The organism is Mycobacterium hubeiense (assembly GCF_002838065.1).
Lineage (GTDB): Bacteria > Actinomycetota > Actinomycetes > Mycobacteriales > Mycobacteriaceae > Mycobacterium > Mycobacterium hubeiense.
Genome location: NZ_PIZU01000001.1, coordinates 57,672 through 114,572, shown reverse-complemented (window position 1 = coordinate 114,572; position 56,901 = coordinate 57,672). Strand labels below are relative to the sequence as shown.

56 protein-coding genes and 1 tRNA gene (2 of these 57 running past the window's edge) are annotated in these 56,901 nt (G+C 67.1%); 41 read left to right on the top strand and 16 right to left on the bottom strand.

The annotated features are described in order from the left end of the window. A protein-coding gene (locus CWS39_RS00500) for a DUF2567 domain-containing protein (protein WP_102140946.1) crosses the window boundary here: on the top strand, positions 1 to 429 show its 3' portion. It extends 204 nt beyond the left edge of the window; the window shows 429 of its 633 coding nt (coding positions 205-633); the start codon falls outside the window, past its left edge; the stop codon is at positions 427 to 429. Here the strand turns inward: CWS39_RS00500 and CWS39_RS00495 are convergent. Next, a complete protein-coding gene (locus tag CWS39_RS00495) occupies positions 395 to 1,732 on the bottom strand; it encodes a lipase family protein (RefSeq protein ID WP_102140945.1) in 1,338 nt (445 codons plus the stop codon). The genes CWS39_RS00500 and CWS39_RS00495 overlap by 35 nt on opposite strands. 42 nt (positions 1,733 to 1,774) lie before the next feature. Continuing rightward, positions 1,775 to 2,467, bottom strand: a complete 693-nt coding sequence (locus CWS39_RS00490; protein ID WP_102140944.1) for an NUDIX hydrolase — start codon at positions 2,465 to 2,467, stop codon at positions 1,775 to 1,777. A gap of 49 nt (positions 2,468 to 2,516) precedes the next feature. Here CWS39_RS00490 and nadA point away from each other — a divergent pair, with 49 nt between their 5' ends. The 3 genes from nadA to nadC are packed head-to-tail and all read left to right on the top strand — an operon-like array spanning position 2,517 to position 5,955. After that, positions 2,517 to 3,560: a quinolinate synthase NadA gene (nadA, locus tag CWS39_RS00485; protein WP_102140943.1), complete on the top strand. Its 1,044-nt coding sequence runs from the start codon at positions 2,517 to 2,519 to the stop codon at positions 3,558 to 3,560. Next, positions 3,557 to 5,098 carry an L-aspartate oxidase gene (locus CWS39_RS00480; protein ID WP_102140942.1) on the top strand — a complete coding sequence of 514 codons (1,542 nt, stop codon included), beginning with the start codon at positions 3,557 to 3,559 and terminating at the stop codon, positions 5,096 to 5,098. Before nadA ends, CWS39_RS00480 begins: the two co-directional genes overlap by 4 nt. Next, on the top strand, positions 5,098 to 5,955 hold the full coding sequence (gene nadC / locus CWS39_RS00475; protein ID WP_102140941.1) for a carboxylating nicotinate-nucleotide diphosphorylase: 858 nt from the start codon (positions 5,098 to 5,100) through the stop codon (positions 5,953 to 5,955). Before CWS39_RS00480 ends, nadC begins: the two co-directional genes overlap by 1 nt. Here nadC and CWS39_RS00470 read toward each other — a convergent pair. From CWS39_RS00470 to CWS39_RS00460, 3 genes are all read right to left on the bottom strand, one after another. Continuing rightward, on the bottom strand, positions 5,952 to 6,371 hold the full coding sequence (locus tag CWS39_RS00470) for a DUF5313 domain-containing protein (protein WP_102140940.1): 420 nt from the start codon (positions 6,369 to 6,371) through the stop codon (positions 5,952 to 5,954). The two genes, nadC and CWS39_RS00470, sit on opposite strands and share 4 nt — an antisense overlap. After that, the gene (locus tag CWS39_RS00465) at positions 6,371 to 6,862 is read right to left on the bottom strand and encodes a MarR family winged helix-turn-helix transcriptional regulator (RefSeq protein WP_102140939.1); all 492 of its coding nucleotides are present in this window, start codon (positions 6,860 to 6,862) and stop codon (positions 6,371 to 6,373) included. The genes CWS39_RS00470 and CWS39_RS00465 overlap by 1 nt, the downstream gene beginning before the upstream one ends. 61 nt (positions 6,863 to 6,923) lie before the next feature. Next, positions 6,924 to 7,334, bottom strand: a complete 411-nt coding sequence (locus CWS39_RS00460) for a nitroreductase family deazaflavin-dependent oxidoreductase (protein WP_102140938.1) — start codon at positions 7,332 to 7,334, stop codon at positions 6,924 to 6,926. A 120-nt stretch (positions 7,335 to 7,454) separates the two neighbouring features. Here CWS39_RS00460 and hisD point away from each other — a divergent pair, with 120 nt between their 5' ends. From hisD to hisI, 8 genes are read left to right on the top strand one after another with little or no spacing between them, the layout of a single operon-like run. After that, positions 7,455 to 8,768: a histidinol dehydrogenase gene (hisD, locus tag CWS39_RS00455; RefSeq protein WP_199177909.1), complete on the top strand. Its 1,314-nt coding sequence runs from the start codon at positions 7,455 to 7,457 to the stop codon at positions 8,766 to 8,768. Continuing rightward, positions 8,765 to 9,901 carry a histidinol-phosphate transaminase gene (locus CWS39_RS00450; RefSeq protein ID WP_102140936.1) on the top strand — a complete coding sequence of 379 codons (1,137 nt, stop codon included), beginning with the start codon at positions 8,765 to 8,767 and terminating at the stop codon, positions 9,899 to 9,901. The genes hisD and CWS39_RS00450 overlap by 4 nt, the downstream gene beginning before the upstream one ends. Continuing rightward, complete coding sequence (hisB, locus tag CWS39_RS00445; RefSeq protein WP_102140935.1) at positions 9,898 to 10,506, top strand: imidazoleglycerol-phosphate dehydratase HisB; 609 nt, start codon at positions 9,898 to 9,900, stop codon at positions 10,504 to 10,506. Before CWS39_RS00450 ends, hisB begins: the two co-directional genes overlap by 4 nt. Beyond that, positions 10,503 to 11,120 (top strand): imidazole glycerol phosphate synthase subunit HisH, encoded by a 618-nt coding sequence (gene hisH, locus CWS39_RS00440; protein ID WP_102140934.1) that lies wholly within the window; start codon positions 10,503 to 10,505, stop codon positions 11,118 to 11,120. The genes hisB and hisH overlap by 4 nt, the downstream gene beginning before the upstream one ends. 10 nt (positions 11,121 to 11,130) lie before the next feature. Continuing rightward, positions 11,131 to 11,865, top strand: coding sequence for a bifunctional 1-(5-phosphoribosyl)-5-((5-phosphoribosylamino)methylideneamino)imidazole-4-carboxamide isomerase/phosphoribosylanthranilate isomerase PriA (gene priA, locus CWS39_RS00435; protein ID WP_102141156.1), 735 nt, complete (start codon positions 11,131 to 11,133; stop codon positions 11,863 to 11,865). Continuing rightward, positions 11,866 to 12,681 (top strand): inositol monophosphatase family protein, encoded by an 816-nt coding sequence (locus tag CWS39_RS00430; RefSeq protein WP_102140933.1) that lies wholly within the window; start codon positions 11,866 to 11,868, stop codon positions 12,679 to 12,681. After that, positions 12,681 to 13,463, top strand: a complete 783-nt coding sequence (hisF, locus tag CWS39_RS00425; protein WP_102140932.1) for an imidazole glycerol phosphate synthase subunit HisF — start codon at positions 12,681 to 12,683, stop codon at positions 13,461 to 13,463. The genes CWS39_RS00430 and hisF overlap by 1 nt, the downstream gene beginning before the upstream one ends. Before the next feature lie 28 nt (positions 13,464 to 13,491). Continuing rightward, positions 13,492 to 13,839 (top strand): phosphoribosyl-AMP cyclohydrolase, encoded by a 348-nt coding sequence (hisI, locus tag CWS39_RS00420; RefSeq protein WP_102140931.1) that lies wholly within the window; start codon positions 13,492 to 13,494, stop codon positions 13,837 to 13,839. A gap of 49 nt (positions 13,840 to 13,888) precedes the next feature. Here the strand turns inward: hisI and CWS39_RS00415 are convergent, their stop codons facing one another. Beyond that, positions 13,889 to 14,686 carry an ABC transporter ATP-binding protein gene (locus CWS39_RS00415; RefSeq protein ID WP_102140930.1) on the bottom strand — a complete coding sequence of 266 codons (798 nt, stop codon included), beginning with the start codon at positions 14,684 to 14,686 and terminating at the stop codon, positions 13,889 to 13,891. Positions 14,687 to 14,730: 44 nt separating this feature from the next. Here CWS39_RS00415 and CWS39_RS00410 point away from each other — a divergent pair, with 44 nt between their 5' ends. Continuing rightward, on the top strand, positions 14,731 to 15,375 hold the full coding sequence (locus tag CWS39_RS00410; RefSeq protein ID WP_102140929.1) for a dienelactone hydrolase family protein: 645 nt from the start codon (positions 14,731 to 14,733) through the stop codon (positions 15,373 to 15,375). On the opposite strand, the gene CWS39_RS00405 is transcribed toward CWS39_RS00410, so the two are convergent. Next, positions 15,372 to 15,836, bottom strand: coding sequence for a peroxiredoxin (locus CWS39_RS00405; protein WP_102141155.1), 465 nt, complete (start codon positions 15,834 to 15,836; stop codon positions 15,372 to 15,374). The two genes, CWS39_RS00410 and CWS39_RS00405, sit on opposite strands and share 4 nt — an antisense overlap. Before the next feature lie 50 nt (positions 15,837 to 15,886). Between CWS39_RS00405 and CWS39_RS00400 the strand changes: the two genes are divergently transcribed. The 13 genes from CWS39_RS00400 (at position 15,887) to CWS39_RS00340 (ending at position 33,695) form a co-directional block, all read left to right on the top strand. Next, the gene (locus tag CWS39_RS00400) at positions 15,887 to 17,413 is read left to right on the top strand and encodes an anthranilate synthase component I (RefSeq protein WP_102140928.1); all 1,527 of its coding nucleotides are present in this window, start codon (positions 15,887 to 15,889) and stop codon (positions 17,411 to 17,413) included. Further along, on the top strand, positions 17,410 to 18,015 hold the full coding sequence (locus tag CWS39_RS00395; protein WP_102140927.1) for a TIGR02234 family membrane protein: 606 nt from the start codon (positions 17,410 to 17,412) through the stop codon (positions 18,013 to 18,015). The genes CWS39_RS00400 and CWS39_RS00395 overlap by 4 nt, the downstream gene beginning before the upstream one ends. A gap of 71 nt (positions 18,016 to 18,086) precedes the next feature. Further along, complete coding sequence (gene trpC / locus CWS39_RS00390; protein WP_102140926.1) at positions 18,087 to 18,905, top strand: indole-3-glycerol phosphate synthase TrpC; 819 nt, start codon at positions 18,087 to 18,089, stop codon at positions 18,903 to 18,905. Positions 18,906 to 18,908: 3 nt separating this feature from the next. Next, a complete protein-coding gene (gene trpB / locus CWS39_RS00385; protein WP_102140925.1) occupies positions 18,909 to 20,168 on the top strand; it encodes a tryptophan synthase subunit beta in 1,260 nt (419 codons plus the stop codon). After that, entirely contained in the window at positions 20,165 to 20,962 is a 798-nt protein-coding gene (gene trpA / locus CWS39_RS00380; protein WP_102140924.1) for a tryptophan synthase subunit alpha, read from the top strand. The genes trpB and trpA overlap by 4 nt, the downstream gene beginning before the upstream one ends. Next, the gene (gene lgt / locus CWS39_RS00375) at positions 20,959 to 22,842 is read left to right on the top strand and encodes a prolipoprotein diacylglyceryl transferase (RefSeq protein ID WP_102140923.1); all 1,884 of its coding nucleotides are present in this window, start codon (positions 20,959 to 20,961) and stop codon (positions 22,840 to 22,842) included. The genes trpA and lgt overlap by 4 nt, the downstream gene beginning before the upstream one ends. A gap of 70 nt (positions 22,843 to 22,912) precedes the next feature. Beyond that, positions 22,913 to 24,388, top strand: a complete 1,476-nt coding sequence (locus tag CWS39_RS00370) for an HNH endonuclease signature motif containing protein (protein ID WP_102140922.1) — start codon at positions 22,913 to 22,915, stop codon at positions 24,386 to 24,388. A gap of 29 nt (positions 24,389 to 24,417) precedes the next feature. Further along, positions 24,418 to 24,831, top strand: coding sequence for an NINE protein (locus CWS39_RS00365; RefSeq protein ID WP_102140921.1), 414 nt, complete (start codon positions 24,418 to 24,420; stop codon positions 24,829 to 24,831). Further along, complete coding sequence (locus tag CWS39_RS00360) at positions 24,821 to 25,234, top strand: DUF2752 domain-containing protein (protein ID WP_102140920.1); 414 nt, start codon at positions 24,821 to 24,823, stop codon at positions 25,232 to 25,234. The genes CWS39_RS00365 and CWS39_RS00360 overlap by 11 nt, the downstream gene beginning before the upstream one ends. A gap of 82 nt (positions 25,235 to 25,316) precedes the next feature. Beyond that, positions 25,317 to 29,858 (top strand): glutamate synthase large subunit, encoded by a 4,542-nt coding sequence (gene gltB, locus CWS39_RS00355; RefSeq protein WP_102140919.1) that lies wholly within the window; start codon positions 25,317 to 25,319, stop codon positions 29,856 to 29,858. Further along, a complete protein-coding gene (locus CWS39_RS00350; RefSeq protein ID WP_102140918.1) occupies positions 29,851 to 31,359 on the top strand; it encodes a glutamate synthase subunit beta in 1,509 nt (502 codons plus the stop codon). The genes gltB and CWS39_RS00350 overlap by 8 nt, the downstream gene beginning before the upstream one ends. A 27-nt stretch (positions 31,360 to 31,386) precedes the next feature. After that, on the top strand, positions 31,387 to 32,805 hold the full coding sequence (gene pyk, locus CWS39_RS00345) for a pyruvate kinase (RefSeq protein WP_102140917.1): 1,419 nt from the start codon (positions 31,387 to 31,389) through the stop codon (positions 32,803 to 32,805). Between the two features lie 20 nt (positions 32,806 to 32,825). After that, a complete protein-coding gene (locus tag CWS39_RS00340) occupies positions 32,826 to 33,695 on the top strand; it encodes an acyl-CoA thioesterase II (protein ID WP_102140916.1) in 870 nt (289 codons plus the stop codon). Here CWS39_RS00340 and CWS39_RS00335 read toward each other — a convergent pair. The 6 genes from CWS39_RS00335 to CWS39_RS00310 all read right to left on the bottom strand — a co-directional run bounded on the left by CWS39_RS00335 (position 33,692) and on the right by CWS39_RS00310 (position 40,540). After that, positions 33,692 to 34,225, bottom strand: a complete 534-nt coding sequence (locus tag CWS39_RS00335) for a DUF4190 domain-containing protein (RefSeq protein WP_102140915.1) — start codon at positions 34,223 to 34,225, stop codon at positions 33,692 to 33,694. The genes CWS39_RS00340 and CWS39_RS00335 overlap by 4 nt on opposite strands. An 11-nt stretch (positions 34,226 to 34,236) precedes the next feature. Next, on the bottom strand, positions 34,237 to 35,757 hold the full coding sequence (locus CWS39_RS00330; RefSeq protein WP_102141154.1) for an ATP-binding cassette domain-containing protein: 1,521 nt from the start codon (positions 35,755 to 35,757) through the stop codon (positions 34,237 to 34,239). Beyond that, the gene (gene cydD, locus CWS39_RS00325) at positions 35,744 to 37,300 is read right to left on the bottom strand and encodes a thiol reductant ABC exporter subunit CydD (RefSeq protein WP_102140914.1); all 1,557 of its coding nucleotides are present in this window, start codon (positions 37,298 to 37,300) and stop codon (positions 35,744 to 35,746) included. The genes CWS39_RS00330 and cydD overlap by 14 nt, the downstream gene beginning before the upstream one ends. Positions 37,301 to 37,332: 32 nt before the next feature. Then, a complete protein-coding gene (gene cydB, locus CWS39_RS00320; protein ID WP_102141153.1) occupies positions 37,333 to 38,376 on the bottom strand; it encodes a cytochrome d ubiquinol oxidase subunit II in 1,044 nt (347 codons plus the stop codon). A gap of 15 nt (positions 38,377 to 38,391) precedes the next feature. Beyond that, entirely contained in the window at positions 38,392 to 39,864 is a 1,473-nt protein-coding gene (locus tag CWS39_RS00315) for a cytochrome ubiquinol oxidase subunit I (RefSeq protein WP_102140913.1), read from the bottom strand. Positions 39,865 to 39,943: 79 nt separating this feature from the next. Beyond that, on the bottom strand, positions 39,944 to 40,540 hold the full coding sequence (locus CWS39_RS00310; protein WP_199177884.1) for an HdeD family acid-resistance protein: 597 nt from the start codon (positions 40,538 to 40,540) through the stop codon (positions 39,944 to 39,946). A gap of 106 nt (positions 40,541 to 40,646) precedes the next feature. Between CWS39_RS00310 and CWS39_RS00305 the strand changes: the two genes are divergently transcribed. Genes CWS39_RS00305 through CWS39_RS00270 form a run of 8 tightly spaced genes read left to right on the top strand, consistent with a single transcriptional unit; the run spans position 40,647 to position 47,930 of the window. Further along, entirely contained in the window at positions 40,647 to 41,585 is a 939-nt protein-coding gene (locus CWS39_RS00305; RefSeq protein ID WP_199177882.1) for an ABC transporter substrate-binding protein, read from the top strand. A gap of 9 nt (positions 41,586 to 41,594) precedes the next feature. Further along, positions 41,595 to 42,518, top strand: coding sequence for an amino acid ABC transporter permease (locus CWS39_RS00300; RefSeq protein ID WP_102140912.1), 924 nt, complete (start codon positions 41,595 to 41,597; stop codon positions 42,516 to 42,518). Further along, entirely contained in the window at positions 42,515 to 43,276 is a 762-nt protein-coding gene (locus CWS39_RS00295) for an amino acid ABC transporter ATP-binding protein (RefSeq protein WP_102140911.1), read from the top strand. The genes CWS39_RS00300 and CWS39_RS00295 overlap by 4 nt, the downstream gene beginning before the upstream one ends. Further along, positions 43,277 to 44,419 carry a MacS family sensor histidine kinase gene (gene macS, locus CWS39_RS00290; protein ID WP_199177881.1) on the top strand — a complete coding sequence of 381 codons (1,143 nt, stop codon included), beginning with the start codon at positions 43,277 to 43,279 and terminating at the stop codon, positions 44,417 to 44,419. After that, the gene (locus CWS39_RS00285; RefSeq protein ID WP_102140910.1) at positions 44,412 to 45,062 is read left to right on the top strand and encodes a response regulator; all 651 of its coding nucleotides are present in this window, start codon (positions 44,412 to 44,414) and stop codon (positions 45,060 to 45,062) included. Before macS ends, CWS39_RS00285 begins: the two co-directional genes overlap by 8 nt. A gap of 52 nt (positions 45,063 to 45,114) precedes the next feature. Further along, entirely contained in the window at positions 45,115 to 46,917 is a 1,803-nt protein-coding gene (locus CWS39_RS00280) for a DUF2339 domain-containing protein (protein ID WP_102140909.1), read from the top strand. 38 nt (positions 46,918 to 46,955) lie between these two features. Further along, complete coding sequence (locus CWS39_RS00275; RefSeq protein WP_102140908.1) at positions 46,956 to 47,447, top strand: Dps family protein; 492 nt, start codon at positions 46,956 to 46,958, stop codon at positions 47,445 to 47,447. Between the two features lie 36 nt (positions 47,448 to 47,483). Further along, positions 47,484 to 47,930: an SRPBCC family protein gene (locus CWS39_RS00270; protein WP_102140907.1), complete on the top strand. Its 447-nt coding sequence runs from the start codon at positions 47,484 to 47,486 to the stop codon at positions 47,928 to 47,930. Here CWS39_RS00270 and CWS39_RS00265 read toward each other — a convergent pair. Then, entirely contained in the window at positions 47,927 to 49,222 is a 1,296-nt protein-coding gene (locus CWS39_RS00265; protein WP_102140906.1) for an adenylate/guanylate cyclase domain-containing protein, read from the bottom strand. The two genes, CWS39_RS00270 and CWS39_RS00265, sit on opposite strands and share 4 nt — an antisense overlap. 113 nt (positions 49,223 to 49,335) lie before the next feature. Between CWS39_RS00265 and CWS39_RS28810 the strand changes: the two genes are divergently transcribed. After that, positions 49,336 to 50,148, top strand: a complete 813-nt coding sequence (locus CWS39_RS28810; RefSeq protein ID WP_158240312.1) for a hypothetical protein — start codon at positions 49,336 to 49,338, stop codon at positions 50,146 to 50,148. Between the two features lie 20 nt (positions 50,149 to 50,168). Here the strand turns inward: CWS39_RS28810 and CWS39_RS00255 are convergent. Continuing rightward, positions 50,169 to 50,242: transfer RNA gene (locus CWS39_RS00255), tRNA-Leu, on the bottom strand. 102 nt (positions 50,243 to 50,344) lie between these two features. Here CWS39_RS00255 and CWS39_RS00250 point away from each other — a divergent pair. The 6 genes from CWS39_RS00250 (at position 50,345) to CWS39_RS00225 (ending at position 56,226) form a co-directional block, all read left to right on the top strand. Continuing rightward, the gene (locus tag CWS39_RS00250) at positions 50,345 to 50,956 is read left to right on the top strand and encodes an ANTAR domain-containing response regulator (protein WP_102140904.1); all 612 of its coding nucleotides are present in this window, start codon (positions 50,345 to 50,347) and stop codon (positions 50,954 to 50,956) included. 177 nt (positions 50,957 to 51,133) lie between these two features. After that, entirely contained in the window at positions 51,134 to 52,345 is a 1,212-nt protein-coding gene (locus CWS39_RS00245) for a branched-chain amino acid ABC transporter substrate-binding protein (protein ID WP_102140903.1), read from the top strand. Between the two features lie 78 nt (positions 52,346 to 52,423). Further along, on the top strand, positions 52,424 to 53,461 hold the full coding sequence (locus tag CWS39_RS00240; RefSeq protein WP_102140902.1) for a branched-chain amino acid ABC transporter permease: 1,038 nt from the start codon (positions 52,424 to 52,426) through the stop codon (positions 53,459 to 53,461). 32 nt (positions 53,462 to 53,493) lie between these two features. Beyond that, entirely contained in the window at positions 53,494 to 54,669 is a 1,176-nt protein-coding gene (locus CWS39_RS00235) for a branched-chain amino acid ABC transporter permease (protein ID WP_431306064.1), read from the top strand. Continuing rightward, positions 54,666 to 55,493 (top strand): ABC transporter ATP-binding protein, encoded by an 828-nt coding sequence (locus CWS39_RS00230; RefSeq protein WP_102140900.1) that lies wholly within the window; start codon positions 54,666 to 54,668, stop codon positions 55,491 to 55,493. Before CWS39_RS00235 ends, CWS39_RS00230 begins: the two co-directional genes overlap by 4 nt. After that, positions 55,477 to 56,226, top strand: coding sequence for an ABC transporter ATP-binding protein (locus CWS39_RS00225; protein WP_102140899.1), 750 nt, complete (start codon positions 55,477 to 55,479; stop codon positions 56,224 to 56,226). Before CWS39_RS00230 ends, CWS39_RS00225 begins: the two co-directional genes overlap by 17 nt. Before the next feature lie 245 nt (positions 56,227 to 56,471). Here CWS39_RS00225 and CWS39_RS00215 read toward each other — a convergent pair whose 3' ends face one another. Continuing rightward, positions 56,472 to 56,901: the final stretch of a lipid-transfer protein gene (locus CWS39_RS00215; protein WP_102140897.1), read on the bottom strand. The gene runs 770 nt beyond the window's last position; only the last 430 of its 1,200 coding nucleotides appear in the window; its start codon lies beyond the right edge, outside the window; the stop codon is at positions 56,472 to 56,474.

The following is a 56,901-nucleotide window of genomic DNA, read 5'->3' as shown; positions in this document are numbered from 1 at the left end:
TTTCTGATGGTGGGCATGCTCGGCGTGCTGGCCGTGGTGGCGGGGGTGCTGCTGTGGCAGTGGCGGGCTCATCGCGGCCCGGTGATCGTCGTCGCGTTGACGCTCGGCTGCGCGGCGGGCGCTGCGGCGGCGGCCGGCGTGGGCGCGGTCCTGGTGCGCTGGCGCTACGGGGTCATCGACGTTGCTGCTGCGCCGGTGTCGCCCGAAAACCGCGTGCACTACGTGACCGAGGCCCCGCCGGTGTTCTTCGGGCATTCGCCGTTACAGGTCGCCGCAACAATCCTGCTGCCCGCGGCGACGGCAGCGCTGGTCTACGCCCTGATCGCGGTGTCAACGGCACGCGATGACCTCGGCGCCTGGCCGCCGGTCGAGCAGGCCACGCTGGCTCCGCCGGTCACAGCGGACGGCGTTCCACCGCCCGGCCCATGACGACCTTCGCCGCGATGTTCACCAGCCGGGCCATGCCCACATAGGTGATGGGGTTCAGCAGCGTCGGCCATTTCGTCCGCACCAGGTGCTCGGAGAGCGGCCGGTCGTTGAAGCGGTCGGTCAGCCAGCGCAACGCCATCGGCGCCGACATCGGGTGCAGCAGCATGTGCTCGCTGAACATGTCGCGGTGGTAGGTGACGTTCGCCCCGCCGCTGCAATAGGTCTCCGTGAGTTCGTCGATGTCGTCGACGGACACAATGCGGTCGTGCACGGCCTGCACGATCAGCACCGGCGGGGTGGGCACCGTCGTGCCCAGCTTGATGCTGTCGAAGACGTGCTGCACCTCGGGGGTGTCGAGGATCTGATCCAGCGGCTGGTCGACCAGCTTGCCCATGTCCATCCAGATCCACCGCAGCACGGCGTGCGCCGTCGTCATCTTCTCGGCCCGGGCCAGCATCGCCTTGCCGGTTTCGGTGGCGTGCTCGTCGATGATCCGATTGAGGTCCGGATACACGTGGGTGAGCGCGGCGACGACCATCGCCGGCAAGCCCGAGAAGATGGTGCCGTTGAGCCGGCGGAACGTGTTGCCCAGGTCGCCGACGGGGGAGCCGAGCACCGCGCCGACGACGTTGAGTTCGGGTGCGTAGTCGCCGTACACCTCGGCGGCCCAGGCCGACGCCAGCCCGCCGCCGGAATAACCCCACAAGCCGATCGGCGTATCCGGCGCCAGCTCCAGACGCTCGCAGTTCAGCGCGGCGCGAACACCGTCCAGAATGTGATAGCCCGGTTCGAACGGCGCGCCCCAAATGCCATGCGGCCCCTCATGATCGGGCACCGACACCGCCCAGCCTTCGGCCAGCGCGGCCGCGATCAGAAAGAATTCCAGCTGCGCCAGGGCCCCCACCGCCTTGGCGCCGCGGCGCAGCGCATACGACGGGAAACACCGGTCGGCCACCGCGTCGATGGCGCACTGGTAGGACACGATCGGGCAGGACCCGGCCGTGGCGCGTTCGGCCGGCACGATCACCGTGGTGACGGTGGCCTGCGGTGCACCATTGAGGTCCGTGGTGCGGTACAGCAGCTGCGTGGCGGTGAACTTCTGCGGGACCAGCCCGAGAAACGCCAGTTCGACGTCGCGGGAGCGCAGCACCGTACCGGGATGAGCGTGTTCGAAGCCGGGTGGCGGCTCGTAGAAAGGGTCCTTGGACGGCAGCAGCGGCCGCGACAGGGGATCGAGTTCCTGGTGTTGCGGCTGACCTATCCACTCGGCACCGGTCGCTGGTGCCACGCTGCCCAGAGTCACCGGGGCATTGTTACTTAAGAAGGGTCTAAGAATCCAGTCGACTCACCCGGGCGGGCGCAGCGCGGCGAATTCGTCGGTGACGCGATACCGGGACTCGATGAACCGATACAGGGCCGCCGGGCGGCCACCGGTGCGGCCGGACCGCGCGGTGGTGCCGGTGCGGGTGATGACGTTGCGCCGTTCCAGCACGCGCTGCAAGTTCGTCGCGTCTACTTGGTAGCCGAGCGCGGCGCCATAGATGTCGCGCAGCGTCGATATCGCGAATTCTTTTGGCGCCAAGGCGAATCCGATGTTGGTGTAGGACAGTTTGGCGACCAGCCGGCTGCGGGCGTGGGCCACCATCGGGGCATGGTCGAACGCCATCTCCGGCAGCGCGCTGACGGGATGCCAACGGGTGTCTGGCGGCAGCGTCGGCGTCGCGGGGGAGGGCACCAGACCGAGGAACGTCGACGCGATGGTGCGGGGGCCGGGAACGCGCACCGGGTCGGAAAACACGGCCAACTGCTCGAGGTGAGCAAGCTCACGCAGGTCGACTTTCTCGGCCAGCTGACGCCGAACGGAGCTGGTCAGATCCTCGTCGTCGCCGAGCCGGCCGCCCGGCAGCGACCACTTGCCGCGCTCCGGGGCCAGGGCGCGCTGCCATAACAGCACGTTAAGTGTGGGTTGCCGGGAGTCAACACCGCGAACCTGGAACACGACGGCAAGCACCTCGTGCGCGGTGCTACTATGTGGCATGTTTTCGATTATAAGTCGAAAACCGGGACGGGAGGACCAGGAGGCGTCGATGACCGTTCTCGACCGCGGGCCCGTGGGGGATATGACGGCCCGGATCACCGACGGACCGGGTGGCTATTCCGGCCTCGCCGGCGACGAAGCCTGGGCGGCCGAGGTGCGTCGGCTCGCCAAACAGCGCAACGCGACGATCCTCGCGCACAACTACCAGTTGCCCCCCATCCAGGATGTCGCCGACCACGTCGGTGACTCGCTGGCGCTGTCCCGCATCGCCGCCGAGGCGCCAGAGGACACCATCGTGTTCTGTGGCGTGCACTTCATGGCGGAAACCGCCAAAATCCTGTCCCCCGACAAGACGGTGCTGATTCCCGACCAGCGGGCCGGCTGCTCGCTGGCCGATTCCATCACCGCCGACGAGTTGCGGGCATGGCGTGACGAGTACCCGGACGCCGTGGTCGTCTCCTATGTCAACACCACCGCCGCGGTGAAGGCGCTGACCGACATCTGCTGCACGTCCTCGAACGCCGTCGAGGTGGTCGCGTCGATTCCCGAGGACCGCGAGGTGCTGTTCTGCCCGGACCAGTTCCTGGGCGCACACGTGCGCCGAGTGACCGGTCGCAAGAACCTGCACGTGTGGGCGGGCGAATGCCATGTGCACGCGGGCATCAACGGTGACGAGCTCACCGACCAGGCCCGGACCCATCCTGATGCCGAACTGTTCGTGCACCCCGAATGCGGTTGCGCCACTTCGGCGCTCTACCTCGCCGGAGAAGGGGCGTTTCCCGAGGACCGGGTGAAGATCCTGTCCACCGGCGGCATGCTGGACGCCGCCCGCGAGACCAACGCGCGCCAGGTGCTGGTCGCCACCGAGGTCGGCATGCTGCACCAACTGCGCCGCGCCGCACCGGAAGTCGACTTCCTGGCGGTCAACGACCGCGCCTCGTGCAAGTACATGAAGATGATCACTCCCGCCGCGCTGCTGCGGTGCTTGGTGGAAGGCGCCGACGAGGTCGACGTCGATCCCGAAACCGCCCGCCTGGCGCGGGCCAGCGTGCAGCGGATGATCGAGATCGGCCAGCCCGGCGGCGGAGAATGAACGACTACTGCTGCGGCGGTAGCGGCGGCTGGCAGCAGCGCGCCGATGTCGTGGTTATCGGCACCGGCGTCGCGGGCTTGGTCGCGGCCCTGGCCGCCCATCGCCGGGGCCGTCGCGTCGTCGTGTTGAGCAAGGCCGCCGATACCGCGACGTTCTATGCGCAGGGCGGTATCGCAGTGGTGCTGCCGCGCACCGATGATTCGGTCGACGCGCACGTCGCCGACACCCTGGCGGCCGGCGGCGGTCTGTGCGACCCCGATGCGGTCCGCTCGATCGTGGCGGACGGCTACGCCGCCGTCGCCGAGCTGGTCGATGACGGTGCGCGGTTCGACGAGGCCGCGCCCGGGCAGTGGGCCCTGACCCGGGAGGGCGGCCATTCGCGACGGCGCATCATCCACGCGGGGGGTGACGCCACCGGTGCCGAGGTGCAACGGGCGCTGGACGGTGCCGCCGCACGCCTGGACATCCGGCGCAAACACGTTGCGCTGCAGGTGCTTCACGACGGCGCAGCGGTGACGGGTGTGCAGGTGCTCAACGCCGACGGCCTCGGTGTGATCCATGCGCCGTCGGTGATTCTGGCCACCGGCGGGCTCGGCCACCTCTATTCGGCCACCACCAATCCGGACGGCTCCACCGGCGACGGTATCGCGCTGGCGATGTGGGCCGGGGTGCCGATCGGCGATCTCGAGTTCATCCAGTTCCACCCGACCATGCTTTATGACGGCCACGGCGGCGGCCGACGGCCGCTGATCACCGAAGCGATCCGCGGCGAGGGCGCGGTACTGATTGATGCGCAGGGCAATTCGGTGACCGCCGGCGTGCACCCGATGGGCGATCTGGCCCCCCGCGACGTGGTGGCGGCGGCCATCGATGCACGGTTGAACGCAACCGGTGATCCGTGTGTCTACCTCGACGCCCGCGGCATCGCCGAATTCGAGCGACGCTTCCCGACGGTCACCGCGGCGTGCCATGCGGCGGGCGTCGACCCCACCCGCCAACCGATTCCGGTGGTGCCCGGCGCGCACTACAGCTGCGGCGGCGTGGTCACCGATGTGCACGGCCGCACCGACCTTGCCGGGTTGTTCGCGGCGGGCGAGGTGGCGCGGACGGGGATGCACGGCGCAAATCGCTTGGCGTCCAACAGCTTGCTCGAAGGATTGGTCGTGGGCGGACGCGCGGGTAAAGCGGCGGCCGAGCACGCCGCCGACGCCGGAGCCAGCCGCGCCGTCGCTGCGGAGCCGGCGCCGCGTGTGGCGCTCGATCGCCCGCTGCTGCAGCGTGCGATGTCCCGCCACGCGTCGGTCGTCCGGGACGCGAGCGGCCTGTGTGAGCTTGCCGCACTGCTGAACACGGCGACCGACCGCGGGCTGGGCAGCCGCAGGGACGTCGAGGATGTCGCGCTGACCGTGACGGCTAACGTCGTCGTCGCGGCGGCGCTGGCTCGCACGGAATCTCGTGGCTGCCATCACCGTTCGGATTTTCCCGACCCCGACCCGGCGTTCGCGCACAGCTTGGTGCCCGCCGCCGCTGCCTGCTGATGGCACTGTCGGACTACGAGCTCGCGGAAGCCCGGGCGACGGTCGCGCGGGGCCTCGAGGAAGACCTGCGTTATGGGCCAGACGTCACGACCTTGGCCACCGTGCCCGCCGACTCCGAGACGACGGCGTCGCTGGTCACCCGCGAGCCAGGTGTCATCGCCGGCGTCGACCTTGCGTTGTTGGTTCTTGATGAAGTGCTTGGCATCGATGGTTACCGGGTCATGCATCGGGTGGCTGACGGCGCGCGCCTGGAAGCCGGTGCCGAGGTGTTGACGCTGCGGGCGCCGACGCAAGGACTACTGACCGCAGAGCGCACCATGCTGAATCTGGTATGCCATCTGTCCGGCATCGCCACCACCACGGCGGCGTGGGTGGAGGCGGTGAGCGGCACAAAGGCCAAGATCCGCGACACCCGAAAGACATTGCCCGGCCTGCGGGCGCTGCAGAAGTACGCGGTGCGGGTCGGCGGCGGCGTCAACCATCGGATGGGACTGGGCGACGCCGCTTTGATCAAGGACAACCACGTCGCGGCCGCAGGTTCGGTGTTGGCCGCGCTGAAAGCCGTCCGCGCCGAAGCGCCGGATCTGCCGTGCGAGGTCGAGGTGGACTCGCTCGAACAACTCGACGACGTGTTATCGGCTGACGTGGAACTGGTGCTGTTGGACAACTTTCCGGTGTGGCAGACGCAGATGGCGGTGCAACGGCGCGACTCGCGTTCGCCCGCAACAAAACTGGAATCCTCGGGTGGTCTGACGTTGGACACTGCAGCCGATTACGCCCGAACGGGTGTCGACTATCTGGCCGTCGGCGCGCTCACCCACTCGGTGCGGGTGCTCGACATCGGCCTGGACATCTAGATGTCGTGACCCCGCGACTCGGCCGTCTCCGGTCGCGGGCCGTACTTCTCGATGTAGGCCCGGTGAATGTGGGCGTCACGTTTGCGCTTGAGCTCGTCCACCAGGTCGGGGTCCAGGCCGTGTTTGGCCAGCATGTGCCGGCGCCACACCTTGTTGAGCGCATGGGAGAAGAAGACGAACGGAATGAAGATCGGCAGCGTCATCTCCGCGTGCACGTAGAAGGACGCCGGGATGAACCAGAACGGCGCGAGCACAAGTATCGCGGGGATCGCGACACGGACCATCATCCGACGGGTGGCGCCCTTACCGGCGAGGTCGTTGCGCACCCAGTCCCGCATCGAGTCGGGCAGCCGACGGCCGTAGCAGTAGCCGATGTACTGCCAGAGGTTCGGGCGGCGCGCGGTGTCGTCGCTCATCAGGACTCCTTGCCGTCGAGGGCGCCGGCCGCGATGGCGGCGGCGTTGATGCGGGTGAGCACGTCGTGAAGATGTTCGAGCTCGTCGAGGCCGACGCCAAGCCGCTCGACGACGGCGGGTGGAATCTTCAACGCGCGACGCCGCAATTGGACACCGGCCTCGGTGAGCACGACGTCGGTCGCGCGCTCATCGGTGCTGCTGCGGGAGCGGGTGATCAACCCGAGCGCCTCGAGGCGTTTGAGCATCGGCGACAGCGTGGCCGAGTCCAATTGCAAAGCCGAGGCGATGTCCTTGACCGACAACGCGTTCTCGCTACCGGATTTGTGGTGATCCCACAGCGCGAGCATGACGAGGTACTGCGGGTGGGTCAGCCCGAGGGGCTCGAGCAGCGGGCGGTAGATCGCGAGCACCGCTCGGTTGGTGATCGCCAATGCGAAGCACACCTGACGTTCCAGCGCCAACGGGTCGACATCCTCGTCGAGCATGGTCATGGGAAGACCGTACCCGATTAGTTAGGGCACGATCTAATTGTGTGCTAACAATCACATAGGGTCAGGCGACGTCGGCGACGAAGACCGCGGCCTTCTTCGCCTGGATCCGCGCGGGCAGCGGCAGCCCCTCTGCACCGCTTCCGGCGGGCAGGATCCGCGGGTTGGTGAGGTGCACCTGCTTGCGGGTGAAATGCAGCTCCGCCTCGCCCGCGGCCAGCACGTTCTTCACCCAGTCGGTTTTGCCGTGGCCGAGGACGATCGCCAGCTGATCACCCTTGCGGTAGGCGGTCACGATGGTCTCGTAGGGCTTACCGGATTTACGGCCGCGGTGCTTGATCGTCGCCATCCCCGGCATGAACCGCGCGAACGGCTTGACCACCGGGTTCATGTATTTGACCTGGATACGCTCGAACCAGGGCGGGAAGATCATCGGCACGCCGGGGGCGTTGTTGGGGTGATCCTGAGCGCGCATACGACTCCTTCGTCTGGGTCAGGGCGGTGAGCCTTGACTGCAGTCTCAACGACTTCGGGCGCTGACGGAAGTGATTTGTGCTGCTCTGGGACAATGGTCAGCGTGAATGCATCTCCGGCGATGGCCCGCATCGATCTGCGCGGCGCCACGCTGACCGCCGCCCAATTGCGCGCCGCCCTCCCGCGCGGTGGCGTCGACGTCGATGCGGTGGTGCCCAAGGTGCGTCCGATCGTCGACGACGTCGCCGAACGCGGCGCGGCGGCGGCCCTGGAGTACGGCGAGAAGTTCGACGGGGTACGGCCCGCAACCGTCCGGGTGCCTGCCGACGCGCTGGAGCGTGCGTTGGCAGAGCTCGACGTCGATGTGCGCGCGGCCCTGCAGGTGGCGATCGACCGCGCCCGCGCCGTGCACGCCGACCAGCGCCGCACCGACACCACGACGACGCTGGGACCCGGCGCGACGGTCACCGAACGCTGGGTGCCGGTCGAGCGGGTCGGCCTGTATGTGCCGGGCGGTAACGCCGTCTATCCGTCCAGCGTCGTGATGAATGTCGTCCCGGCGCAGACCGCGGGCGTGGACTCGTTGGTGATCACCAGCCCACCGCAGGCCGAGTTCGGCGGCCTGCCGCATCCGACCATCCTGGCCGCGGCCGACCTCCTGGGTGTCGACGAGGTGTGGGCTGTCGGCGGCGCGCAGGCGGTGGCGCTGCTGGCGTACGGGGGCACCGACACCGACGGCGCCGAACTCGCGCCCGTCGACATGGTGACCGGCCCGGGCAACATCTACGTCACTGCCGCCAAGCGCATCTGCCGCTCGCAAATCGGGATCGACGCCGAAGCCGGCCCGACGGAGATCGCCATCCTGGCCGACCACACCGCCGATCCGTCGCACGTCGCCGCGGATCTCATCAGCCAGGCCGAACACGACGAAATGGCGGCCAGTGTGCTCGTCACACCCAGTGCCGACCTCGCCGAGGCCACCGAGCGCGAACTGGCCAACCAGCTCGAGACCACCGTGCACCGCGAACGCGTCACCGCGGCGTTGACGGGTAAGCAGTCGGCGATCGTGCTCGTCGACGATCTGGATGCGGCCATTCGCGTCGTCAACGCGTACGCCGCCGAACACCTGGAGATCCAGACCGTCGACGCGCGCCAGGTGGCCCGCCGGATCCGTTCGGCCGGCGCCATTTTCGTCGGCCCGTACGCGCCGGTCAGCCTCGGCGACTACTGCGCCGGATCGAACCACGTGCTGCCCACCGCCGGCTGCGCCCGACACTCCAGCGGGCTGTCCGTGCAGACCTTTTTGCGCGGCATTCACGTCGTCGACTACGACGAGGCCGCCTTGAAGGATGTGTCCGGCTACGTCATCACGCTGGCCGAGGCCGAGAACCTGCCTGCCCACGGCGAGGCGGTGCGGCGGAGGTTCGAGCGGTGAGCGCGCCCGGTAGCCGTATCACGTTGGCGGACTTGCCGTTGCGCGATGACTTGCGCGGCAAGTCGCCCTACGGTGCTCCGCAACTGCAGGTCCCGGTGCGGTTGAACACCAACGAGAACCCGCACCCGCCGAGCAAGGCGCTGGTGGACGACCTCACCCGGTCGGTGGCCGAGGCCGCCGTCGATCTGCACCGCTACCCCGACCGCGATGCGGTGGCGCTGCGCACCGATCTGGCCGCATACCTCGCGCTGCAGACCGGCGTGGCGGTGACGGTCGAAAACCTGTGGGCCGCCAATGGTTCCAACGAGATCCTGCAGCAGCTGCTGCAGGCGTTCGGCGGGCCGGGCCGCAGCGCGATCGGCTTCGTGCCGTCGTACTCGATGCACCCGATCATCTCCGACGGCACTCAGACCGAATGGCTGCAGGCGGTCCGCGCCGACGATTTCAGCCTCGACACCGACGTCGCGGTGGCGGCGATCAAGGAACACACCCCCGACATCGTGTTCGTCGCCAGCCCCAACAACCCGTCGGGGCAAAGCGTTTCGCACCACGAGCTGCGCCGGCTGCTCGACGCCATGAGCAGCGGCATCCTGATCCTTGACGAGGCCTACGGCGAATTCTCGTCGCAGCCCAGTGCCATCGCGTTGGTCGACGAGTACCCGACCAGGCTCGTCGTGACCCGAACCATGAGCAAGGCCTTCGCCTTCGCGGGTGGGCGCCTCGGATATCTGATCGCGGCGCCCGCAGTGATCGACGCCATGCTGCTGGTGCGGTTACCCTATCACCTGTCATCGATCACCCAGGCGGCCGCCCGCGCCGCGCTGCGCCACGCCGACGACACGCTTGCCAGCGTCGCCACCCTCATCGCCGAGCGTGAACGCGTCACAGAAGCATTGAGCGGCATGGGCTTTCGGGTGATTCCCAGTGACGCCAACTTCGTGCTGTTCGGTGAATTCGCCGACGCACCGGCCACCTGGCAGCACTACCTCGACGCCGGCATCCTCATCCGCGATGTCGGCATCCCCGGATACCTGCGCGCCACCATCGGCCTCGTCGACGAAAACGACGCGCTGCTGGCCGCCAGTACTGCGCTGGCCCGTACCGAACTCGCCCAGTCCCTAGGAGCACAGTGACCCGCCGCGCGAAAGTCGAACGCAAGACCAAAGAGTCGGACATCGTCGTCGAGCTCGACCTCGACGGCACCGGCATCGTCGACATCGACACCGGTGTGCCGTTCTACGACCACATGCTCACCTCGCTGGGCAGCCACGCCAGCTTCGATCTGACCGTGCGCGCCAAGGGCGACGTCGAAATCGAAGGGCACCACACCATCGAGGACACTGCGATCGTGCTGGGCCAGGCGCTGCGCGAGGCGCTCGGCGACAAGAAGGGCATCCGCCGCTTCGGCGACGCCTGGATCCCGATGGACGAGGCGCTTGCGCACGCCGCCGTCGACGTGTCCGGACGGCCGTACTGCGTGCACACCGGTGAGCCGGACCACATGCTGCACACCACGATTGCCGGCAGCGAGGTGCCATACCACACCGTGATCAACCGGCACGTGTTCGAATCGCTGGCGTCCAACGCCCGCATCGCTCTGCACGTGCGCACGCTCTACGGGCGCGACCCGCATCACATCACCGAGGCGCAGTACAAAGCGGTGGCCCGCGCGTTGCGCCAGGCCGTCGAGTTCGACCCGCGCGTCACCGGCGTGCCCTCCACCAAAGGCACTCTGTGACAAAGAAAGTCGTCGTACTGGATTACGGTTCCGGCAATCTTCGCTCGGCGCAGCGGGCGCTGCAGCGGGTCGGTGCCGATGTCGAGGTGACCGCCGACGCCGAAAAAGCCTTGGAGGCAGACGGCTTGGTGGTGCCCGGTGTCGGCGCATTCGAGGCGTGCATGACGGGCCTGCGCGCCATCGGTGGCGAGAAGATCATCGCGGAGCGGGTCTCTGCGGGCCGGCCGGTGTTGGGCGTCTGCGTCGGGATGCAGATCCTGTTCGCCCGCGGCGTCGAATTCGGCGTGGAGTCGCAGGGTTGCGGGCAGTGGCCGGGCGCCGTGGTCCGTCTCGACGCGCCGGTGATCCCGCACATGGGCTGGAACGTCGTCGACGCCGCCGCAGGAAGCCGGTTGTTCAAGGGCTTGGACCCCGGCACCCGGTTCTACTTCGTGCACTCGTATGCCGCCCAGCAGTGGGAGGGCAATCCCGAGGCGCTGCTCACCTGGGCCACGCACTCGGTGCCGTTCCTGGCCGCCGTCGAGGACGGGCCACTGGCGGCCACCCAGTTCCACCCCGAGAAGAGCGGGGATGCCGGCGCCACGCTTTTGGGCAATTGGGTTGAGGGGCTCTAGGTTGAGCGGCGTGTCACTAATCCTGCTTCCCGCCGTCGACGTGGTCGACGGCCGCGCCGTGCGCCTGGTGCAGGGCCAGGCCGGCAGTGAAACCGAATACGGCTCGGCGCTGGACGCCGCGCTGGGGTGGCAGCGCGACGGCGCCGAGTGGATCCACCTCGTCGACCTGGACGCCGCGTTCGGTCGAGGCTCCAACCGCGAACTGCTCGCCGAGGTCGTCGGCACACTCGACGTCGCGGTCGAGCTCTCCGGCGGAATCCGCGACGACGATTCATTGAACGCCGCGCTGGCCACCGGCTGCGCCCGGGTCAACCTCGGCACCGCGGCGCTGGAGAACCCGCAGTGGTGTGCGCGGATGATCGCCGAGCACGGCGAGAAAGTGGCGGTCGGTCTGGACGTGAAGATCGTCGACGGGCAGTACCGACTGCGCGGCCGCGGTTGGGAGACCGACGGCGGCGATCTGTGGCCGGTGCTGGAACGCCTTGACGGCGAAGGCTGTTCGCGGTTCGTGGTGACCGACGTCACCAAGGACGGCACGCTCAAGGGCCCCAATCTCGACCTGCTGGTGAGCGTCGCCGAACGCACCGATGCGCCGGTGATCGCCTCCGGCGGCGTGTCCAGCCTCGACGATCTGCGGGCCATCGCCACACTGACCGACCGCGGCATCGAAGGCGCAATCGTCGGAAAGGCGCTGTACGCAGGACGGTTCACGCTGCCGCAGGCGCTGGACGCGGTGAGGCAGTAAATGGCGCTCGAGACGGCTGACGTCGACGCTCTGGTCGCCGAAGCCGTCGCAATCCTCGATGCCGCGGCCAAGCCGTTCATCGCCGGGCACCGGGCCGACTCCGCAGTGCAGAAGAAAGGCAACGACTTCGCGACCGAAGTCGACCTGGCCATTGAGCGACAAGTGGTCGACGCGCTGGTGGCCGCCACGGGCATCGAGGTGCACGGTGAGGAATTCGGCGGCGCGGATGTCGATTCGCCGCTGGTGTGGGTGCTCGACCCGATCGACGGCACGTTCAACTATGCGGCGGGCTCGCCGATGGCCGCGATTCTGCTCGGCTTGTTGCGCCACGGCGAACCGGTCGCAGGGTTGACGTGGGTACCGTTCACCGGCGAGCGGTTCACCGCCGTCGTTGGTAAACCTTTGCGCAGCAACGGCGTCGAACAACTGTCTTTGACGCCGGCGAGGTTGGCCGATTCGATCGTCGGGGTCGGTACCTTCAACGTCGACTCGCGCGGTCGGGTACCGGGCCGGTACCGGCTGGCGGTCATCGAGAACCTGAGCCGCAAGTGCTCGCGGATGCGGATGCACGGCGCGACGGGCATCGACCTCGCCTACACGGCCGCCGGGATCCTCGGGGGTGCAATCAGTTTCAGCGGCAAGGTGTGGGATCACGCCGCCGGCGTCGCCCTGGTGAAGGCGGCCGGAGGCGTCGTCACCGATCTCGCGGGCAACGACTGGACGGTGAACTCACCCTCGGCGATCGTCGGACTGCCCGGCGTGCACAGTGAGATTCTCGACATTGTGCAATCGGTCGGCGACCCGGAGAGCTTCTGATGGATCCCAAAGACCTTGCGGTTCGTGTCATTCCCTGCCTCGACGTCGACGACGGACGAGTGGTCAAGGGCGTCAACTTCGAAAACCTGCGGGATGCAGGCGATCCCGTCGAACTCGCCGCCGTTTACGACGCCGAGGGGGCCGACGAGTTGACGTTCCTGGACGTGACGGCGTCGTCATCGGGTCGCGCCACCATGTTGGAGGTCGTCAAACGCACGGCCGAGCAGGTGTTCATCCCATTGACCGTCGGCGGCGGGGTGCGCTCGGTCGAAGACGTCGACGCGCTGCTGCGAGCTGGGGCCGACAAGGTTTCGGTCAACACCGCCGCGATCGCGCGCCCGGAGCTATTGGCCGAGCTGGCCCGACAGTTCGGGTCGCAGTGCATCGTGTTGTCGGTCGACGCCCGCACCGTCCCACAGGGGTCGGAGCCCACGCCGTCAGGCTGGGAGGTGACGACCCACGGCGGCCGCCGCGGCACCGGCATCGACGCGATCGAATGGGCCACCCGCGGAGCCGAACTCGGCGTGGGCGAGATCCTGCTCAACTCGGTGGACTTCGACGGCACCAAGGCCGGCTTCGACCTGCCGATGATCAAGGCGGTGCGTGGCGCGGTATCCGTGCCGGTGATCGCGAGTGGGGGAGCCGGCGCGGTGGAACACTTCGCGCCGGCGGTTCATGCAGGTGCCGATGCCGTGTTGGCCGCCAGCGTGTTTCACTTCCGCGAATTGACCATTGGCCAGGTGAAGGCGGCCATGGCGGCAGAAGGGATTGTGGTGCGATGAGCGCTTGCGCGAAGAGCCGAGGGCAACGATGACGTTGGACGCAGGCATCGCGTCGCGGCTCAAACGCGACGCCAACGGCCTGGTCACCGCGGTCGCGCAGGAACGCAGCACCGGGCAGGTGCTGATGGTGGCCTGGATGGACGACATCGCGTTGGCCCGCACCCTGGAAACCCGCAGGGCCACGTACTATTCGCGGTCGCGCCAGCAGCACTGGGTCAAAGGTGAGACGTCCGGGCACACCCAGTACGTGCATTCGGTGCGGCTGGACTGCGACGGCGACACCGTGCTGCTCGAAGTGGATCAGGTCGGCGCGGCCTGCCACACCGGCGATCACACGTGCTTCGACGCCGATGTGCTGCTTGCGCCCGAGGATTAGCCGCGAGACTGTCGTTGCCGTGCGAAAGCGCGAGTAACGACCCCGGTAACTACAGTCTCGCGGTGCCGGCCTTGGCGCGGGCCGTCCAGCGGCCGTGGTGATAGCCGACTTCCACGGGATGATCGAACGCGGCGCTGACGTTCTCGGTTGTAATCGTTTGCACTGCAACACCGCTGGCGACCGTGCGGCCCTCGGCGATCAGCAGCGCATGCGTCGTGGTGGTCGGCAGCTCCTCGAGATGATGGGTGACCAGGATCGAGGCCACCTCGGGGTGCGTTTCGTCAAGCGAATCCATGGTCTCCAGCAGCTGCTCGCGCGCGGCGACGTCCAATCCGGTGGTGGGCTCGTCGAGTAGCAGCAACTGCGGATCCGAAATCAACGCTCGCGCAATGAGAGTGCGGCCGCGTTCACCCTGCGACAGTGTGGGCCAGACGTCGTCGGCCTTGCGGGACAGTCCGACCGTCGCGATCATCGCGTCGGCCCGCGCGGCCTCGTCGGCCGTCGGCGCCCACCGCATCGGGATGTCGATGGTGGCGGTGATCCCGGTGAGCACCACCTCACGCACCGTGAGCGGATACTGCAACGGGTGACGCGGGTTCACGTAACCGATCGAGCGGCGCAGGCGGGCCAGCTCGGTGCGGCCCATCTGCTCGCCGAGCACGTGCACGGTGCCAGAGGTGGGGAAGGTGACTGCGGCGCAGAAGCCGAGCAGCGTGCTCTTGCCCGCGCCGTTCGGGCCGAGCAGCGCCCAGTGCTCGCCCTGCTGCACGGTCAGCGAAATACCGTCGATGATCTGTTTACCGTCGCGGCGAAACGTCACGTCCGCCAATTGCAGCACCGCGGTCACGCGTCAGCACTCTAGCGCCGCTGTCCCCGTCGTAACCTGGAGATATGGCCCTGCCGGTGGCTGTCGGGTCGGGCGGCGTCGAATTGCTCGGCGACCTGGAGGTCCCGCCGAACGCACGCGGGCTCGTCGTCTTCGCACACGGCACCGGAAGTTCCCGCTTCAGCCCGCGCAACCGCCTCGTCGCACATGTGCTGAGGGACCGCGGCTTCGCCACGCTGTTGCTGGACCTGCTCACCAAAAGCGAGGAACAGCAGGATCTGCGCACCCGTGAATTCCGCTTCGACGTCGGCTTGCTCGCCGATCGCATGCTCTCAGCGCTCGATCGCATGCGCGAGCACGACGCCGTCGCGGGCCTGCCCGTCGGACTGTTCGGCGCCAGCACCGGCGCCGCGGCCGCGCTGATCGCCGCCGCCGGCGACCCCTCGGTACGGGCCGTCGTCTCTCGCGGCGGTCGCCCCGATCTGGCCGGAGACGCGCTGCACGACGTCGAGGCACCCACGCTGCTCATCGTCGGCGGACGAGATCCGCGCATCATCGAAGCCAACGAAGCCGCCATCGAGCAACTCTCGGCGCACAATCAGTTCGTGGTGATCCCGGGCGCCACCCATCTGTTCGAGGAGCCGGGCGCGCTCGAGCGGGTGGCGGCACTCGCCGCCGCGTGGTTCGAGCAGCACCTCACGCAGGGTTAGGCCGACTGGCGCTGCCGCAGCACCTCCAGTGCCTTGTCGGCGTGGGTTTCCATGCTCAACTCGCTGGAGATCACCTCGAGCACCGTGCGGTCCGTGTCGATGACGAAGGTCGTCCGCTTGACGGGCATGAGCTTGCCGAGCAGCCCCCGCTTCACCCCGAACTGGCTGGCCACCTTGCCGTCGGCGTCGGACAGCAACGGGAAGTCGAACCGCTGGATGTCGGCGAACTTGGCCTGTTTGTCGACGGGGTCGGTGCTGATGCCGACGCGCGATGCGCCAACCGCGGCGAACTCAGACGCCAGATCGCGGAAATGGCAGGCCTCTTTGGTGCAGCCGGGCGTCAGCGCCGCCGGATAGAAGAACAGCACCAACGGACCGTCGGCGAGCAAGCTCGACAGGCTTCGCATCGTCCCGGTCTGATCCGGCAGTTCGAACTCGGCCACCCGGTCGCTGCGTCTTATAGGTGTCACGGGTGTCCAGGCTACGCCGGAGGGTCTGGGAGGATTGAGCCGTGCAAGCGACCGCCAACCTCGGCGTCACGACCTCTCACGAGGACTTCCGTGCGCTGGCCGCCGAGCACCGGGTAGTACCGGTGATTCGCAAGGTGCTCGCTGACAGCGAGACACCGCTGTCGGCGTACCGCAAGCTGGCCGCCAACCGTCCCGGCACGTTCTTGCTGGAATCGGCCGAGAACGGCCGGTCGTGGTCGCGATGGTCGTTCATCGGCGCCGGTGCGCCGTCCGCGTTGACGGTGCGCGACGGCGAGGCGGCGTGGCTGGGCGTCACCCCCCGAGACGCACCGAGCGGCGGGGATCCACTGGCGGCGCTGCGGGCGACGCTGGACCTGCTCAAAACCGAGCCACTGCCCGGATTACCGCCGCTCTCCAGCGGTCTGGTCGGGTTCTTCGCCTACGACATGGTGCGACGCCTGGAGCGGCTGCCGTCGCTGACGGTCGACGATCTCGGGCTGCCCGACATGCTGCTGCTGCTGGCCACCGACATCGCCGCGGTGGACCACCACGAGGGCACGATCACGCTGATCGCCAACGCGGTGAACTGGAACGGCACCGACGACCGCGTCGACTGGGCCTACGAGGACGCGGTGAAGCGCCTCGACGTGATGACCGAGGCGCTCGGCCAGCCGCTGCATTCCACGGTGGCCACCTTCAGCAGGCCCGAGCCGCTGCACCGTGCGCAACGCACGCTCGAGGAGTACACCGCGATCGTCGAGAAGCTGGTCGGCGACATCGAGGCAGGGGAAGCCTTCCAGGTGGTGCCGTCGCAGCGGTTCGAGATGGACACCGACGCCGACCCGCTCGACGTGTACCGGATGCTGCGCGTCACCAACCCCAGCCCGTACATGTATCTGCTCAACGTGCCCAATGATGCTGGCGGACTGGACTTTTCGATCGTCGGCTCCAGCCCCGAGGCTCTGGTCACGGTCAAGGACGGGCGGGCCACCACTCATCCCATCGCCGGGACGCGGTGGCGTGGGCAAACCGAGGAAGAAGATCTGCTGCTCGAAAAGGAGTTGGCCGAGGACGAGAAGGAGCGCGCCGAGCACCTGATGCTGGTGGATCTGGGCCGCAACGACCTGGGCCGGGTCTGCGAGCCGGGCACGGTGCGCGTCGAGGACTACAGCCACATCGAGCGCTACAGCCACGTGATGCACCTGGTGTCGACGGTCACGGGGCGGCTGGCACCCGGGAAAACCGCGCTGGACGCGGTGACGGCCTGCTTCCCGGCGGGCACGCTGTCGGGGGCGCCCAAAGTGCGGGCGATGGAGTTGATCGAGGAGGTCGAGAAGACCCGTCGCGGTCTGTACGGCGGGGTGCTCGGCTATCTGGACTTCGCCGGCAACGCCGACTTCGCGATCGCCATCCGTACCGCGTTGATGCGCGACGGCACCGCGTATGTGCAGGCCGGCGGGGGAGTGGTGGCCGACTCCAACGGGCCGTACGAGTACACCGAGGCGGCGAACAAGGCCCGCGCGGTGCTCAACGCCGTGGCCGCCGCGGAAACGCTGGTGGAGCCGTGATCCGCGGCGCGCAGCTCCTGCTGGTGCTTGCGGCGCTGGCGCTGTGGGTGGCCTCACGGTTGACGTGGGTGGAGGTGGCGTCGTTCGACGGGCTGGGGCAGCCCAAGACCACGGCGCTGCGCGGCGGATCCTGGTCGACGGCGCTGCTACCGCTGGCGGTGTTGCTGTTGGCCGCCGCGGTCGCGACGCTGGCAGTGCGGGGCTGGCCGCTGCGGCTGCTCGCGGTGCTGGTGGCGGCGGCCAGCGCGGGCATGGCCTATCTGGGCGTCAGCCTGTGGGTGATCCGCGACGTCGCGCCGCGTGCTGCGGACTTGGCGCTGGTCCCGGTCGCCGACCTGACCGGCACCCAACGCCATTACGGGGGCGCGGTGCTCACCGTGGCGGCAGCGGCGTGCGCGCTCGTCGGCGCGGTGTTGCTCATACGGTCGGCGGCGAAGGCCCGCACGGGTGCGGGCAAGTATGTGGCGCCCGCGGCGCGACGGGCCGCCGCACAACAGGAATCATCCGGCGATTCGATGTCGGAGCGGATGATCTGGGACGCGCTCGACGAGGGTTCGGATCCGACCACGGACCCGACCAATCCTGACACCAAGGGTCGGTGACAGATGGTGCTGCGGTGGCGGCTACCCTTCGATGGAGGTCATTTCGCGTCACAGAAAGGGAATCGACGGGTATGAGTTCGGCAACCGTGCTCGACTCCATCATCGAAGGAGTCCGCGCCGACGTTGCCGCTCGCGAGGCCGTCGTCAGCCTGGCCGAAATCAAGCAGCGGGCCAAGGACGCACCGCCACCGTTGGACGTGATGGCGGCCTTACGCGAACCGGGCATCGGCGTGATCGCGGAAGTCAAGCGCGCCAGCCCCTCACGCGGCGAGTTGGCGTCGATCTCCGACCCCGCGAAGCTGGCCCGCGCGTATGAAGATGGCGGCGCACGCATCATCAGCGTGCTGACCGAGCAGCGCCGGTTCAACGGCTCGCTCGACGATCTCGACGCGGTACGCGCCGCAGTGTCAATCCCGGTGCTGCGCAAGGACTTTATTATCCGGCCGTATCAGATCCATGAAGCCCGGGCACACGGCGCCGACATGCTGCTGCTGATTGTGGCCGCGTTGGAGCAGCCGGTGCTGGTGTCGATGCTCGAGCGCACCGAATCCCTCGGTATGACGGCGTTGGTCGAAGTCCACACCGAAGAAGAAGCGGACCGCGCGCTGCAGGCCGGCGCGAGCGTGATCGGTGTCAACGCACGCGATCTCAAGACACTGGAAGTCGATCGGGATTGCTTCGCGCGCATCGCCCCCGGGCTGCCGAGCAACGTCATCAGGATCGCGGAGTCCGGTGTGCGCGGCACCGCCGATCTGCTTGCCTACGCCGGTGCCGGCGCCGATGCGGTGCTGGTCGGCGAAGGGCTGGTCACGAGCGGCGATCCCCGCAGCGCCGTTGCCGATTTGGTCACCGCAGGCACGCATCCGTCCTGCCCCAAGCCCTCCCGTTGAGAAGTGGCTGACCTCACCGGCCCACAGTTGCCGCGTTCAAGCGCGGCAGTCGCCGAGCCGACCAGCCACGATCCGGATGCCCGCGGCCACTTCGGTGTCTACGGCGGACGATTCGTTCCCGAAGCGTTGATGGCTGTCATTGAAGAGGTCACCGTCGCCTACGAAAAGGCCCGTGGCGACCAGGCATTCCTCGACGAGTTGGATCGCTTGCAGCGGCACTACAGTGGGCGCCCGTCGCCGCTCTACGAAGCTGCGCGGTTGTCCGAGCACGCCGGCGGCGCCCGCTTCTTCCTGAAGCGAGAAGACCTCAACCACACCGGATCTCACAAGATCAACAATGTGCTCGGTCAGGCCTTGCTGGCCCGGCAGATGGGCAAGACCCGCGTGATCGCCGAGACCGGAGCGGGCCAGCACGGTGTGGCCACCGCGACCGCATGTGCTTTGTTGGGTCTGGAATGTGTTGTGTACATGGGCGCCGTCGACACCGCCCGGCAGGCATTGAACGTCGCTCGGATGCGACTGCTGGGCGCGGAAGTGGTTTCGGTCGAGGCGGGTTCGAAGACGCTGAAGGACGCCATCAACGAGGCGTTCCGTGACTGGGTGACCAACGCCGACCGCACGTATTACTGCTTTGGAACTGCCGCGGGCCCGCATCCGTTCCCGATGATGGTGCGCGATTTTCAACGGGTCATCGGTCTGGAGACGCGTGCTCAGATCCAAGCCCAGGCGGGTCGGCTGCCCGACGCGGTGACCGCGTGTGTCGGAGGCGGTTCCAATGCGATCGGCATCTTCCACGCCTTCATCGACGATCCCGGCGTCCGGCTGGTCGGTTACGAGGCAGCGGGCGACGGCGTCGAAACCGGCAGGCACGCCGCCACTTTCACGGGCGGATCGCCGGGTGCGTTCCAGGGCTCGTTCTCGTATCTGTTGCAGGACGACGACGGCCAGACCATCGAATCCCATTCCATCTCAGCGGGTCTGGACTATCCAGGGGTCGGGCCGGAGCACGCGTTCCTCAAGGATGTGGGTCGTGCCGAATACCGGCCCATCACCGATACCGAGGCGATGGACGCGTTCGCATTGTTGTGCCGTACCGAGGGCATCATCCCGGCGATCGAGTCCGCCCATGCGGTGGCCGGTGCACTGCAGCTGGGGCAGGAGCTGGGCTCCGGCGCGATCATCGTCGTGAACATGTCCGGGCGGGGCGACAAGGACGTCGAGACGGCCGCAAAGTGGTTCGGCCTGTTGGACGGTGCCTCATGAGCCGGTTGGCGAGCCTGTTCGACGCGTGCCGCGCGGAGGGCCGTTCGGCGTTGATCGGCTATCTGCCGACAGGGTTCCCGGATGTGCCGACGTCGATCTCGGCGATGACGGCGTTGGTCGAATCCGGCTGCGACATCGTGGAAGTCGGCATCCCGTACTCCGATCCGGGAATGGACGGCCCGACGATCGCCGCGGCCACCGAGGCGGCGCTGCGCGGCGGCGTGCGGGTGCGCGACACGCTGGCCGCGGTCGAGGCGATCAGCAAGGCCGGCGGCCGTGCCGTCGTGATGACGTATTGGAATCCGGTATTGCATTGGGGCGTCGACGCTTTTGCGCGCGACCTGGCCTCGGCCGGGGGATTGGGCATGATCACGCCGGACTTGATTCCTGATGAGGCCGAAGAGTGGCTGGCGGTGTCGGATGCCCACGAGTTGGATCGGATCTTCCTGGTCGCGCCGTCGTCCACGCCGGAGCGGTTGGCGGCGACGGTCGAGGCGTCGCGCGGATTCGTCTACGCGGCATCGACGATGGGTGTTACGGGCGCCCGCGATGCGGTGTCGGTGGCGGCACCGGAACTTGTTCAGCGGGTCCGCGCGGTGTCAGACATTCCGGTCGGTGTCGGATTGGGTGTGCGCTCGCGCGAGCAGGCGACCGAGATCGGTGCTTACGCTGACGGTGTGATCGTCGGTTCGGCCTTGGTTTCGGCGCTGAAGGATGGTATTCCCGCGGTGCGAGCATTGACCGAAGAGCTTGCTGACGGTGTCCGGCAGCGGGTTTCGGGAGTCAGCGCGTGACGACCACTGTCCTGGCCTCCATTCCCAGCCCGCCGCAGGGCGTTTGGTATCTCGGTTCCTTCCCGCTGCGGGCGTACGCGCTGTTCATCATTGCGGGCATCATCGTGGCGCTGGTGATCGGCGATCGCCGCTGGGAAGCCAGGGGCGGTGAACGCGGCGTCATCTACGACATTGCGTTGTGGGCGGTGCCGTTCGGCCTGATCGGTGGCCGGCTTTACCACGTCATCACCGACTGGCAGACCTACTTCGGTGAGGGCGGCGCGGGCCTGGGGGCGGCGTTCCGGATTTGGGATGGCGGCCTGGGCATCTGGGGAGCGGTGGCGCTCGGTGGTGTCGGGGCGTGGATTGCGTGTCGCCGTCGGGGCATTCCGTTGCCGGCGTTCGGTGATGCCATTGCACCGGGAATCGTGTTGGCACAAGCGATCGGCCGGTTGGGCAACTACTTCAATCAAGAGCTGTACGGCCGGCCGACGACGCTGCCGTGGGGCCTGGAGATCTATGAGCGCCGGGATGCGAGCGGTGCGCTCGACAACCTCAATGGCGTGTCGACGGGCCAGCTGATCGAAGTCGTGCACCCGACCTTCCTGTACGAACTGCTGTGGAATGTCTTGGTTTTCGCGGTGCTCATCTGGGTGGACCGCCGGTTCAAGATTGGGCATGGGCGGCTGTTCGCGTTGTATGTCGCCGGGTATTGCGTGGGCCGGTTCTGGATCGAGCTGATGCGCAGTGATGTGGCGACTCACATCGCGGGGATCCGGATCAATTCGTTCACGGCGACGTTCGTGTTTGTCGGCGCGGTGGTGTACATCATGGCCGCGCCGAAGGGCCGCGAGGATCCGGACTCGCTGCGGGGCAAGCCCACTGAGGTCGAGGAGCTCGAAGAGTCGCCGGTCGACGAGGTTGCCAAGGAGCTGGCCGCGGTGGCCGCGGGGACCGGCGTGGTGGCGGCGGCAAAGGTTGCCGGCGAGGCGGAGGACGAGGATGCCGAAGCCGTCGGTGATGAGGTCGATGCCGAGGCGATGGAGCCGGATTCGACGGAGGCTGAGGCAGAAGCCGAGGAACCCGAAGCGGCCGTCGAGGAGGAAGAGCCAGCTGAACCAGAGGCCGTCGAGGTGGGCGACGAGGTCGAGGCCGAAGCGATGGAGCCGGATGAGGCCGAGGCAATGGAGCCCGCTGAGGCCGAGGCTGAAGCCGAGGTCGGCGAGGAGGAACCGGCCGCAGCGGAGGCGGTAGAAGCCGAGGTCGGCGAGGAGGAACCGGCCGGCGTCGAGGCTGAGTCTGCCGAGATGCCAGAGGACGTCGATGCAGAAGCCGCCGCACCGGAAGCGATGGAATCGGACGAAGCTACCGAACCGCGCCCGGAAGAGGGACTTGGCCCTGTCGAGGGTGAGGAGGCCGCTGAGGCCCAGGAAGCGGCTTTGGAGGCTCACGAAGTCGCGGTTGAGGGCGCCGAGGAGGCCACCGCAGTGGCGGATGAGGTGGCCGCTGAAGAAGCCGACGAGTCAGAGCTGCAGCCCGAAGTCAGCGGTGAAGAAGCTGAGGAGTCGGAGCCGGAAGCAGCGGGTGGGGAGGCTGTACCCGAGCCTGTTGAGGCCACGGACGAGGAACCGGTCGACGAGTCAGAAACCGAACAGGCCGGCGCGGCGTCGGACGAACCAGTCGAGGGACTTGGCCCCGTTGAGGGCGAGGAGGCCACGGCGGTTCAGGAAGCGGCTTCGGAGGCGCACCAAGTCGCGGCTGAGGGCGCTGACGAGGCCGCAACGGTAGCCGACGAGATCTCTGCCGACGTTTCAAAACCGTCGGAGGACGTCGTCGAGCCCGAGTCGCCGCAGGATACTCAAGCTCCTCGACGCCGCTGGTGGCAGCGTCTTCGCAGGTAGCGAGGTTTTCCAGAGGCGCTGACCAAAACGCGCGGTCGACTTGTCGTACCCGACGGTTATATTCGAAACTATGTTCGAACTGATGGAGCCGCCCGCCTCGGTGGAGCCGAGTGCTCTGCTGGATGAGATGCGGGCGGCTTCTCGTTCGGAGACCCGCGCTGCTGCCCAGCGGTTAACCGCGGTCTGGCAGCTATACCGAGTGCGGCTGCGTGAATGGGGTGACGGCGACAACGCGGCGGTCGACACCTGGGATGCGGTCGCCGCCGAGGTAGCTGCAGCGCTGAACACCAGCCTGGGCTCAGCAGGCAATCTCGTGCGTTTCGCGCTGGCGATGCACGAACGGCTGCCGTTGGTGGGCATGGTTCTTGCCGCCGGCGATATCGACTATCGGCTATTCCAGACCATCGTGTACCGGACGGATCTGATCACCGATGCGGACACCTTGGCGGCGGTGGATACCCAGCTCGCCGCGCGCGCGCCGCGGTGGACCTCGCTGAGCTACGGAAAACTCTCGCGCGAGGTGGATCGCATCGTCGCCGCGGCTGATGCCGACGCGGTGCGGCGCCGCAAGGAGCGCGCCGAGGAGCGCGAGGTCGTTGTTGCCGACAGCGGCGACGGGATGGCCGTGGTGTACGCCAATGTGTTCTCCACCGATGGGCGCGCCCTCGATCAGCGGCTGGACGCGTTAGCGGCCACGGTCTGCGACAAGGATCCCCGCACGGCGGCGCAGCGGCGAGCCGATGCCATCGGTGCTGTGGCGGCCGGAGCGGACCGACTGAGTTGCCGGTGCGGCACCGATGACTGCTGTGCCGGCGGAAAGCTGCCCGCGAGTCCGGTGGTGCTGCACCTGCTTGCCGATCAGGCCACCGTCGACGGCGCATCGGATAAGTCCGGCTACCTCGTCGGGTATGACGATCTGATCCCCGCCGAGCTGGTAGCCGAGCTCGCGAAGTCCGCCAAGACGCGGCCGCTGTTTGATCCGGTCGATGCGCCACCCGAACCCGGCTATGTGCCATCGGCGAAGCTCGCGGAGTTCGTGCGGTGCCGCGATATGACGTGCCGTGCGCCGGGGTGTGACCAGCCCGCGACGCATTGCGATATCGACCACACGGTGCCCCACGGCAAGGGCGGACTGACTCATCCGTCGAATTTGAAATGTCTGTGTAGACGTCATCACTTACTGAAAACCTTTGGGGGATGGCGGGATAAACAGCTGCCCGACGGCACGGTAATCTGGACGCTGCCCGATGGCCAGATGTATGTCACCACTCCAGGGAGCGCGTTGCTGTTTCCCAACCTGTGCCGACCCACCGGCGAGCTGGCCGAGCCGAACCCACCGGCCGAGGACCGCTGCGGGAACCGCAACGCGATGATGCCGAAGCGGCGCCGCAGTCGGGCGCAAAACCGGGCGCATCGGGTAGCCGCCGAACGACGGCAGAACCGACAAGCGCGCGAAGCCCGCCGAAAAGCCTGCGACGCCTACCACGCAGAGCTCTTTGCGCCCCATGACGACGAGCACGGCGACGGTGAGCCGCCGCCCTTCTAGGGGTCGTTTGGTTCTGGCATGCTGAAGTCATGACCGAGCCGCAGTTCGGTGGCAGCGAGCACGGGATGCCGCCGCCGCCCCCAGGGCCTTCGGGCTATCCACCGCCACCACCGCCGCAGGCGCCGGGCTACCCGCCGCCAGGCGCGTATCCGCCTGCGTACATGGATCCCGCTGCGCCGTACGGTCGGCATCCCATAACCGGCGAGCCGCTTTCCGACAAATCCAAGGTGGTTGCCGGCCTGCTACAGCTGCTCGGATTGCTCGGCCTGGTGGGCATCGGGCGCATCTACCTCGGCTACACCGGCCTGGGCATCGCCCAACTCGTCGTTGGGCTCATCACATGCGGGATCGGCGCGGTGATCTGGGGTGTCATCGACGCCGTCCTGTTGCTCACCGATAAGGTCCGCGACCCGGAGGGACGCCCGCTGCGCGATGGGACCTAGCGCCACCTTTACCGGCCGGGGACGGCTGTACGGCGCACTCGGGGCGGGCGCGCTCCTTGCGGGCGGCCTGACCTACGTCGGGCTTGGCGATCCGCATCGCCCCGGATTCCTTTTTCCCGCATGCCCATTCAAGCTGCTGACCGGGTGGGACTGCCCGGCCTGCGGCGGCCTTCGGATGACCCACGACCTGCTGCACGGTGACCTCGCCGCCGCGGTGACAGACAACGTCTTCCTCCTCATCGGTCTGCCCCTGCTGGCTGCCTGGCTGATCGTGCGCTGGCGCAAAGGGCAACGACTCATGCCGCCCCCGGCGATCGTCGTCATCGTCGCCGCCGCAGTCACCTGGACGGTGGTACGCAATCTGCCCGGGTTCCCGCTGGTCCCGACGGTTCTTCCCGGGTAGCTACACCGACCCGCTGATACACTCGACATTCGGGCCGGTGCAGTCCCGGACAAGTATTTCCGGACTGCGGAGGTGCATTCCGATGCTGTTTTCGGCATTGCCAGACCCGCAGGGCCTCTACGACCCTGCAAACGAGTCGGATTCCTGTGGCGTCGCCATGATCACCGACATCCAGGGTCGCCGTTCGCACGCCATCGTCGCCGATGCGCTCGTCGCCCTTGAACACCTCGAGCACCGCGGTGCCGCGGGCGCCGAACCCAACAGCGGTGACGGCGCCGGCATCCTCGTGCAGCTGCCGGTCGAGCTGCTCCGCGAGGTCGTCGACTTCGAACTTCCGGCCGCTGCCGACGACGGCACCAATGCGTTCGCAGCCGGCATCTGCTTCCTGCCGCAAGATTCGGTTGCCCGCGCTGCCGCGCGTGAGCGCGTCGAAGCCATAGCCCACGACGAAGGCCTCGACGTGCTCGGATGGCGCGAATTGCCCGTCGATCCCGAAAGCGCCGAAGTCGGCGTCACCGCGTTGAGTTGTATGCCCTACATGGCCCAGCTGTTCGTCGCGACCCCGGACCGCGTCGGCGGAATCGAGCTCGACCGCCGCGTCTATCCACTTCGCAAGCGCGCCGAAATGGGTCCCGACGACACCCGCGTCTACTTCCCGTCACTGTCCAGCCGCACCATCGTCTACAAGGGCATGTTGACGACGATGCAACTGCCCCAATACTTTCCGGATCTGCGCGACGAACGTTGCCGCAGCGCCATCGCGATTGTGCACAGCCGCTTCTCCACCAACACATTCCCGTCCTGGCCATTGGCCCACCCCTACCGGTTTGTGGCCCACAACGGCGAGATCAACACCGTGCGCGGTAATCGCAATCGCATGCATGCCCGCGAGGCGATGCTGAAAAGCGCAAGAATCCCCGGCGATCTCAGCCGGCTCTCACCGATCTGCACACCCGACGCCTCGGATTCGGCGTCCTTCGACGAGGTACTCGAGCTGCTGCACCTCGGCGGTCGGGAGTTGCCGCACGCGGTGCTGATGATGATTCCTGAGGCCTGGGAGAACAACACCACCATGGACGCGGCGGAGCGGGCATTCTGGCAGTTCCACGCCTCGCTTATGGAACCCTGGGACGGGCCCGCCTGTGTCACGTTCACCGACGGCACACTCGTCGGAGCGGTGTTGGACCGCAACGGATTACGGCCGGGCCGCTGGTGGCGCACCATCGACGATCGCGTCATCCTGGCCAGTGAAAGCGGCGTGCTCGACGTACCGTCCGCCGAAATCGTTGCCAAGGGCCGGCTGCAACCCGGCAAGATGCTGCTAATCGACACCGCCGCCGGCCGCATCGTCTGCGACGACGAAATCAAGCGTGACCTCGCCAACGCCGAACCCTACGGCGAATGGCTACACGCCGGTCTGCTCGATCTCAAGACCCTGCCGGAGCGCGTGCGCGTGCAGCCCAACCACGATTCGGTCGTGCGCCGCCAAATCGCGTTCGGCTACACCGAAGAAGATCTGCGCGTGCTGCTCACCCCGATGGCGGCCTCCGGCGGGGAGCCGCTGGGGTCGATGGGCACCGACACGCCGCCCGCCGTGCTGTCCCAGCGCTCGCGGTTGTTCTACGACTATTTCGTCGAACTCTTCGCCCAGGTGACCAATCCCCCGCTGGACGCTATCCGCGAAGAAGTCGTGACGAGCATGGCCCGGGTGATGGGGCCCGAGCAGAACCTGCTGGAGCCGACGGCAGCGTCCTGCCGTCAGATCGTGTTGCGCTGGCCGGTGCTGGACAACGACGAGCTCAACAAGATCGTCCACATCAACGACGACGGTGAACACCCCGGCCTGAAAACCGCTGTGCTGCGAGCTCTCTACGACGTGGAACGCGGCGGTGACGGCCTGGCCGAGGCGCTGGAGGAGTTGCGTCTGAAGGCCAGCGATGCCATCGCGAAAGGCGCCCGCACACTGGTGATCTCGGATCGGGACTCCGATCACACCAAGGCGCCGATCCCGTCGTTGCTGGCGGTGTCGGCGGTGCACCACCATCTGGTGCGGACCAAGGAACGCACCAGGGTGGCGCTGGTCGTGGAAAGCGGCGATGCCCGCGAGGTGCACCACATCGCGATGCTCATCGGATTCGGTGCGGCTGCGGTGAACCCGTACCTCGCATTCGAGTCGATCGAAGACCTCATCCGTGAGGGCGAACTCACCGGCATCGAACCCGCTGCGGCCGTGCGCAATTACCTCAAGGCGCTCGGCAAGGGGGTGGTGAAGGTGATGAGCAAGATGGGCATCTCCACCGTCGCGTCCTATACGGGGGCACAGGCTTTCGAGGCGGCCGGGCTGGACAAGGCGGTCGTCGACGAGTACCTCACCGGCACGCCGAGCCAACTCGGCGGGGTGGGGCTCGACGTCATCGCCGAAGAGGTCAAGCTGCGCCACCGGCGCGCCTACCCGGAGAACCCGACCGAGCGGGTGCACCGCCGGCTCGAAGTCGGCGGCGAGTACGCCTTCCGACGCGAGGGCGAACTGCACCTGTTCACCCCCGAAGTGGTGTTCTTGCTGCAGCATTCGACGCGTACCGGCCGATACGACATCTTCAGCCAGTACACACAAGAAGTCGACCGACTGTCCCGGGAGGGCGGCACGCTGCGGGGCCTGTTCGACTTCAAGAAGGGCCTGCGGCCGCCGGTGCCGCTGGAGGAAGTCGAACCCGTCGAGAGCATCCTCACCCGATTCAACACCGGCGCAATGAGTTACGGGTCCATCAGCGCCGAAGCCCACGAGACGATCGCGATCGCGATGAACAACATCGGCGGTCGGTCCAACTCCGGGGAGGGCGGTGAGGATGTCGAGCGGCTGTACGACCCGAAACGCCGCAGCGCGGTCAAGCAGGTCGCCAGCGGCCGATTCGGCGTCACCAGCGACTACCTGGTCAACGCCACCGACATCCAGATCAAGATGGCCCAGGGCGCGAAACCCGGCGAGGGCGGCCAGCTTCCGGGTTACAAGGTGTACCCCAACATCGCCAAGACCCGGCATTCCACACCGGGCGTCGGCCTGATCAGCCCGCCGCCGCACCACGACATCTACTCGATCGAGGACCTCGCACAGTTGATCCACGACCTGAAGAACGCCAACCCGCAGGCGCGAATCCACGTCAAGCTGGTCAGCAGCGTCGGCGTCGGCACCGTCGCGGCCGGTGTCTCCAAGGCGCACGCCGACGTGGTGCTGATCTCCGGGCATGACGGGGGGACCGGCGCTGCACCGCTCACCAGCCTCAAACACGCTGGGGCGCCATGGGAGATCGGTCTCGCCGACACCCAGCAGACGCTGGTGCTCAACGGTCTGCGCGACCGCATCACCGTGCAGTGTGACGGCGGCATGCGCACGGCGCGCGATGTCATGGTGGCCGCGCTATTGGGCGCCGAGGAGTACGGCTTCGCGACCGCGCCGCTGATCGTGTCCGGCTGCATCATGATGCGCGTCTGCCACCTCGACACCTGCCCCGTCGGGGTGGCCACCCAGAATCCGGTGCTGCGCGAACGGTTCAACGGCAAACCCGAGTTCGTGGAGAACTTCTTCCGCTTCATCGCCGAAGACGTCCGGACTTACCTGGCGGAGCTCGGCTTCCGCAGTATCGACGAGGCCGTCGGGCATGCAGAAGTGCTCGACACCGCGCACGGCGTCGCGCACTGGAAGAGCCAAGGCCTCGACCTGAGCCCGATCTTCGCGGTGCCGGCCGAGCCCACCCACCGACGACGCGCCAAAGACCAAGACCACCGGCTGGATCAGGCGCTGGACCGCACGCTGATCCAACTCTCTGAGGGCGCGTTGGAGGACGCGCACCCAGTGCGACTCGAGCTGCCGGTCCGCAACGTCAACCGCACCGTCGGCACATTGCTCGGCTCCGAAGTGACGAGGCGCTATGGGGCGCAGGGTCTGCCCGACGACACCATCCATGTGACGCTCAACGGATCCGCCGGCCAGTCGATCGGCGCATTCCTGCCGCCCGGCATCACTCTGGAGCTGATCGGCGACGCCAACGACTATGTGGGCAAGGGTCTTTCGGGTGGACGCATCATCGTCCGGCCGCCCGACGACGTGCTGTTCCTGCCCGAGGACAACGTCATCGCCGGCAACACCTTGCTCTACGGCGCCACCTCCGGGGAGGTGTTTCTGCGGGGCCGGGTCGGAGAACGGTTCTGCGCCCGCAACTCCGGCGCGCTGGCCGTCGTCGAGGGCGTCGGTGACCACGCGTGTGAGTACATGACCGGCGGCCGGGTGGTGGTGCTGGGAAAGACCGGCCGCAATATGGCCGCTGGAATGTCGGGCGGTATCGCGTTCGTGCTCGGACTCGACCCGGCGAAGGTCAACACCGAGATGGTCGAGTTGCAGCGCGTCGAACCCGAGGACCTGGTGTGGTTGCACGACGTAGTGGCCCGCCACGCCCGCTACACCGGCAGCACGCTGGCCGAATCTGTACTGTCCGACTGGCCCAGGCGCAGCGCGCAATTCACCAAGATCATGCCGGCCGACTACCAGCGGGTGTTGGAGGCCACGCTGATTGCGAAGAGGGAAGGCCGCGACGTGGACACCGCGATCATGGAGGCCAGCCGTGGCTGATCCGACCGGATTTCTGAAGGTACCCAAGGTCGAAGCGGCCAAGCGGCCGGTCGACGAGCGGATCGGCGACTGGAAAGAGGTCTACGAACGCCAGGATCCCGAAGAACGGGCCGACGAGGTGTCCCGGCAGGCCCGTCGCTGCATGGACTGCGGAATCCCGTTCTGCCACTCTTCAAGTGCGGGCTGTCCGCTCGGCAACCTGATTCCCGAGTGGAACGACCTGGTACGCCGCGGGCGGTGGAACGCCGCCAGCGATCGTCTGCACGCCACCAACAACTTTCCCGAGTTCACCGGCCGGCTGTGCCCGGCGCCGTGCGAGGCCGCCTGCGTGCTGTCGATCGATGAGGAGAAGACCGGCGGCAGCGTGACCATCAAGCGCATCGAGCAGACGATCGCCGACCACGCCTGGATGTACGGCATCGTCGAGCCGCAACCGGCGGCTATCTCGACCGGAAAGCGCGTCGCCGTCGTCGGCTCCGGTCCGGCGGGATTGGCTGCCGCGCAACAACTCACGCGCGCCGGGCATGACGTCACCGTGTACGAGCGCGATGACCGGCTGGGCGGGCTGATGCGTTACGGCATCCCCGAATACAAGCTGGAAAAGGCCACGCTGGATCAGCGGCTGGCCCAAATGCGCGCGGAGGGCACCCGATTCGTCACCGAAACCGAAGTCGGGGTGGATCTGCCGGTGGAGCGGCTGCGCGAACAGTACGACGCGGTGGTGCTCGCGGTCGGAGCACTGCGCGCGCGGGACAACGAGGTCGAGGGCCGTCACCTCAAGGGTGTGCACTTGGCGATGGAGCACCTCGTGCCGGCCAACAAGGAATGCGAAGGCGATGGGCCGTCACCTGTTTCGGCGGCAGGCAAGCACGTGGTGATCATCGGGGGCGGGGACACCGGCGCCGATTGTCTGGGCACGGCGCATCGGCAGGGTGCGATCTCGGTGACCCAACTCGACTACAACCCCGAACCGCCGGAGTCCCGCGACGACACCCTGTCGCCGTGGCCGACGTGGCCGCTGGTGTTGCGAACCCGCCTGTCGCCCGCGCACGCGGAGGGCGGTGCCCGCCGCTACCAGGTCGCCGTGCAGCGGTTCCTCGGCGACGGCAACGGCCACCTGCGGGCGCTGGAAATCGCCGAAGTGAACGTCACCCGGGACGCCGACGGCCGTCGGCAGATCACCCCGGTCGGGGAGTCGCTCGAGATCCCGTGCGATCTGGCGCTTCTGGCGATCGGCTTCGACGGGGTCGAGCACATGGCGCTGCTCGACGGACTGGGTCTGCAGCTCAACCGGCGCGGCACGCTGGCCTGCGGGTCGGATTGGCAGACCGACGCACCCGGGGTGTTCGTCTGTGGGGACGCCCATCGCGGCGCGTCGCTGATCGTGTGGGCGATCGCCGAGGGCCGCAGCGCCGCGCACGCGGTCGACGCCTACCTGATGGGCGAATCCGATCTGCCCGAACCGGTCAAGCCCGGCGCCTTACCGTTGGCCGTCGTCTGAATCGATCAACGATTAGACTCAGAAGTCGTGAATAGACGCGGAAAGATCGTCTGCACTCTGGGTCCGGCCACCGCAACTGACGAGGCCGTCAGGGCACTGGTCGAGGCTGGAATGGACGTCGCGCGGCTCAATTTCAGCCACGGCGACTACCCCGATCACGAAGCCAACTACAAGCGCGTACGGGCGGCGTCGGACCTCACCGGCCGCGCCGTGGGCATCCTCGCTGACCTGCAGGGACCCAAGATCCGGCTCGGCCGGTTCGCCGCCGGTCCGACGTTCTGGGCCACCGGCGAAACCGTACGCATCACGGTCGAGGACTGCGAGGGCACGCCGGACCGCGTGTCCACCACCTACAAGCGGCTGGCCGAGGACGCCCAGCCTGGGGACCGGGTGCTCGTCGACGACGGCAACGTCGGCCTGGTGGTCGAGCGGATCGACGGCAACGACGTCGTCTGCACGGTCACCGAGGGCGGGCCCGTCAGCAACAACAAGGGCATGTCGCTGCCCGGTATGAACGTCACCGCTCCGGCGCTGTCGGAGAAGGACGTCGAGGATCTGGAGTTCGCGCTTCGCCTCGGCGTGGACCTGGTGGCACTGTCGTTCGTGCGGTCACCGGCGGACATCGAACTCGTCCACGAGGTGATGGACCGCGTCGGCCGGCGGGTGCCGGTGATCGCCAAACTGGAGAAGCCCGAGGCGATCGACAACCTCGAAGCGATCGTGCTGGCATTCGACGCGATCATGGTCGCGCGCGGCGATCTCGGGGTGGAGCTTCCGCTCGAAGAGGTTCCGCTGGTGCAGAAGCGCGCCATCCAAATGGCAAGGGAGAACGCGAAACCCGTCATCGTGGCCACCCAGATGCTGGAGTCGATGATCGAGAACTCCCGGCCGACGCGCGCGGAGGCGTCCGACGTGGCCAACGCGGTGCTCGACGGCGCCGACGCCGTCATGCTGTCCGGTGAGACGTCGGTGGGCAAGTTCCCGCTGGAGGCCGTCAAGACGATGGCGCGCATCATCGTCGCGGTCGAGGAGAACTCGGTGGTGGTGCCACCGCTGACTCACGTGCCGCGCACCAAACGCGGCGTGATCTCCTACGCCGCCCGCGACATCGGGGAGCGGCTGGACGCCAAGGCGTTGGTCGCGTTCACCCAGTCGGGTGACACGGTGCGCCGGCTGGCGCGGCTGCACACACCGCTGCCGGTGCTGGCGTTCACCGCGCTGCCCGAGGTCCGCAGCCAGCTCGCGTTGACGTGGGGGACCGAGACGTTCATCGTGCCGCACATCCAGACCACCGACGGCATGATCCGCCAGGTCGACAAGTCGCTGCTCGAGCTCGGCCGCTACAAGCGCGGGGAACTGGTGGTCATCGTCGCAGGCGCGCCACCCGGCACAGTAGGCTCCACGAATCTGATCCATGTACACCGGATCGGGGAGGACGACGTCTAGTCGCATCGGAGAGAGGCCCTGTGTCTAACGCAGATTTTCAAGAGCTGCTGGCGATACTCGACCTCAACCGCATCGGCGACGGCACCTTCGTCGGCTCGCACCCGAGCAAGAACCCGGTGCGCACCTTCGGCGGCCAGATGATGGCGCAGTCGTTCGTCGCGGCCAGCCGCACCCTGGCAAACGACATCGCCCCGAGCGCGCTGTCGGCGCACTTCATCGCCGGCGGGGACCCGGAGAAGGATCTGGAGTTCCACGTGATCCGGCTGCGCGACGAACGCCGGTTCGCCAACCGTCGCGTCGACGTCATGCAGAACGGCGCGCTGCTCACCACCGCGATGATCTCGTACATGAACGGCGGGCGCGGCCTCGAGCACGGCATCGCCCCCCCGACGGTGCCCGAGCCGACGAGCCTGCCGAAGATCGGTGAACTGCTGCGCGGTTACGAGGACACCGTGCCGCACTTCGTGGAGGCGCTGCGGCCCATCGAGTGGCGCTACACCAACGATCCGGCCTGGGTGATGCGCGACAAGGGCGAGAAGCTCGACCACAACCGGGTGTGGCTGAAGACCGAGGGCGCGATGCCCGACGACCCGGTGCTGCATGCGGCGGCGCTGGTGTACTCGTCGGACACCACCGTGCTGGACTCCATCATCACCACGCATGGCTTGTCGTGGGGCTTCGACCGCATCTTCGCCGTCACGATGAACCATTCGGTGTGGTTCCACCGCCCGGTGCGCTTCGACGAATGGGTGCTGTACTCGACGTCCTCACCGGTGGCTGCGGAATCGCGGGGGCTTGGCACCGGCCACTTCTTCGACCAATCCGGTCAGCTGGTGGCGACCGTGGTGCAGGAGGGCATCGTCAAGCACTTCCCGGGCGCCAAGCGCTAGGGCGTCGGGGTCGGCTCGATGGTGATGCCGTACTCGTTTTCGATCCGGCCGCGGAACTCGTCGGCGCATCGTTCGATGGCCGCCTGGTCCGAGCCGGCCCTGGACACGCAATCGAAATAGTCTGTGACGCCCGCCTTGTTGAACAGCGCCACCCAGATCGCGATGAACACCAGTGAGATGACGATCGACAGGAACCCCAACACGATGCCGGCGATCGCGACGCCGCCGTTGGTGGCTTCACCGCGGGCCACCCGGCCGCGCGCGACGAATCCGATGATCACCGCGACGATGCCGCCGATGATGCCGAGCACCACCGACCAGACGAACAACAACGAGACGATCGCGATGATCAAACTCGCGATGCCCAGGCCGTTTTTCGGCGCGATCGGCGGCGCTGCGTAGCCGGAGTATGGCGGCGGCGGTGGCGGCGGATAGCTCCCCGGATAGGCCCCGTACGGCTGCGGTGGTGGTGGCGGCGGCTGGTACTGCTGCTGGGTCGGTGGCTGTTCGGGTTTATCCGACTCGGTCATGACAGCTGAGGTTACCTGCTGGCGGCGAGGTTGAGCGTCGGACAAGGAAGTTGGTCGGGCAGGTGGTGGGTGGCGACGACGACGGTGCGCTCGGCCGGGAAAAGCCCGTCCGGGGTTAGGAGTTCGGACAGCAGCTGTCGAGCGTCGGCCGCGTCGAGATGTTCGGTGGGTTCGTCGAGCAGCACGACCGGGAAACGCGAGATCAGGGCGCGGGCCAACAGCAGACGCCTGCGCTGGCCGGCCGACACGGCCGCCGCCCCACCGACGAGCAGGGTGGACATTTCGTCGGGCAGCGCGTCCAGCCACGGGCCCAGGCCGACGCGGCGCAGCGCGGCACGCATCTCATCGTCGGTGGCGTCGCCACGGGCCACGAGCAGGTTGTCCCGCACCGTGGTCGCGAACAAGTGCGCGTCCTCAGCGAAAAACGCTGCCTCCCCAGGTGTTTGAGCATATTTCGCAGCCATCTCCATCAGCAGCGTGGTCTTGCCCGATCCGCTCGGCCCGACGATCGCCAGCCGGTCACCGGGCGACACGTCCACCGGCGTGACGGTCGGCCGAGGCCGAACGTCTTGGGGCAACGTGAGATCGAGCAGCCGACGGGCCGCGATCCGTGACCGCGTGAGTTGCACCGCCGCACCCGGTAACGCGGTGGTGGCCTCGAACGCCGACAGCGGCAACAACATCAGAATCGCCAACGTCATCGGGGAGACCAGCGATATCCCAGACGCCAGCGAGATCCCGGCGATGACGGCGCCCAGCACGCTGGCACCCATCGCGGCACTCGGCGCGGCCGCGGCCAACGCGGCCGGTGCCGCCGCACGGTCGCTCGCGCGCCCCCAATCACGATGTTGCCGTTCGGATTCGGTGATCACGTCCGGGAGGCGTCCACTGACGCGAAGCTCCGGCGCATGCTCCAAGGCGAGCATCGCCGCGACATCGCGACCGGAATGATACTGCACGGCAACGGCTTCGGTCGCCGTCACAGCGCGGGCGGCCAGCCAAGGTGCGATCACACCCGCGACGATCAGGCCGGCCGCCAGTACGGCGGCCGCGGTCGGTGAGATCACCCCGACGGTCACCACCGCGGCGACGCCCAGCACCGCCGCCACCGCGATCGGCAATACGGCGCGCACCACCACATTCGACAGGTCGTCGACCGCCGCGCCCACGCGGGCCACCAGTTCACCGCTGTGCTGTCGCAGTGCGACGTCGGTGGGCGCATCCGCCAGCCGGCGGTACAGCCCGACGCGGGCGTTGCCCGCGGCGCGCAGGGCGGTGTCGTGCGATGCCAGCCGCTCGCAATAACCGAACACGCCGCGGGAGATGGCCAGCGCGCGCACCGTGACCGCCGCGACGGTGAGGTGCAGCACGGGCGGCATCTGCCACGCCCTGGTGATCAACCACGCCGAGACGGCCGTCAGCGCCAGCGCGCTGCCCAGCGACACCACGCCGAGCGCCACGGCCAATAGCAGCCTGGGCAGTCGCGGCCGCAGCAGATCAAGGGTCGCCAGCAGCGGATCATTGCGGAACAAGGGCACCCCCCACGTGCACGACACGATCCGCGATCGCGAGCACCGGCTCGCGATGCCCGACCACCACCACGGTGTCCCCGACGCGTGCCCGCGCCGCGATGGCCTCGAGCACACGCGATTCCAGGCGCGCATCCAGGTGCGCGGTCGGCTCGTCGAGCAGCAGCACCGGCGCCTGCGAGCCGAGGACCCTGGCCAGGCCCAGCCGTTGGCGCTGACCCAGCGAGAGGCCGACGCCGTCGCGCCCGATGGTCGTCGCCAGCCCGTCCGGCAAGTCATCGAGAACCTCGTCGAAACCTGCGGCGCGGCAAGCGGCCTCGATATCGGTCGGCGGGCCGAACAACTCGAGATTCGTCAATACGGTGCCCGGCACCAACACCGGTCGGTGCGCCAGCCAGGCCACCTGCCGCCACCACGCGGTCAGGTCGAGTTCGGCGACATCGACGCCGTCCACGGTGACGCCGCCCATCGGCGTCAGCCCCAGGATCGCCTGCAGCACAGTGCTTTTTCCTACGCCGTTGGGTCCGGTCAGCACCGTCACCCGGCCGGGCTCGATGTCTGCGGTGAGATCGTCGACGTGGATCGTGGCGCCCGCCGCATCGACCGTCCGGGTACCCGGCGGCCGAGCGGGCAGGGTGTCGAGCAGATCGAATGCCTTCTGCGCAGCGGTCTTTCCGTCCTGCGCTGCGTGGAACTCGACGCCGACCCGGCGCAGAGGCCAGAACACCTCGGGCGCCAGCAGCAGCGCGGTGAGCCCGGCGGCCAGGGTCATCTCCCCGTACACCAGCCGCAGACCGACGCTGACCGCCACCAGCGCGACACCGAGCGTGGCCAGCAACTCCAGCACGAGTGCCGACAGGAAGGCGATGCGCAACGTGGCCATCGCCGAACGTCGATGCGCGGCAGACAATTCGGCGATCCGCTGCGCTGAGCCCGCCGCGCGCCCCAACGACAGCAGGGTCGGGAGACCGGCGACCAGATCGAGGAGGCGCGACTGCAGTGTGCTCATCGCGGCCAGCGCGGCCGCGGAGCGTTCGGCGGTGACGAGACCGATGAGCACCATGAAGATCGGAATGAGCGGCAGCGCGATCAACACGATCACAGCGGACTGCACGTCGTAGAGCGCGATCGCGAGCACCGCCGCCGGGGTGAGGATGCCCGCCGAGAACACCGCTGGCAGATAGGCGGTCAGATACGGTCGCAGCCCGTCAAGTCCACGGGTCACCACCACCGCGGCCGCGTCGCGCTGCGCCGCGAGTTGTCGGGGCGACAGCGCGGTAACGCACCGCAGTACCTGTCCGGACAGGTCGGCGATCACCGCGGTCGCGCCCCGCTGGGAGAGCCGGCTCTGCCACCAATGTGCCAGGGTACGAACCACCCACAGCCCCAGCAGAATCCACAGTTCATCGGCCCAATGCGCGATCGTCCGCGACGCAGGGTCGGTGATCACGCCTGCGACGACGTGGGCCAGCAGGATCGCCGATGCGATGGTGGCGCCGGCGACGGCGACACCGGAGGCCACCGATGCGACCAGGTAGCGCCGCATCGCCCGAGATACGCCGGGGGCCCGCCAGAGGTTCAGATCGGCCGCCTCGACAGTCCGACCGGTGCGGGAATCTGCTCCGTCGAAATGCGTTTCCGGAACACCCAATACGTCCAGCCCTGATAGATCATGACCAGAGGCAGCAGCGTCAGCGACGCCCACGACATGATCTTGAGCGTGTACGGCGTCGACGAGCCGTTGTAGATCGTCACGCCCCATTCAGGATTGAGCGTGGAGGGCAGCAGGTAAGGGTGCATCGAGCCGAACACCAGTACCACCACCGCGGCGACCACGATGACCGTCGCCACGAACGCCCACCCTTCGTTGCGGTGCGCCCACATGAGGGCCACCGCGGTCAGCAGCGCCACCACCGCGACCGCCAGCGCCGCCCAGGTCCACGGCTTGCCGTGTGCCAGCTGCGTCCACAGGCCGAAGCCGCCGGCCAGCACGATCGCCGGAACCGACAGCATGCGGGCGAATCGGAAAGCGTCGTCACGAAGTGGCCCAGCGGTTTTCAGCGCGATGAACACCGCGCCGTAGAAACCGAACAACGCTGCGGTGGCCAGCCCGCCGAGCAAGGTGTAGGGGTTGAGCACATCGCCAATCGAGATGTGCACACGATGGTCGGCGTCAATCGGCAAGCCGCGCAGGATGATTGCGAACGCGACCCCCCATAGGACAGCCGGCAGCCAGGAGCCGATGGCGATACCGATGTCGGCCCACTTGCGCCAGTGCGTGTCGTCGATCTTGCCGCGCCATTCGATGCCGACGATGCGAAGGATCATGGCGAACAAGATGACCAGCAGCGGCAGGTACAGCGCCGAGAACAAGGTGGCATACCAGTTCGGGAAGGCGGCGAACATCGCGGCGCCCGCTGTGATCAGCCACACCTCGTTCGCATCCCACACCGGGCCGATGGTGTTGAGCACCGCGCGCCTGCGCGTTTCGGGATCACCCTGGCCGCCGAACCGCCCGAGCGGCGCCATCAGCATCCCCACGCCGAAGTCGAAGCCCTCCAGGACGAGGAACCCGAGGAACAGCGCGGCGATAATGAGAAACCACAGTTCTTGTAGTGCCACCGCAATCACGTCCTCTCAGTACGCGAACGACAACGGCGCCAGTTCGTCGTCGTCGGGTTTCGATGGCGGTGCGGGCTCGGAATCGTGCTCCAGCGGGCCCTCCACGACATACCGGCGCAACAGGAAGAACCAGATCACCGCCAGCACTCCGTACAGGAGGGTGAATACGGTGAGTGAGAACACGACCGTGCCGGCGGCGTGGTCGGAGACGCCCTCGGCGACCGTCAGCCGCACGAGCTGGTCCCCGTCCGGATTGGGCACCACCACCCATGGTTGGCGACCCATCTCGGTGAACACCCACCCCGCGGAGTTGGCCAGGAACGGGGTGGGAATGGTCCACAGCGCGAACCGTGAGAACCAGCGCTGGTCGGGGATGCGGCCCCGGCGTGTCAACCACAACGCGACGATGCTGAACAACACTGGGACAGCGAGCAATCCGATCATCGCGCGGAACGCCCAGTACGTCACGAACATGTTCGGCCGGTAGTTGCCCGGACCGAACTTCTGCTCGGCCTGCTGCTGCAGGTCCTCGACACCCTCGAGGGTGACGCCGGTGAACGTGCCTTCGGCGAGGAACGGCAGCACGTACGGCACTTCGATCACCCGCACGATGCTGTCGCAATTGTTGTGGGTGCCGACGGTGAGGATCGAGAATTTCGGATCGGTCTCGGTGTGGCACAACGATTCCGCCGACGCCATCTTCATCGGCTGCTGAACGAACATCAGCTTGCCTTGGATGTCGCCGGTGAAGAACAACGCCACGGCTGCGGCGATCGCGACACAGCAGCCGAGAATCGTTGCGGGACGGTACATGCCGGCGGGTTCGGGATTCTCCCGCTCTTCGGCGGGTTCGGCGCGCCGCGCCCGCACCATCAGCCACGCGCTGATCGCGGCGACGAAGGTGCCTGCGGTCAACAAGGATCCGGCGACCGCGTGCAAGAACGCCCAGACGGCCGTGTTGTTGGTCAGCAGCGCAACGAAGTCGACCAGCTCGGCGCGCCCCGTTTCCGGGTTGTAGCGGGCGCCGACCGGGTGCTGCATCCACGAATTGGCCGCGATGATGAAGTACGCCGAGGCGTTGACCCCGAACGCGACGATCCAGATGCACGCCAGATGCACCAGCCGCGGCAGCCGGCTCCAGCCGAAGATCCACAGGCCGATGAACGTCGACTCGAAGAAGAACGCGGCCAACCCCTCCAGGGCCAGCGGCGCCCCGAAGATGTCGCCGACGAACCGCGAGTACTCACTCCAGTTCATCCCGAACTGGAACTCCTGCACGATGCCGGTGGCCACCCCGATCGCGAAGTTGATCAGGAACAACTTGCCGAAGAATCGGGTCAGCCGATACCACGCAGGGTTTCCGGTGATCACCCACACCGTCTGCATCACCGCGATCAGCGGCGCCAGTCCGATGGTCAACGGGACGAAGATGAAGTGGTAGACGGTGGTGATTCCGAATTGCCACCGCGACACGTCCAGGGCGTCCATATGACCCTCTTCCGTGGCTGCTAGGTCACTCTACGACAAACTGTAGTAGACATCGCGGTCGGCAGCCACCAGGTGTGCGTCAACTCACCGATTCGGCAGGTGGCGGCGGTGCGGTCACCTTCTCGACGGTCTTGGCGGCCTTACGGATACCGAAGGCCGACACCACCTCGATCACGCCGAGCACGATCAGCGAGATGCCCACCGCGAGTGTGAGCCAGGTCAGTGATTCGAACGGCAGCGCCAGCATGACGACGCCCGCGACGAGGCTCAGCACGCCGATGAAGATCTCCCAGCCCCGGCCGGGCAGCGTGGGATCGCTGATCGCCGACACCGCCGTCGCCACGCCGCGGAAGATGAAGCCGACACCGATCCAGATGGCCAGCAGCAGAATGGAATCCTGCAAGCTGCGGAAGCACAGCACGGCGAGGATGAGTGCCGCGGCGCCGCTGATGAACAGCAGCACGCGCCCGCCGGCCGAGACGTGCAGGCTGAACGCGAAGATGACCTGCGCGACACCGGTCACCAACAGATAGGCGCCGAAGAAGATGGCGGCGACCAGGATCGTGATGCCGGGCCACACCAGAACCAGAACCCCGAGAATCACGGCGAGAATCCCCGACACCAGCGTCGACTTCCACAGATGCGGCAACAAGGTTGGGGGAGCGGTGGTTTCCATGCGCGCAGTGTGGCACAAAGCCCGTGGCGATGGCGGATTTCGCGGTAAGGCTGTCGACTCGGACCAGGCTGGTTAGGGTTTCTTTCAGTCGGCGATTCTTCGCCCGGTGCAGAAGAAAGAGGCAATCGTGTCCAGTGGATATCTGATCCGTCGGGGGAAGTTGTGGCGCCTGGCAGTGGTGTTTGCTGCCAGTGGCGTGCTGGCGCTGTCGGGGTGTGCGAGCGGCACCGACAGCGGTGAGGAGGCCGCTGAGACCACGACGGTCACGGCCGAGAAGGTCGACGCCATCGCCAACACCGTCCCCGAGCCCATCCGGCAGTCCGGAAAGCTGATCATCGGCGTCAACATTCCCTACCCGCCCAACGAGTTCAAGGACCCCAGCGGCAAGATCGTCGGGTTCGACGTCGACCTGATGAACGCCGTCGCGTCGACGCTCGGACTGACCCCGGAATACCGGGAGTCGGACTTCGCCAAGATCATCCCGTCGATCCAGGGCGGTACCTACAACGTCGGCATGTCGTCGTTCACCGACACCAAAGAACGGCAGAAGTCCGTCGACTTCGTCGACTATTTCAACGTCGGCATTCTGTGGGCACAACGACCGGGAGCGCCGATCGATCCCAACAACGCCTGCGGCAAGAAGGTCTCCGTGCAGGCGACCACGCGGGAGGAAACCGACGAGTTGCCGGCCAAGAGCAAGGCGTGCACGGACGCGGGCAAGCCGCCGATCGAGATCCTGTCGTTCGACGGGCAGGACGCCGCGACCAACGCTGTGGTGCTGGGCCAGGCCGATGCGATGTCGGCGGACCTGCCGATCACCACCTACGCCATTCAGCAGAGCAACGGCAAATTGGAGGCGGCGGGCGAGCCGTTCGACCCCCAGCCGTACGGCTGGCCCGTGCAGAAGGGTTCGCCGCTGGCCCAGTCCCTGCAGCAGGCGCTGCAGCATCTGATCGACACCGGTGTCTACAAGGAGATCGCCGCCAACTGGGGGTTGGAAGACGGCATGATCGACAAGCCGGTGATCAACGGCGCCACCAGCTGACCTGCGGCCATGACCACCGAGGCGCCCCCCGCGACTCCGGCCGCAATCGACGCGGTCCCGTTGCGTCACCCGTGGCGGTGGGTGGCGGCCGCCGTCATCGTGGTCCTGGTCGGGCTGTTCCTGTACGGCGTCGCCACCAACGACGCATATCGCTGGAACATCTACGGGGAGTACCTGTTCAACGAACGCGTGCTCAAAGTCGGTGTGCTCAACACGCTGCAGCTGACGGTCTACTCGATGGTGCTCGCGATCGTTCTCGGGGTGGTCCTCGCGGTGATGCGGTTGTCGCCCAACCCGGTATTCCGGTGGGTGTCGTGGGTATACCTGTGGATCTTCCGTGGCACGCCGATCTACGTGCAGCTGGTGTTCTGGGGTCTGCTGCCGACGATCTACAAGAACGTCCAGCTCGGGGTGCCGTTCGGGCCGTCGTTCTTTCACCTCGACCTGCAGGCGCTGTCCATCTTCTTTCTGCTCGCGATACTCGGCCTGGCCCTCAACGAGGCCGCCTACATGGCCGAAATCATCCGTGCCGGAATCACTTCCGTGCCGGAAGGGCAGACGGAGGCGTCGATTGCGCTGGGCATGTCGTGGTTGATGACGATGCGCCGCACCGTGCTTCCGCAGGCCATGCGGGTGATCATCCCGCCCACCGGCAACGAGGTCATCAGCATGCTGAAGACCACGTCGCTGGTCACCGCGGTGCCCTTCACGCTGGACCTCTACGGCATCACCTCTCGCGAGATCGCCGCGCGCATCTTCGAGCCGGTCCCGCTGCTGTTGGTGGCCGCGACGTGGTACCTGGTGATCACCAGCGTGCTGATGGTGGGCCAGTACTACCTGGAGCGCTATTTCTCCCGCGGCGCATCGCGCAAGCTCACCACCAAGCAGCTCGAAGCTTTGGCCAAGGCGCAGATGGGGGAGCCGCACCCATGACGCCGATGGTCAAAGCCGAGCAGGTCTGCAAGAGCTTCGGCGCGTTGCGCGTCCTCAAAGGCGTGACGCTGGAGGTGGGCAAGGGCGAGGTGTTGTGCATGGTCGGGCCGTCCGGCTCGGGCAAGTCGACGTTCTTGCGCTGCATCAACCATCTGGAGACGGTCAACGCGGGGCGGCTCTACGTCGACGGCGAACTGGTCGGCTATCACGAGCGGGGCGGCAAGCTGCACGAGATGAAACCGCGGGAGGCCGCCAAACAACGTCGCGACGTCGGCATGGTGTTCCAGCACTTCAACCTCTTTCCGCACCGCACCGCGCTGGAGAACATCGTCGAAGCGCCGATCCACGTCAAGCGCGTCAAGAAGAAGGATGCGTTGGAGCGGGGACGGGATCTGCTCCAACAGGTGGGGCTGGCCGACAAGGCCGACGCCTATCCCGCGCAGCTCTCCGGCGGCCAGCAACAGCGCGTCGCCATCGCCCGCGCGCTGGCGATGAACCCCAAGTTGATGCTGTTCGACGAACCCACCTCGGCGCTGGATCCAGAACTGGTCGGCGAGGTCCTCGGCGTGATGAAAAGGCTTGCCGAGGAAGGGATGACGATGGTGGTGGTCACCCACGAGATGGGGTTCGCCCGCGAGGTCGCCAACCAACTGGTGTTCATGGACGAAGGTGTCATCATGGAACGCGGGAACCCGCGAGAGATGATGGCCAATCCGCAACACGAACGCACGAAGGCGTTTCTGTCCAAGGTGCTCTAGATGCCCGGCGAGAAACCGGATCCGACCACTCCGCTGTGGCGCGCCGCGCAGGTGTTCCGGCTGCTGAGTTGTGTTTACGCGCTTGGGTTTCAGATCGCCGTAAACGGCGATCTGGATCGCCCGGCGATCGGCTGGCTGCTGTTCGCGGTGCTGCTCGCGTGGAGTGTGGCGTGCGCTGCCGCGTACCTGCAGGGCTTCGGGCGTCGACCCGCATGGGTGATCGCCGAGATCGCGGTGGTGGTGGCGCTGATGCTGTCCACCGAGCTGGTGGCCTCCGACCAGTGGGTGGCCGACAACCAGTCCTGGCCGACGACGTTGTGGGCGACCAACGCCACCATTTCGGCGGCAATCCTGTTGGGTCCCATCGCCGGAATGCTCACCGGCGTGGTGATCATGCTCGCCGCGGCGGCGCTCAAGGGCTACGTCAACATCGACCTGGGCCGCAACGCCACCATCGTCATCGAACTGGCGGTGGGCCTGGCCGTCGGGATGGCCGCTCAAACCGCGCGTCGCGCGCACGCAGAACTCGAGCGGGCGGCGCGGCTGGCCGCCTCACAACAAGAGCGCGAACGCCTGTCCCGCGAAGTCCACGACGGCGCCATGCAGGTACTTGCCCTGGTGTCCCGACGCGGGCGGGAAATCGGCGGAGAGACAGCCGAATTGGCCGAGTTGGCCGGTGAGCAGGAGCGTGCGCTACGGCGCTTGATCAGCTCCGCTGACACCGGCGGCCCCGCCGGGGCGCTGGCGGACGTGGGCGCCATGCTCCGGCGCCGCGAATCCGACCGAGTGTCGGTGAGCCTGCCCGCATCCCCGGTGCTCTTGGACGCCGACGTGGCCTCGGAGCTCTGTGCCGCCGCCAACAATGCCCTCGACAATGTCGCCTCTCACGCGGGGCCTGACGCGCACGCCTTCGTGCTGGTGGAGGATCTCGGCGACGCGGTGACGGTCAGCATCCGCGACGATGGTGTCGGCATCGCCGAGGGGCGGCTGAACGAGGCCGCAGGCGAGGGCCGGGTCGGTGTGGCGAAATCTATTGTCGGAAGGATGAATTGGTTGGGTGGTAGCGCGAAGCTGACGACCGCCCCCGGCTGCGGGACGGAATGGGAGCTCACCGTGCCGCGAAAGGCGAACAAAGATGGCTGAGCCGACGGTGATGGTGGTCGACGACCATCCGATCTGGCGCGACGCGGTGGCGCGAGATCTGGCCGAGGACGGCTTCGCCGTGGTCGCAACGGCCGACGGCGTGGCATCGGCCCGCCGCCGCGCCGCCGTCGTGCAGCCCCAGGTGGTGGTGATGGACATGCGCCTGCCCGACGGCAACGGCGCGCAGGCAACCGCCGAAGTCCTTGCGGTGTCGCCGTCGTCGCGGATTCTGGTCCTCTCGGCGTCCGACGAACGCGACGACGTGCTCGAGGCCGTGAAGGCCGGCGCCACCGGCTATCTGGTCAAGAGCGCGTCGAAGGACGAACTCGGCGCCGCCGTGCGCGCCACCGCGGAGGGCCGTGCGGTGTTCACGCCCGGGCTGGCCGGACTGGTACTTGGCGAGTACCGGCGCATTGCGCAGCAGCCCGCCGCGGGACCGGCCACGCCCAGCCTCACCGAGCGGGAGACCGAGATACTGCGCTACGTCGCCAAGGGCATGACGGCCAAGCAGATCGCCAGCCGGTTGTCGTTGAGCCACCGCACGGTCGAGAACCACGTTCAGGCCACCTTCCGCAAGCTGCAGGTCGCCAACCGGGTCGAGTTGGCGCGCTACGCAATCGAGCATGGGCTGGACAAGGAGTAGTCGAGTAGTCCTACTCATGTGAACCGGGCCGCGCCGTTGCGACCATGGCCACATGACCGAACCGCACCGGGCCGTCATCGCAAGGCTGTCCTCGGATTTCGCCGCGATTTCGGCGCAACTGGCGCGCGTCTCCACCGACCTGGTGGAGCTCGATCGCCTGCTCAGCGACCGACCGGCGCAACCGACTCCGCCGCCGGTGCACCAGGCGCCGCCCTTCTGGCCGCAATACCCGCCCGCGCCACCGAGGTATACCCCGCCACCTGCCCCGGCACCCAAGCCGAAGTCGCAGCGCTCCGAAGGCTGGATCGGTAAGGCGCTGGCCGTCGCCGGGGTCGCGGTCACCCTGATCGGCGTCGTGCTCCTTCTGGTGCTGGCCGCACAAGCCGGCATCCTGCGACCTGAAATCCGTGTCGGCGCCGGCGCGTTGTTGGCGGTCGGGCTGGTGGTCGGCGGCCGTTGGTTATACGGCCGGCCAGGTGGACGCGTTGGTGCAATTGCGTTGGCGGCCACCGGTATTGCGGCGGCGTACATGGACATCATCGCCGTCACCACCATCTATCGCTGGGCGCCCGCGCCCATCGGCCTCGCACTGGCCGCGGCCATCGGCGGCGGCGGGTTGACCCTGGCGCGGCGGTGGGGTTCCGAACATCTCGGTCTGCTGGTGCTGGTGCCCCTGATCGGCTTGGCGCCGGTGATCACCGACGGCATCACGCTGTTGCTGATCGGGTTCATGCTGGCGCTGTCCGCAGCCGCGCTGCCGGTGCAACTGGGCAGGGACTGGATCTGGATGCACGCCGCGCGCACTGCCGCCGTCACGCTGCCGCTGCTGGTGGCGTTGGCGGCGACGGCCATCGGCTCGCGCGGCGACGGGTGGCTGGTCGGAGCCTGTGGGATCGCGGCGCTGCTGGCCATCGTCGGCGCGTTGATCCTGTTGCCCCGCACCGGTAATCGGGCCGCGATGGCGTTGCTGACCGCCGCCGGCGTGCTGCCGGTGTGGTGTACGTCGATGGCCGTCGACCGGGTGGTGGCCGCATTGATGGCAGCCGCATTGGCCGCGGCCTTGCTGGCAATCGTGCTGATTGCCGACAGGCTGCCCGGCGTGTCGGGAATCGTCGCGCAGATCTGGTCGGCGCTGGCGGCGATCTCCGCGGTGATCTCAGTGACCGTCGCGTTCGACGGCGAAATCGCAGGCCCCGTGCTGCTGGCGATGGCGGTCGTGGTTGCCGTGGCCGGCCGTCGCGATGATGTCGCCCGCTGGGCCGCAGTCGGTTTCGCCGCGATCGGTGGTGTTTTCTACCTTGGTTACGTGCCACCCAGCTCGCTGGTCACCGTGACCGAACTGAGCGCGCGGGAGGCGGTGTCGGTGCTGGTGTCCAGTGTGCTGTTGATGGCCTGCGCGGTGCTGATCGTGTGGTCATGGGTCGGTCGGCGTGGATTCGACGCCGACGCAACGCGGGTGCTGTGGTCCGCGTCGGCGGTGGTGGTCATCTACGCCATCACCACGTTCACCGTGACAGCGGGTGTGCTCGTCGGTGGAAGAGCAGGGGGCTTCTTCGCCGGCCACATGGCGGCGACGATCAGCTGGATTGCGATGGCCGCGGGCCTGTTCCTCTACGCTGCGCGCCGGCCCAAGACCGAACGGTCCCTGCCCATCGGTGGCGGTCTGGCGCTGGTGGCAGCGGCGATGGCCAAGCTGTTCTTGTTCGACCTCGGCACCCTCGACGGCATCTTCCGTGTGGTGGTGTTCATCGTGGTGGGTCTGGTCCTGCTGGGCATGGGCGCCGGTTACGCCCGACTGCTCGCCCAGCAGGACCAGCAGAATCAGCAACCCGATGTGACGTCTCTCACGAGATAATCTGGATTGATTCCAGTTTGATCGGGGTTGTACCAGACATGACTACCGGAATACGTCGAACCGAAGCAGAACTCCAAGGCTTCTCAGCCTCGCCGGAACTCAGCGCCAACCTGCAGCGAGTGCTGGTTGACCTGATCGAGCTGCACCTGCAGGGCAAGCAGGCCCACTGGAACGTCGTCGGGACCAACTTCCGTGACCTACACCTGCAGCTCGATGAGGTTGTCGACTTCGCCCGCGAAGCCAGCGACACCATTGCCGAGCGGATGCGGGCACTCGATGCAGTGCCCGACGGACGGTCGGACACCGTTGCCGCAAGCACCACGCTGCCGCAATTCCCGGCCTACGAGCACAGCACGTCCGAGGTCGTGGACCTGATCACCGCGCGCATCTACGGCACCGTCGACACGCTGCGCACCGTGCACGATGCGGTGGACGCGGAGGATCCCAGCACCGCGGACATTCTTCATCAGCTGATCGACGGCCTGGAGAAGCTGGCGTGGCTGGTGAAGTCGGAGAACAAGAAGGTCTAGCGTTCAAAAACCACGTCCGCCGGGTAACCACCCGGCGTGACCGTGACACGAAACGTGCGCGCATCCCGCCGGCAGGTGTGGGATGTGCTGTCCGACGGATGGACCTACTCCCAATGGGTGGTCGGCAACACCCGGATGCGGGCCGTCGACCCTGACTGGCCCGCTCCGGGCTCCACGATCCGCCATTCCATCGGCGTCTGGCCGGTGGTGATCAACGACGAGACAGTCGTGCAAGAGTGTGTGCCGCTTGAGAAGCTGGTGCTGTTGGCCAAGATGGGACCGCTGGGCGCCGCACGAGTGACATTGCGGCTCAACGATATTCCCGACGGCTGCGGTGTCCAGATGGATGAGGTCGCGGTGCGCCCTCTGATGAGTCTGGTGCCCAATGTGGTCCAACAGCTCGGTTTGTGGCCGCGCAACCGCGAAGCGTTGTGGCGCCTCGGTGCATTGGCCGAAGGCCTCAAACCCGCTGAGCTGGACTAGGAGCCGGCGGCCGCACCCTGTTCGAGGGCTTCGCGGACGGCGTCGTCGTCGCGTCGTCCGACGAGGTACCAGGTGTGCATGCGGCCCTTGCCCTTGACATCGACGTCGCCGCGCTCCTCGAGGAGGAACGCGTGGTTGAGACGCTCATAGACGTTGTGGGGTACCTGGATCCGGCCCTCGACGTCGGTGGACTCCATCCGGGATGCGACGTTGACCGCGTCGCCCCACACGTCGTAGAAGAACTTTCGTGCGCCGACCACGCCGGCCACCACCGGACCCGTCGCCATCCCGATCCGCAGCGGCACCGCCCGTCCGCGCGGATCCTTGAGATCCGCGACGGCATCAGCCATGTCCAGCGCCAGACAGGCCAGCGCCTCGAGGTGATCGGGCCGGGGTTCGGGCACACCGCTGACCACCATGTAGGAGTCGCCGCTGGTCTTGACCTTCTCCAGCCCGTGCCGGTCGACCAGCGCGTCGAGATCGGTGTAGAGGCGGTCCAGGAACCGGACCAGATCGGTGGGCGCGGTATCGCTGGCGCGCTTGGTGTATCCGGCGATATCGGCGAAAAGTATTGAGGCATCGTCGTATTTGTCGGCGATAATGTTGCGCGCCGGGTCCTTCAACCGCTGAGCGATGCTCGCGGGCAGGATGTTCGTCAATAGCGATTCGGACCGTCGGTATTCGGCTTCCATTGCACTTTCGGCGCTGGCGATCTCGCGCAGCGCGTACCAGAGAGTCGCGAAGATCATCACCGATGCGGCGATCGCCGAGCTGACGTAGCCGACGGTGAGGGTCCAGGCGGGTCCGAGGCCGCGGTCGTGTGGCACCGCGATTTCGAGTGCGATCATTCCGGCGACGGCCAACGCGACGAGGAACGATGCCAGGACGAGTCGCTCAATGCCCAGCACCAGCACGGCCAGTGAGGCCGCCACCAGAAGGTAGAGCTGCAGTCCGGATCCCGTCCCGATGGAGAAGCAGACGAAGGACACCGACAGGTACGCGAAGACGAAGAACGTCAACGGCGCGACCAACTCCCCGAACCGGTAGAGCAGCGGGATCACCAAGAAGATCGCCGAAGAGACCAGATTGAGGACGCCGAGCGCCCAGATCGGACCGCCGAGAACGAGTTGGAATATGCCGAACGCCGCGGACACCACGGCAGCGATCCAGGTCGCGATCTTGAGTACCCGGAAGCGGCTCGCGACGCTTTCAGCGTAGTGCTGCGTGCGGGCCGGGACGCTGTTCTGCAGTACCTGTGCAGGTATGCAGCTCGATCGCTCCGTGAGCGACATGGCCTGAGCCTACTCGTCAGCAAACCCACCACGGCGTGACCGCGCCAACCGCTGATGTAACAATGACGTGAGGCATAACTGCGGCGTGTGCGGCAAACCCTGGGGGAGCAAGCGTGGACCGGTCGTGGATGCGGACAGCGACGATCAGCTGTGCGATCGCGTGCGGCGCGATGATTGCCGGTCCGGGCGTTGTCGGCGCCGCGGTGGCGTCGGCCGATCTGTTCGGCATCGACGTCGACATCCTCGACATCTTCGATGACGACGACCGCCGCAAGCGCTCGCACAAGGGTCCCCCCAAGGTCAGTGTCTCCGGCGACGTGAAGAAGTCCCGCGGCGACCAGTCGTCGACGTTCGGTGGCGGTATCGGCGCCGAGCTCGGTGGCGTGGGTGCCGCCGGCGGCGGTGGCGGGGGCGGAGCCGCGCCGAGCAGCGGCAATGTCGGCAGGTCACCGAAACTGCCGCCCGTGCCGACGGCGCCGAGCACGCGCAGCATCGTCATCCGTGCTCCGGAGGCGCCCGCCGCGCCCGTTCCTGTGGCGCCCGTCGCTCCCCTTCCTGTGGTGCCGCCGGTCGTGCTGCCGCCGGTGCCGGTCGTCGTCCCCCTGGCGCCTGCTCCGCCAGGAGCGCCCGGGCCGGCCGCGCCGCAGGCGCCAGCGGCACCCGCCGCGCCGACGATCCAGGAGCCGGGCACCAATCGTCAACCGGCGCCGCCCGAATCGGCCGGCCCGCACACACTTCCGGAGTCGTTCCGCGCCGGCTATGCCGACTACTTGAGAATGGCCGACGTCACCGACCTGATGTGGGCGGCCCTGCCGGGCACCGTCGGCATCATGGCGATCACCGCCGCCGGTGGAGTGGTGGGGTACCGCCAGGCACGCGCAGCCACGGTGTTGCCGCCGGCCGGAATCGCTCGATTCCTCGAGTGAGTCGGGGAGTTGTGAGTTTGTGCCCTCGGTGAGATTCGAACTCACACTGTACGGGTTTTGAATCCGTTTCCTCTGCCAGTTGGGATACGAGGGCTTCGTGTGGTGCGGTCTCCCACCATAAAGGATGCCAAGGATCGGCCCGACGTCACAGCCCCCGAGGTCGCTGATCCAGCGACCCCACGCCACAATGTCACCCATGACCGGGTCACCGACCGACGCCGATAAGCCACGCCGTGTCCTCATCGCCGAGGATGAGGCGCTCATCCGGCTGGATCTGGCTGAGATGCTGCGCGAAGAGGGCTACGAGGTGGTCGGCGAGGCCGGCGACGGGCAGGAGGCCGTCGAGCTGGCCGAAAGCCTGAAGCCCGACCTGGTGATCATGGACGTCAAGATGCCCCGCCGCGACGGCATCGACGCGGCCTCCGAGATCGCCAGCAAGCGCATCGCGCCGATCGTGGTGCTGACCGCCTTCTCGCAACGTGAACTGGTGGAGCGGGCTCGCGACGCCGGGGCGATGGCGTACCTGGTCAAGCCGTTCAACATCACCGATCTGATCCCGGCGATCGAGCTGGCGGTCAGCCGGTTCTCCGAGCTGACCGCGCTGGAGCAGGAAGTCGCCACGCTGTCGGACCGGCTGGAGACCCGCAAGTTGGTGGAACGGGCGAAGGGTTTGCTGCAGACCAAGCATCAGATGACCGAACCCGAGGCCTTCAAATGGATCCAGCGCGCCGCGATGGACCGCCGCACCACGATGAGACGCGTCGCCGAAGTCGTGTTGGAGACCCTCGAAGAGCCCAAAGACGCGTAAACACTGCGTTTCCGACCCCGCTGTATGAGGCGGTGGATCGGGCCGAGACCCGCCGTGCATTTTCCAACATCACGCACCACGGCCATGCGTGATCTATGTTCTACCCGAAGCATCGGCGCCCGGGCGCAGCAATCCTGGTCCGTCGATGTCGATGAAACATCGACACGGAGGTGGAACGTGCGCGGTCTCGTGGCACGGAGTGCATTTGCTCTAGGGAGTGCAGGTTTGGTGGTGCTCGGCATTGCCGGCTGCCAACAATCCCAGCCGACTGAAGGGGAAGCGGCGCAGGCCGACCTGAAAATCGTCGAGCAGGTGCAAATCGACGAGAACGGCGCGGAAGTCAAGCCTCCCGAAGCGGCGGCAGCGGCGGATCCAGCGGGGAACGGGCAGGCGCAATGCCCGCCGGTGTCGATCGCGATGGCCGGTGCGCTCACCGGGCCCGACGCCCAGCTGGGCATCAACATCAAGAACGGCGCGCAGCTGGCCGTGGACAAGCACAACGCCGCCAATCCGGGCTGCCAGGTGCAGCTGAAGGCGTTCGACACCGAGGGCGACCCGCAGAAGGCCACCCAGATCGCCCCACAGATCATCAACGATGCGTTCACCATCGGCTTGATCGGACCAGCGTTCTCCGGCGAGACAAACGCGACCGGCGACATTTTCAACCAGGCCGGGTTGGTGGCCGTGACGGCGTCGGCCACCAACGTGACGTTGTCGCAGAAGGGATGGCGGACGTTCTTCCGCGGTCTCGGTAACGACGGGGTGCAAGGGCCGTCGGTCGCCAACTACATGAAGAACACCCTCGGCTACGACAAGGTCTGCGTCGTGGACGACAGCACCGACTACGGCCTCGGCCTGGCCCAGGCGATCCGCGAGACGCTCGGCCCCGTTGCAGACTCGGGGTGCAACATCTCGGTGAAGAAGGGCGACAAGGACTTCTCCGCCGCGGTGACCCAAATCAAGGGCGTCAATCCGAAGGCGGTGTTCTTCAGCGGCTATTACGCCGAGGCGGCACCGCTCGTGCAGCAACTCAGGGACGGCGGTTTCGAAGGCACGTTCGTCAGCGGCGACGGCACCAAAGACCCGGCGTTCGTCAAGCAGGCCGGCGCGGCGGCAAAGGACGCCCTGCTGTCCTGCCCGTGCGGACCCGCCACCGGAACATTCGCCGAGGAGTACACCCAGAAGTTCGGCGAGCCGAGTACGTACAGCGCGGAGGGCTACGACCTGGCCACCATCATGCTGAAGGGCATCGGCTCCGGCGCCATCACGCGTCCGGCACTGCTGGAGTTTGTGCGGAACTACAACGGTCAGGGTGTGGCGCGTCAGTACCAGTGGACCCCTACCGGTGAGCTGACCACTTCGCTGATCTGGATCTACAAAGTTCAGTAGCCGAACGACGAAACGCGTCCGAGACCGAATGGCTCGGACGCGTTTCGTTAGAGATCCATTGCGAGGAGCCGCTTCCGGATGATTCACGAGTGCGTCGAGGGGTACGCCTGCTTGGCTGCCAACATCAGCTTCAACCTGGAAGGCCTGCGAGAAGGCTTCTGGCAGTTGACCATCGACGGTCTCTCGTGGGGGTCGATTTACGCGCTCGTTGCCGTCGGATACACCCTCGTGTTCGGCGTGCTGAGGCTGATCAACTTCGCCCATTCGGAGATCTTCATGCTCGGGATGTTCGGCGCGCTATTTTGTCTCGACTTCATCCTCGGCTTCACCCCAAGCGGCAACGCGTACAACTTGGGCATCCCGCTGACCGTCTTATACCTGGGCATAGCGATGCTTTTCGCGATGCTTGTCTCCGGAACGGCGGCGATCGGCCTTGAGGCGGTGGCGTACAGACCGCTGCGCAGACGCCATGCCCGCTCGCTGACCTTCCTGATCACTGCGATCGGGATGTCGTTCGTGCTACAGGAATTCGTCCACTTCGTGCTGCCCAAACTGCTCGAGGGCTACGGCGGCAGCAACGCCCAGCAACCGATCATCCTGGTGCAGCCCAAAACTCAGTTCACGATCTTCGGGGCCACCGTCTCCAACATCACCCTGGTCATCATCGCCGCCGCGTTGGTCTTTGCGGCGCTGACCGATCTCGCGATCAACCGGACGAAATTCGGTCGCGGCATCCGCGCCGTCGCCCAGGATCCGAACACCGCAACGCTCATGGGCGTCTCCCGCGAGCGCATCATCATGCTGACATTCCTGCTCGGCGGCCTGCTGGCCGGCGCCGCGGCGTTGCTCTACACGCTCAAAGTGCCGCAGGGCATCATCTACTCCGGCGGATTCCTGTTGGGCATCAAGGCGTTCTCCGCGGCGGTGCTTGGCGGCATCGGCAACCTGCGCGGGGCCCTGCTCGGCGGCCTGCTGCTGGGCATCATGGAGAACTACGGGCAGGCGGTGTTCGGCACGCAGTGGCGAGACGTGGTGGCATTCGTCCTGCTGGTGCTGGTGCTGTTGTTCCGTCCCACCGGGATACTCGGGGAGAGCCTCGGGAAGGCACGAGTATGAGCAGCCAGCGAGAAGCCGGAGGCGGATCGCGCATGAGCCTGAGCGATCGGCTGATGGCACCCGGCGACGCGCTGCGGCAGTGGTGGGCGAGGCTGTCGAGGGTCCAGAAGTGGGGCTTCGGTGTCCTGGGCTTCGGCTTGCTCGCCCTGCTGCCGCTGTTCCCGCCGCCACTGTTGAACACACCGGGCATCAGCTTCGGCGGCACCATGGCGCAGTTCGCGATGGTCGCCATCATCGCGATTGGGCTCAACGTCGTGGTCGGCCAAGCTGGCCTGCTCGACCTTGGTTACGTGGGGTTCTACGCCGTCGGCGCGTACACCGTCGCACTGCTGACGAGCCCGAGTAGCCCGTGGAACAAAGTCGGCACCTCCGGATTCTTCAGCGAGGATTGGGCCTGGCTGTCCTGTGTGCCGCTGGCGATGGCATTCACCGCGCTGGCCGGCCTGATTCTGGGCACCCCGACGTTGCGGTTGCGGGGCGACTACCTGGCGATCGTGACGCTCGGGTTCGGTGAAATCATCCGGCTGCTGGCCGACAACCTGTCCGACGTCACCAACGGCCCGCGCGGACTTCCCGGCGTGGCGTACCCGCGGGTGGGGGAGAGCGAGCGGCTGCCCGACGGTGTCTTCTCCAGCGGAAACACCACAGGCGACGCGAACTACGGCACCTGGTGGTTCTGGCTGGGCATCATCTTGATGGTCGGCATCCTGCTGCTGGTGGGCAATCTCGAACGCAGTCGGGTCGGCCGAGCCTGGGTGGCGATCCGGGAAGATGAAGATGCCGCAGAAGTGATGGGCGTCAACACCTTCCGGTTCAAGCTGTGGGCGTTCGTGATCGGCGCGGCCATCGGTGGATTGTCGGGTGCGCTGTACGCGGGACAGGTGCAGTTCGTGGCACCGCCCACCTTCAACATCATCAACTCGATGCTGTTCCTGTGTGCAGTCGTGCTTGGTGGGCAGGGGAACAAACTCGGCGTGATATTCGGCGCGTTCATCATCGTGTACCTGCCGAACCGCTTCCTCGGGGTGCATTTCCTCGGCATCAACCTGGGCGATCTGAAGTACCTGTTCTTCGGCTTGGCGCTGGTGGTGATGATGATCTTCCGGCCCGAAGGGATATTCCCTGCCCGCCAGCAGCTGCTGGCCTACGGCAAGCGTGCGAGGGAGCTGTTGCGGATCGGGCCGGATCGCGCGGGGGTCGAGACATGAGCATCGAGGAACTGGCCGGCGTCCATCGCGACATCCATGCCGCCGAGGGCGAAACCCTCTTAGAGACAAAGGATTTGACTGTCCAGTTCGGCGGTCTGGTCGCACTCGATTCGGTGACGTTCAACATTCGCCGCGGCGAGATCCTCGGCATGATCGGGCCAAACGGCGCCGGCAAGACCACCTGCTTCAACGCGATCACCGGGGTGTACCGGCCCACGTCCGGCTCGGTCATCTTCGACGGCGCCCCGCTCGGCCGGATCAAACGCCACCAGATCACCCGCCGTGGCATCGCCCGCACGTTCCAGAACATCCGGCTGTGGGGCGAGATGACCGCGCTGGAGAACGTCATGGTCGGCACCGATGCGCGGCACTTCACGTCGGTACCGGGGGCGTTGGTGCGCACGCCGCGCCATCGCCGGGAGGAGCAGACGGCAATCGAACGGGCCGCGGCGCTCCTGCATTTCGTCGGCATCGCCCACCGCGGCGAGGAGAAGGCCAAGAACCTGCCCTACGGTGACCAACGCCGGCTGGAGATCGCGCGGGCGCTCGCGACCGAACCGAAACTGTTGTGCCTCGACGAGCCGGCGGCCGGCTTCAACCCCGCGGAGAAGGCCTCGCTGATCGAACTGATTCGCAAGATCCGCGACGACGGTTACACCGTGCTGCTCATCGAACACGACATGCGGCTGGTGATGGGCGTGACCGACCGCATCGTGGTGCTGGAGTTCGGCCGCAAGATCGCCGACGGACTGCCGTCCGAGATTCGCGAAGACCCGAAGGTCATCGCCGCTTACCTGGGGGTGCCCGATGACGAACTCTCCTGATCTCGACCCCCGCCCGGTGTTGCTCGAGGCGCGCGACGTGGTGGTGCATTACGGGCGCATTCGCGCGCTGCACGGCGTCTCGCTGAAGGTGCACGAAGGCGAGCTCGTGACGCTGCTGGGCTCCAACGGAGCCGGGAAAACCACGATGATGCGGGCGATTTCGGGATTGCGGCCACTGACGTCGGGCTCGGTGTGGTTCGAAGGCCGCGACATCACGAAGGTCAAGGCACACCGCCGGGTGGTGGAGGGCCTCATCCAAGCGCCCGAGGGTCGCGGGGTGTTCCCGGGCATGACCGTGGTCGAGAACCTCGAAATGGGCTGCTACGGGCGAAAGTTCGCGTCGAAGGCCGAACACAAGGAACGGTTGGACTGGGTGCTGGAGACCTTCCCGCGGCTGGCCGAACGACGAAGCCAGGTCGGCGGTACCTTGTCCGGCGGCGAGCAGCAGATGCTGGCGATTGGCCGGGCTCTGATGGCGCGACCGAAGGTGCTGCTGCTCGACGAGCCGTCGATGGGCCTGGCGCCCATGGTGATTTCGCAGATATTTCGGATCATCGCCGACATCAACGCGCAGGGCACCACGGTGCTGCTGGTCGAGCAGAATGCCCAGCAGGCGCTGACGCGCTCCGACCGTGCCTACATTCTGGAGACGGGCGAAATCACCCGTACCGGCAACGCCCGAGAGTTGCTGGCCGACGACAGCATTCGGGCGGCCTACCTCGGCGTCGCCTAAGTGATTTTCACGCGTCGCTCAAGGGCGTCGAGGACCTCGACATATTCGGGCGTAACGCTGATCCGCAGCACCACACCCTTGCCCTCAGGTTCGAAAGCGAACGCGAAGAACGAGCAGCATTCGCTTTCGCGGCGCGCCAGATCGCGGGCGTCGAAACTCCGCCAGCGCGCATGTCGAAACTGAGCTTGTGTACGAGTTTTCACAAGAATTTCGCACATAAGTTCAGTTTCGGTGGGAGGGGTCGCCTAGCGCGCGACGATCACCGACGAGCCGTGACCGAACAGGCCTTGGTTGGCGGTGATGCCCACCTTCGCGCCCTCGACCTGACGACCGGTCGCCTGGCCACGCAGCTGCCACGTCAGCTCGCAGACCTGCGCAATCGCCTGTGCGGGAATGGCTTCGCCAAAACACGCCAGGCCGCCGGACGGGTTCACCGGGACCTTGCCGCCGATGGTCGTCGCGCCGCTCCGCAGCAACTGCTCGGCCTCACCCTTGGCGCACAGACCTAGATGCTCGTACCAGTCCAGCTCCAGCGCCGTGGACAGGTCATACACCTCGGCGAGGCTGACATCCTCGGGCCCGATGCCCGCCTCGGCGTAGGCGGCGTCGAGGATCTGGTCCTTGAACACCCGTTCCGGCGCGGGCACCACGGCGGTGGAATCCGTTGCGATGTCC

What these genes read in the sequence shown, in the direction of transcription:
- CWS39_RS00490 (WP_102140944.1), bottom strand. Translation starts at nt 2,467, where the DNA reads ATGCCACATAGTAGCACCGCGCACGAGGTGCTTGCCGTCGTGTTCCAG.
- nadA (WP_102140943.1), top strand. Translation starts at nt 2,517, where the DNA reads ATGACCGTTCTCGACCGCGGGCCCGTGGGGGATATGACGGCCCGGATC.
- CWS39_RS00480 (WP_102140942.1), top strand. Translation starts at nt 3,557, where the DNA reads ATGAACGACTACTGCTGCGGCGGTAGCGGCGGCTGGCAGCAGCGCGCC.
- nadC (WP_102140941.1), top strand. Translation starts at nt 5,098, where the DNA reads ATGGCACTGTCGGACTACGAGCTCGCGGAAGCCCGGGCGACGGTCGCG.
- CWS39_RS00470 (WP_102140940.1), bottom strand. Translation starts at nt 6,371, where the DNA reads ATGAGCGACGACACCGCGCGCCGCCCGAACCTCTGGCAGTACATCGGC.
- CWS39_RS00465 (WP_102140939.1), bottom strand. Translation starts at nt 6,862, where the DNA reads ATGACCATGCTCGACGAGGATGTCGACCCGTTGGCGCTGGAACGTCAG.
- CWS39_RS00460 (WP_102140938.1), bottom strand. Translation starts at nt 7,334, where the DNA reads ATGCGCGCTCAGGATCACCCCAACAACGCCCCCGGCGTGCCGATGATC.
- hisD (WP_199177909.1), top strand. Translation starts at nt 7,455, where the DNA reads ATGGCCCGCATCGATCTGCGCGGCGCCACGCTGACCGCCGCCCAATTG.
- CWS39_RS00430 (WP_102140933.1), top strand. Translation starts at nt 11,866, where the DNA reads ATGGCGCTCGAGACGGCTGACGTCGACGCTCTGGTCGCCGAAGCCGTC.
- hisF (WP_102140932.1), top strand. Translation starts at nt 12,681, where the DNA reads ATGGATCCCAAAGACCTTGCGGTTCGTGTCATTCCCTGCCTCGACGTC.
- hisI (WP_102140931.1), top strand. Translation starts at nt 13,492, where the DNA reads ATGACGTTGGACGCAGGCATCGCGTCGCGGCTCAAACGCGACGCCAAC.
- CWS39_RS00410 (WP_102140929.1), top strand. Translation starts at nt 14,731, where the DNA reads ATGGCCCTGCCGGTGGCTGTCGGGTCGGGCGGCGTCGAATTGCTCGGC.
- trpC (WP_102140926.1), top strand. Translation starts at nt 18,087, where the DNA reads ATGAGTTCGGCAACCGTGCTCGACTCCATCATCGAAGGAGTCCGCGCC.
- trpA (WP_102140924.1), top strand. Translation starts at nt 20,165, where the DNA reads ATGAGCCGGTTGGCGAGCCTGTTCGACGCGTGCCGCGCGGAGGGCCGT.
- CWS39_RS00370 (WP_102140922.1), top strand. Translation starts at nt 22,913, where the DNA reads ATGTTCGAACTGATGGAGCCGCCCGCCTCGGTGGAGCCGAGTGCTCTG.
- CWS39_RS00365 (WP_102140921.1), top strand. Translation starts at nt 24,418, where the DNA reads ATGACCGAGCCGCAGTTCGGTGGCAGCGAGCACGGGATGCCGCCGCCG.
- CWS39_RS00360 (WP_102140920.1), top strand. Translation starts at nt 24,821, where the DNA reads ATGGGACCTAGCGCCACCTTTACCGGCCGGGGACGGCTGTACGGCGCA.
- gltB (WP_102140919.1), top strand. Translation starts at nt 25,317, where the DNA reads ATGCTGTTTTCGGCATTGCCAGACCCGCAGGGCCTCTACGACCCTGCA.
- CWS39_RS00335 (WP_102140915.1), bottom strand. Translation starts at nt 34,225, where the DNA reads ATGACCGAGTCGGATAAACCCGAACAGCCACCGACCCAGCAGCAGTAC.
- cydD (WP_102140914.1), bottom strand. Translation starts at nt 37,300, where the DNA reads ATGCGGCGCTACCTGGTCGCATCGGTGGCCTCCGGTGTCGCCGTCGCC.
- CWS39_RS00315 (WP_102140913.1), bottom strand. Translation starts at nt 39,864, where the DNA reads ATGGACGCCCTGGACGTGTCGCGGTGGCAATTCGGAATCACCACCGTC.
- CWS39_RS00310 (WP_199177884.1), bottom strand. Translation starts at nt 40,540, where the DNA reads ATGGAAACCACCGCTCCCCCAACCTTGTTGCCGCATCTGTGGAAGTCG.
- CWS39_RS00300 (WP_102140912.1), top strand. Translation starts at nt 41,595, where the DNA reads ATGACCACCGAGGCGCCCCCCGCGACTCCGGCCGCAATCGACGCGGTC.
- CWS39_RS00295 (WP_102140911.1), top strand. Translation starts at nt 42,515, where the DNA reads ATGACGCCGATGGTCAAAGCCGAGCAGGTCTGCAAGAGCTTCGGCGCG.
- macS (WP_199177881.1), top strand. Translation starts at nt 43,277, where the DNA reads ATGCCCGGCGAGAAACCGGATCCGACCACTCCGCTGTGGCGCGCCGCG.
- CWS39_RS00285 (WP_102140910.1), top strand. Translation starts at nt 44,412, where the DNA reads ATGGCTGAGCCGACGGTGATGGTGGTCGACGACCATCCGATCTGGCGC.
- CWS39_RS00280 (WP_102140909.1), top strand. Translation starts at nt 45,115, where the DNA reads ATGACCGAACCGCACCGGGCCGTCATCGCAAGGCTGTCCTCGGATTTC.
- CWS39_RS00275 (WP_102140908.1), top strand. Translation starts at nt 46,956, where the DNA reads ATGACTACCGGAATACGTCGAACCGAAGCAGAACTCCAAGGCTTCTCA.
- CWS39_RS00265 (WP_102140906.1), bottom strand. Translation starts at nt 49,222, where the DNA reads ATGTCGCTCACGGAGCGATCGAGCTGCATACCTGCACAGGTACTGCAG.
- CWS39_RS00250 (WP_102140904.1), top strand. Translation starts at nt 50,345, where the DNA reads ATGACCGGGTCACCGACCGACGCCGATAAGCCACGCCGTGTCCTCATC.
- CWS39_RS00240 (WP_102140902.1), top strand. Translation starts at nt 52,424, where the DNA reads ATGATTCACGAGTGCGTCGAGGGGTACGCCTGCTTGGCTGCCAACATC.
- CWS39_RS00235 (WP_431306064.1), top strand. Translation starts at nt 53,494, where the DNA reads ATGAGCCTGAGCGATCGGCTGATGGCACCCGGCGACGCGCTGCGGCAG.
- CWS39_RS00230 (WP_102140900.1), top strand. Translation starts at nt 54,666, where the DNA reads ATGAGCATCGAGGAACTGGCCGGCGTCCATCGCGACATCCATGCCGCC.
- CWS39_RS00225 (WP_102140899.1), top strand. Translation starts at nt 55,477, where the DNA reads ATGACGAACTCTCCTGATCTCGACCCCCGCCCGGTGTTGCTCGAGGCG.